The sequence below is a fragment of the Bradyrhizobium sp. USDA 4504 genome (assembly GCF_054063995.1).
The window spans coordinates 6,201,293-6,257,699 of the sequence record NZ_JBSSGV010000001.1 but is presented as its reverse complement, the minus strand read 5'-3'; the positions used below and the strand labels follow the sequence as shown (position 1 = coordinate 6,257,699).

At 64.1% G+C, this 56,407-nt stretch carries 50 protein-coding genes and 1 pseudogene (1 of these 51 only partly in view); 30 read left to right on the top strand and 21 right to left on the bottom strand.

All coding sequences use genetic code 11. The features are described from left to right. Positions 1–41 precede the first annotated feature (41 nt). From ACVMB1_RS29515 to ectA, 3 genes are read right to left on the bottom strand one after another with little or no spacing between them, the layout of a single operon-like run. Complete coding sequence (locus tag ACVMB1_RS29515; RefSeq protein ID WP_076827282.1) at positions 42–455, bottom strand: ectoine synthase; 414 nt, start codon at positions 453–455, stop codon at positions 42–44. A 15-nt stretch (positions 456–470) separates the two neighbouring features. Beyond that, positions 471–1,799 (bottom strand): diaminobutyrate--2-oxoglutarate transaminase, encoded by a 1,329-nt coding sequence (ectB, locus tag ACVMB1_RS29510; protein ID WP_057017677.1) that lies wholly within the window; start codon positions 1,797–1,799, stop codon positions 471–473. 4 nt (positions 1,800–1,803) lie between these two features. Further along, positions 1,804–2,349: a diaminobutyrate acetyltransferase gene (ectA, locus tag ACVMB1_RS29505; RefSeq protein ID WP_225160841.1), complete on the bottom strand. Its 546-nt coding sequence runs from the start codon at positions 2,347–2,349 to the stop codon at positions 1,804–1,806. Positions 2,350–2,599: 250 nt separating this feature from the next. On the opposite strand from ectA, the gene ACVMB1_RS29500 reads away from it, so the two are divergent. After that, positions 2,600–3,088, top strand: coding sequence for a MarR family winged helix-turn-helix transcriptional regulator (locus ACVMB1_RS29500; RefSeq protein ID WP_057017678.1), 489 nt, complete (start codon positions 2,600–2,602; stop codon positions 3,086–3,088). 365 nt (positions 3,089–3,453) lie between these two features. Here the strand turns inward: ACVMB1_RS29500 and ACVMB1_RS29495 are convergent, their stop codons facing one another. Beyond that, a complete protein-coding gene (locus ACVMB1_RS29495; protein WP_456849411.1) occupies positions 3,454–3,939 on the bottom strand; it encodes a hypothetical protein in 486 nt (161 codons plus the stop codon). An 848-nt stretch (positions 3,940–4,787) separates the two neighbouring features. On the opposite strand from ACVMB1_RS29495, the gene ACVMB1_RS29490 reads away from it, so the two are divergent. Next, complete coding sequence (locus tag ACVMB1_RS29490; protein WP_456849409.1) at positions 4,788–7,616, top strand: autotransporter family protein; 2,829 nt, start codon at positions 4,788–4,790, stop codon at positions 7,614–7,616. A 1,136-nt stretch (positions 7,617–8,752) separates the two neighbouring features. Here ACVMB1_RS29490 and ACVMB1_RS29485 read toward each other — a convergent pair. Further along, positions 8,753–10,540: a tetratricopeptide repeat protein gene (locus ACVMB1_RS29485; RefSeq protein WP_246786640.1), complete on the bottom strand. Its 1,788-nt coding sequence runs from the start codon at positions 10,538–10,540 to the stop codon at positions 8,753–8,755. A gap of 272 nt (positions 10,541–10,812) precedes the next feature. Here ACVMB1_RS29485 and ACVMB1_RS29480 point away from each other — a divergent pair, with 272 nt between their 5' ends. From ACVMB1_RS29480 to ACVMB1_RS29460, 5 genes are all read left to right on the top strand, one after another. Continuing rightward, positions 10,813–11,058, top strand: a complete 246-nt coding sequence (locus ACVMB1_RS29480; RefSeq protein WP_229192917.1) for a hypothetical protein — start codon at positions 10,813–10,815, stop codon at positions 11,056–11,058. A 190-nt stretch (positions 11,059–11,248) separates the two neighbouring features. Beyond that, a complete protein-coding gene (locus tag ACVMB1_RS29475; RefSeq protein WP_141342794.1) occupies positions 11,249–12,223 on the top strand; it encodes a formylglycine-generating enzyme family protein in 975 nt (324 codons plus the stop codon). Further along, the gene (locus tag ACVMB1_RS29470; protein WP_200844473.1) at positions 12,223–13,929 is read left to right on the top strand and encodes an arylsulfatase; all 1,707 of its coding nucleotides are present in this window, start codon (positions 12,223–12,225) and stop codon (positions 13,927–13,929) included. Before ACVMB1_RS29475 ends, ACVMB1_RS29470 begins: the two co-directional genes overlap by 1 nt. 74 nt (positions 13,930–14,003) lie before the next feature. Beyond that, entirely contained in the window at positions 14,004–15,017 is a 1,014-nt protein-coding gene (locus ACVMB1_RS29465) for an HAD family hydrolase (protein WP_076827303.1), read from the top strand. A gap of 96 nt (positions 15,018–15,113) precedes the next feature. Continuing rightward, positions 15,114–16,418, top strand: coding sequence for a DUF3300 domain-containing protein (locus tag ACVMB1_RS29460; RefSeq protein ID WP_233475662.1), 1,305 nt, complete (start codon positions 15,114–15,116; stop codon positions 16,416–16,418). On the opposite strand, the gene ACVMB1_RS29455 is transcribed toward ACVMB1_RS29460, so the two are convergent. After that, positions 16,419–16,592, bottom strand: coding sequence for a hypothetical protein (locus ACVMB1_RS29455; RefSeq protein WP_168857739.1), 174 nt, complete (start codon positions 16,590–16,592; stop codon positions 16,419–16,421). On the opposite strand from ACVMB1_RS29455, the gene ACVMB1_RS29450 reads away from it, so the two are divergent. From ACVMB1_RS29450 to ACVMB1_RS29430, 5 genes are all read left to right on the top strand, one after another. After that, the gene (locus tag ACVMB1_RS29450) at positions 16,591–18,015 is read left to right on the top strand and encodes an MltF family protein (RefSeq protein ID WP_310885540.1); all 1,425 of its coding nucleotides are present in this window, start codon (positions 16,591–16,593) and stop codon (positions 18,013–18,015) included. The genes ACVMB1_RS29455 and ACVMB1_RS29450 overlap by 2 nt on opposite strands. Before the next feature lie 89 nt (positions 18,016–18,104). After that, positions 18,105–18,422 (top strand): HdeA/HdeB family chaperone, encoded by a 318-nt coding sequence (locus ACVMB1_RS29445; protein ID WP_283805964.1) that lies wholly within the window; start codon positions 18,105–18,107, stop codon positions 18,420–18,422. A gap of 232 nt (positions 18,423–18,654) precedes the next feature. Continuing rightward, entirely contained in the window at positions 18,655–19,266 is a 612-nt protein-coding gene (locus ACVMB1_RS29440; protein ID WP_076827307.1) for a DUF502 domain-containing protein, read from the top strand. Between the two features lie 318 nt (positions 19,267–19,584). Next, positions 19,585–19,794, top strand: coding sequence for a hypervirulence associated TUDOR domain-containing protein (locus tag ACVMB1_RS29435; RefSeq protein ID WP_057017689.1), 210 nt, complete (start codon positions 19,585–19,587; stop codon positions 19,792–19,794). After that, positions 19,787–20,350 (top strand): DUF488 domain-containing protein, encoded by a 564-nt coding sequence (locus tag ACVMB1_RS29430; RefSeq protein WP_076827309.1) that lies wholly within the window; start codon positions 19,787–19,789, stop codon positions 20,348–20,350. Before ACVMB1_RS29435 ends, ACVMB1_RS29430 begins: the two co-directional genes overlap by 8 nt. 41 nt (positions 20,351–20,391) lie before the next feature. Here the strand turns inward: ACVMB1_RS29430 and ACVMB1_RS29425 are convergent, their stop codons facing one another. Together ACVMB1_RS29425 and ACVMB1_RS29420 are read right to left on the bottom strand one after the other, a co-directional pair. Beyond that, entirely contained in the window at positions 20,392–21,546 is a 1,155-nt protein-coding gene (locus ACVMB1_RS29425; RefSeq protein ID WP_076827311.1) for a caspase family protein, read from the bottom strand. A 73-nt stretch (positions 21,547–21,619) separates the two neighbouring features. After that, complete coding sequence (locus ACVMB1_RS29420) at positions 21,620–22,675, bottom strand: hypothetical protein (protein ID WP_456849407.1); 1,056 nt, start codon at positions 22,673–22,675, stop codon at positions 21,620–21,622. On the opposite strand from ACVMB1_RS29420, the gene ACVMB1_RS29415 reads away from it, so the two are divergent. The 3 genes from ACVMB1_RS29415 (at position 22,674) to ACVMB1_RS29405 (ending at position 25,595) form a co-directional block, all read left to right on the top strand. Beyond that, entirely contained in the window at positions 22,674–22,922 is a 249-nt protein-coding gene (locus ACVMB1_RS29415; RefSeq protein ID WP_456849404.1) for a hypothetical protein, read from the top strand. The two genes, ACVMB1_RS29420 and ACVMB1_RS29415, sit on opposite strands and share 2 nt — an antisense overlap. 128 nt (positions 22,923–23,050) lie before the next feature. Next, on the top strand, positions 23,051–24,259 hold the full coding sequence (gene glf / locus ACVMB1_RS29410) for a UDP-galactopyranose mutase (protein ID WP_076827315.1): 1,209 nt from the start codon (positions 23,051–23,053) through the stop codon (positions 24,257–24,259). Between the two features lie 67 nt (positions 24,260–24,326). Next, positions 24,327–25,595: a serine hydrolase domain-containing protein gene (locus tag ACVMB1_RS29405; RefSeq protein ID WP_076827317.1), complete on the top strand. Its 1,269-nt coding sequence runs from the start codon at positions 24,327–24,329 to the stop codon at positions 25,593–25,595. A 111-nt stretch (positions 25,596–25,706) separates the two neighbouring features. Here ACVMB1_RS29405 and ACVMB1_RS29400 read toward each other — a convergent pair whose 3' ends face one another. Continuing rightward, positions 25,707–25,994, bottom strand: coding sequence for a hypothetical protein (locus tag ACVMB1_RS29400; RefSeq protein WP_075969423.1), 288 nt, complete (start codon positions 25,992–25,994; stop codon positions 25,707–25,709). 459 nt (positions 25,995–26,453) lie between these two features. Between ACVMB1_RS29400 and ACVMB1_RS29395 the strand changes: the two genes are divergently transcribed. From ACVMB1_RS29395 to ACVMB1_RS29385, 3 genes are all read left to right on the top strand, one after another. Continuing rightward, positions 26,454–27,755, top strand: a complete 1,302-nt coding sequence (locus ACVMB1_RS29395; RefSeq protein ID WP_076827321.1) for a PQQ-dependent sugar dehydrogenase — start codon at positions 26,454–26,456, stop codon at positions 27,753–27,755. A gap of 137 nt (positions 27,756–27,892) precedes the next feature. Continuing rightward, positions 27,893–28,219, top strand: coding sequence for an ArsR/SmtB family transcription factor (locus ACVMB1_RS29390; RefSeq protein ID WP_141340053.1), 327 nt, complete (start codon positions 27,893–27,895; stop codon positions 28,217–28,219). Further along, positions 28,216–28,719, top strand: coding sequence for an SRPBCC family protein (locus ACVMB1_RS29385; protein ID WP_225646597.1), 504 nt, complete (start codon positions 28,216–28,218; stop codon positions 28,717–28,719). Before ACVMB1_RS29390 ends, ACVMB1_RS29385 begins: the two co-directional genes overlap by 4 nt. Before the next feature lie 31 nt (positions 28,720–28,750). On the opposite strand, the gene ACVMB1_RS29380 is transcribed toward ACVMB1_RS29385, so the two are convergent. From ACVMB1_RS29380 to ACVMB1_RS29365, 4 genes are all read right to left on the bottom strand, one after another. Then, positions 28,751–29,521 (bottom strand): SDR family oxidoreductase, encoded by a 771-nt coding sequence (locus tag ACVMB1_RS29380; RefSeq protein WP_076827323.1) that lies wholly within the window; start codon positions 29,519–29,521, stop codon positions 28,751–28,753. 163 nt (positions 29,522–29,684) lie between these two features. Further along, positions 29,685–30,539 carry an alpha/beta fold hydrolase gene (locus ACVMB1_RS29375; RefSeq protein WP_057017696.1) on the bottom strand — a complete coding sequence of 285 codons (855 nt, stop codon included), beginning with the start codon at positions 30,537–30,539 and terminating at the stop codon, positions 29,685–29,687. Between the two features lie 40 nt (positions 30,540–30,579). After that, a complete protein-coding gene (locus ACVMB1_RS29370; RefSeq protein WP_076827331.1) occupies positions 30,580–31,179 on the bottom strand; it encodes a TMEM175 family protein in 600 nt (199 codons plus the stop codon). A gap of 33 nt (positions 31,180–31,212) precedes the next feature. Beyond that, positions 31,213–31,908: an alpha/beta fold hydrolase gene (locus ACVMB1_RS29365; protein WP_076827333.1), complete on the bottom strand. Its 696-nt coding sequence runs from the start codon at positions 31,906–31,908 to the stop codon at positions 31,213–31,215. Between the two features lie 186 nt (positions 31,909–32,094). Here ACVMB1_RS29365 and ACVMB1_RS29360 point away from each other — a divergent pair, with 186 nt between their 5' ends. From ACVMB1_RS29360 to ACVMB1_RS29345, 4 genes are all read left to right on the top strand, one after another. Further along, the gene (locus ACVMB1_RS29360; protein ID WP_057017699.1) at positions 32,095–32,709 is read left to right on the top strand and encodes a CGNR zinc finger domain-containing protein; all 615 of its coding nucleotides are present in this window, start codon (positions 32,095–32,097) and stop codon (positions 32,707–32,709) included. An 86-nt stretch (positions 32,710–32,795) separates the two neighbouring features. After that, on the top strand, positions 32,796–33,482 hold the full coding sequence (locus tag ACVMB1_RS29355; protein ID WP_076827335.1) for a haloacid dehalogenase type II: 687 nt from the start codon (positions 32,796–32,798) through the stop codon (positions 33,480–33,482). Between the two features lie 178 nt (positions 33,483–33,660). Continuing rightward, positions 33,661–34,008, top strand: a complete 348-nt coding sequence (locus ACVMB1_RS29350; RefSeq protein WP_076827336.1) for a hypothetical protein — start codon at positions 33,661–33,663, stop codon at positions 34,006–34,008. Positions 34,009–34,351: 343 nt separating this feature from the next. Next, on the top strand, positions 34,352–36,400 hold the full coding sequence (locus ACVMB1_RS29345) for a DEAD/DEAH box helicase (protein WP_076827338.1): 2,049 nt from the start codon (positions 34,352–34,354) through the stop codon (positions 36,398–36,400). Between the two features lie 236 nt (positions 36,401–36,636). Here ACVMB1_RS29345 and ACVMB1_RS29340 read toward each other — a convergent pair whose 3' ends face one another. Beyond that, the gene (locus ACVMB1_RS29340) at positions 36,637–38,130 is read right to left on the bottom strand and encodes a sensor domain-containing diguanylate cyclase (RefSeq protein WP_076827340.1); all 1,494 of its coding nucleotides are present in this window, start codon (positions 38,128–38,130) and stop codon (positions 36,637–36,639) included. A 115-nt stretch (positions 38,131–38,245) separates the two neighbouring features. Between ACVMB1_RS29340 and ACVMB1_RS29335 the strand changes: the two genes are divergently transcribed. Continuing rightward, positions 38,246–38,524 (top strand): DUF7662 domain-containing protein, encoded by a 279-nt coding sequence (locus ACVMB1_RS29335; protein ID WP_057017704.1) that lies wholly within the window; start codon positions 38,246–38,248, stop codon positions 38,522–38,524. 113 nt (positions 38,525–38,637) lie between these two features. Here the strand turns inward: ACVMB1_RS29335 and ACVMB1_RS29330 are convergent, their stop codons facing one another. The 3 genes from ACVMB1_RS29330 to metG all read right to left on the bottom strand — a co-directional run bounded on the left by ACVMB1_RS29330 (position 38,638) and on the right by metG (position 44,382). Then, positions 38,638–41,514: an EAL domain-containing protein gene (locus tag ACVMB1_RS29330; protein ID WP_076827342.1), complete on the bottom strand. Its 2,877-nt coding sequence runs from the start codon at positions 41,512–41,514 to the stop codon at positions 38,638–38,640. A gap of 120 nt (positions 41,515–41,634) precedes the next feature. Continuing rightward, positions 41,635–42,633 carry an NAD(P)H-quinone oxidoreductase gene (locus ACVMB1_RS29325; protein ID WP_076827343.1) on the bottom strand — a complete coding sequence of 333 codons (999 nt, stop codon included), beginning with the start codon at positions 42,631–42,633 and terminating at the stop codon, positions 41,635–41,637. A gap of 69 nt (positions 42,634–42,702) precedes the next feature. After that, positions 42,703–44,382 carry a methionine--tRNA ligase gene (metG, locus tag ACVMB1_RS29320; RefSeq protein ID WP_141340054.1) on the bottom strand — a complete coding sequence of 560 codons (1,680 nt, stop codon included), beginning with the start codon at positions 44,380–44,382 and terminating at the stop codon, positions 42,703–42,705. A gap of 273 nt (positions 44,383–44,655) precedes the next feature. On the opposite strand from metG, the pseudogene ACVMB1_RS29315 reads away from it, so the two are divergent. Beyond that, positions 44,656–44,848, top strand: a pseudogene (locus ACVMB1_RS29315) (DUF1192 domain-containing protein). A gap of 574 nt (positions 44,849–45,422) precedes the next feature. Next, positions 45,423–45,935, top strand: coding sequence for a protease adaptor protein RcdA (gene rcdA / locus ACVMB1_RS29310; RefSeq protein ID WP_076827347.1), 513 nt, complete (start codon positions 45,423–45,425; stop codon positions 45,933–45,935). Between the two features lie 13 nt (positions 45,936–45,948). Here rcdA and pdxR read toward each other — a convergent pair whose 3' ends face one another. Then, positions 45,949–47,463, bottom strand: coding sequence for a MocR-like pyridoxine biosynthesis transcription factor PdxR (gene pdxR / locus ACVMB1_RS29305; RefSeq protein ID WP_076827349.1), 1,515 nt, complete (start codon positions 47,461–47,463; stop codon positions 45,949–45,951). Positions 47,464–47,561: 98 nt separating this feature from the next. Here pdxR and ACVMB1_RS29300 point away from each other — a divergent pair, with 98 nt between their 5' ends. Together ACVMB1_RS29300 and ACVMB1_RS29295 are read left to right on the top strand one after the other, a co-directional pair. Continuing rightward, on the top strand, positions 47,562–48,188 hold the full coding sequence (locus ACVMB1_RS29300) for an FMN-binding negative transcriptional regulator (protein ID WP_076827351.1): 627 nt from the start codon (positions 47,562–47,564) through the stop codon (positions 48,186–48,188). 159 nt (positions 48,189–48,347) lie between these two features. Further along, positions 48,348–48,965, top strand: a complete 618-nt coding sequence (locus tag ACVMB1_RS29295) for a LysE family translocator (protein WP_076827353.1) — start codon at positions 48,348–48,350, stop codon at positions 48,963–48,965. An 86-nt stretch (positions 48,966–49,051) separates the two neighbouring features. Here ACVMB1_RS29295 and ACVMB1_RS29290 read toward each other — a convergent pair whose 3' ends face one another. Further along, the gene (locus ACVMB1_RS29290) at positions 49,052–51,655 is read right to left on the bottom strand and encodes an MASE1 domain-containing protein (RefSeq protein ID WP_076827355.1); all 2,604 of its coding nucleotides are present in this window, start codon (positions 51,653–51,655) and stop codon (positions 49,052–49,054) included. A 490-nt stretch (positions 51,656–52,145) separates the two neighbouring features. Here ACVMB1_RS29290 and ACVMB1_RS29285 point away from each other — a divergent pair, with 490 nt between their 5' ends. Next, entirely contained in the window at positions 52,146–52,700 is a 555-nt protein-coding gene (locus ACVMB1_RS29285; protein ID WP_076827357.1) for a hypothetical protein, read from the top strand. A gap of 110 nt (positions 52,701–52,810) precedes the next feature. Here the strand turns inward: ACVMB1_RS29285 and ACVMB1_RS29280 are convergent, their stop codons facing one another. Further along, positions 52,811–53,878 carry a LysR family transcriptional regulator gene (locus tag ACVMB1_RS29280; protein ID WP_141340055.1) on the bottom strand — a complete coding sequence of 356 codons (1,068 nt, stop codon included), beginning with the start codon at positions 53,876–53,878 and terminating at the stop codon, positions 52,811–52,813. On the opposite strand from ACVMB1_RS29280, the gene ACVMB1_RS29275 reads away from it, so the two are divergent. Continuing rightward, positions 53,868–54,440: a hypothetical protein gene (locus ACVMB1_RS29275; RefSeq protein ID WP_076827361.1), complete on the top strand. Its 573-nt coding sequence runs from the start codon at positions 53,868–53,870 to the stop codon at positions 54,438–54,440. The two genes, ACVMB1_RS29280 and ACVMB1_RS29275, sit on opposite strands and share 11 nt — an antisense overlap. A gap of 398 nt (positions 54,441–54,838) precedes the next feature. Here the strand turns inward: ACVMB1_RS29275 and rpmE are convergent, their stop codons facing one another. Continuing rightward, entirely contained in the window at positions 54,839–55,066 is a 228-nt protein-coding gene (gene rpmE, locus ACVMB1_RS29270) for a 50S ribosomal protein L31 (RefSeq protein WP_016845230.1), read from the bottom strand. A 194-nt stretch (positions 55,067–55,260) separates the two neighbouring features. Here rpmE and ACVMB1_RS29265 point away from each other — a divergent pair, with 194 nt between their 5' ends. Continuing rightward, positions 55,261–56,407, top strand: partial view of an ABC transporter ATP-binding protein/permease gene (locus ACVMB1_RS29265; RefSeq protein ID WP_076827363.1) — the 5' portion only. 710 nt of this gene lie beyond the right edge of the window; only the first 1,147 of its 1,857 coding nucleotides appear in the window; the start codon lies at positions 55,261–55,263; its stop codon lies off the right edge, out of view.

Genomic DNA, 56,407 nt, shown 5'->3' with positions numbered 1-56,407 from the left:
TGGGTAAATGTCTGTCAATGCCTTTCCCTCTTTCAGTTGTTTCAGGAGTTAACGGCCGCCTCGCGCGGCGCTTCGACATCAGTCGGATAGGCACCAGTCTCATCGTGCACTTCCTGGCCGGTGACCGGCGGGTTGAACACGCAGGCCGTCAGGAGGTCAGTGTCCGGGCGAACGATATGCTGGTCGTTCTTGTTGAGTGCGTACATGATGCCCGGTGCGAGCTTGTGCGTTTCGCCGGTCCCGAGGTCTTCGATGGTCCCGGTTCCCTTCAGTATGAAAACCGCCTCGAGATGGTTCTGGTAGTGCATCTTGAGTTCTTCGCCCGCGTACATCGTCGTAATGTGGAAAGAGAAGCCCATGCCGTCGCTCTTGAGCAGAAGGCGGGCACTGTCCCAGCCCTTCGATTTGACGAGACGATCGGTCTTTTGAATGTCGCGGAGTTGACGAACGATCATTGTTCTTTCCTTTCGTTATTCGGCTGCAATGCCGTAGCTGCCGGTCCGCACCGCGCGGACCGACTCCTCGATGATGTCGAGGCCGGCCGAGAGAGCGGCGTCGTCGATAATGAGAGGTGCAAGCACCTTGACGATTTCGTCGTGTGCGCCGCTCGTTTCGATGATGAGTCCGGCGGCAAAACAGGCGCTGGTGATGGCATCGGCAGTTTCACCGGACCCGACGTCGATGCCGCGCATCATGCCGCGGCCGCGTGTCGAAAGGCCGAATCCAGAAGCGATGGCATCCAGGCGTCGTGCGAGCAATCGTCCCTTGCGCTGGACGTCCTGCTCGAACTCGTCATCCTTCCAGAAGTTCCGCAGAGACGCGGTGGCCGTGATGAAGGCGTGATTGTTGCCCCGGAACGTGCCGTTGTGTTCGCCGGGCAACCATTGATCCAACTCGGGTCGGAACAGTGTCAGCGCGAAGGGAAGCCCCATGCCGGACAGCGATTTTGCCATGGTGACGATGTCGGGCGTAAAACCCATGCCTTCAAAGCTGAAAAACGGACCGGTGCGTCCGCATCCGGCTTGAATATCGTCGACGATAAGGAGTGCGCCGTGGCGTTTTGCGATATCGGCGATTGCACGCAGCCAATCCGGCGATGCGGTGTTGAGACCGCCTTCGCCCTGAACCGTCTCGACTAGAATCGCGGCCGGCGCATCGAGCCCGCTGGAAGGGTCGGACAGCCGCCGTTCCAGCAGCGCGGCGGTGTCGAGATCCGGGCCGTGATAGCCATCGTAAGGCTCGTGGCTGACATGGCTGAGTGGTACGCCCGCGCCGGTGCGCTTGGCGGCATTGCCGGTGCAGGCCAGCGCACCGAGGGTCATGCCGTGGAAACCGTTCGTGAAAGCGATCACCAGTCCACGGCCGGTCACCTTGCGGGCCAGTTTGATGGCGGCCTCGACCGCGTTAGTGCCGGTCGGTCCGGTGAACATCACGCGGTAGTCCAGCCCGCGTGACTTCAGAATCAGCGACTCGAATGTTTCGAGGAACTCCGCCTTGGCGTCGGTATGCAGGTCAAGCCCGTGCGTGATGCCGTCAGTCGAGATGTAGTCGATCAGCGCTTGCTTCAGCGCGGGATGATTGTGTCCGTAATTAAGCGTCGAGCATCCCGACAGGAAGTCCAGATAGCGTCCGCCCTGATTATCATACATCCAGACATTGTCAGCTCGGCTGAACTGGCGCGGCATGGTGCGCGCATAGCTCCGCACGACCGACTCCCGGCGTTCGTAAATGGATCGGTCCGGGATATGGCTGGTCGGCTTGGGTCGTGTATGGCGAGCAAGTGTGGTTGTTGTGGTCATGTCGTCAGTTCTCCTGATCTCTGGCTCCGGGCTGTCGGTTTGGCAGGGGGCCAATGCGGGCCAACCACTCTGTGGCGTGCTTACCGGCGAAATGCGCGTCGCACTCGAACATCACACTGCGGATCAGCGGAGCGCCCCACGCGCGGGCCAGTCCGTTGAACAATGCCCAGGATGGAGCGTTGTCGTCGGTCACTGTGGTGAGGAGATACTTGGCACTTTCGGCGGAAGGGCGATCCAGCAGCGCGTTGATCATGCGCTGAGCAAGGCCTTTGCCGCGCGCCGCCTTCGCGACCGCGACCTGCCAGACGAAGAAGCTGTTCGGTTCCGAAGGCGGGCGATAACCTGAAACCCATCCTAGAATTTGCGCGTGACGTTCCGCAACGAGGCAGGAGTCCGTGAAGTGCGTGCACTGGAGGAGGTTGCAATAGGCGGAATTGGAGTCCAGTGGCGCGCAGGCTGCGACCAGGCGGGTAACCGCGGGGCCGTCAGCGGGCGACGGCTTTCTCAACTGGAACGCTTCGTTGACATCCGGAGCAGCGTCGAAAGCCACTGGCGAGGATCCACCGAAAGCGTCGACCCGAGGGCCGGCTATTGCTTCAGATTTCGAATTAATCGCTTCATTCTCCGAAATATATAGCGCTTTACCTTATAGGAAAATAAGTGGCGAAATCTTGAAAATTGGCTTGAGATCTCACATCAAAAGCTTCGTAGATATTTCGTTATCCGAATAAAATTTGAAGGGGTGACTTGGAACCGGTTACGATTCGCCTCGGCGCGGCCGTAGCTATAAGAAAAGCCACATGAAATCAGAGATCGCCTCACTGACGCTGCGCGCCCTGCGAAGAGTGCTGCGGGCAACTGAGATCGGTAGTCGCCAGCTGGCCATTGCGACCGGCCTTACGACATCGCAATGGCTCGTGTTGCGAGAGATCGACGCGCGCGAGAAAACCACACCGGGGGTCATTGCGCAGGCGCTTCAGTTCGGTCAGGCAACGATCACGACGATCGTCGATCGGCTTGTGGCGCTCGATCTAGTGCAGCGCCAGCGTAACGCAAACGACAAGCGCCAGTTCCTTCTGACGGCGACGCCGGCAGGCAGGGACATCGTGGCCAACGCACCCGACTTGCTTCACCTGACGTTTACAGATCGCTTCGTCCAGTTGCCGCAATGGGAGCAGGCCATGATCCTTGCTGCAGTAGAGCGGCTGGCCATGCTGATGGACGCGCACAACATCGATGCCGCGCCATTGCTGGACAGCGGGGCCATCGATCGATCCCAACCCAGATAGGTCGATTGCCTCGACTGCGTGGACGGCTCGACAGAGCCGGATCTTCCCGCGCAGGTTAGTGGCCGACATATCATCAGAAGCCGACGTCGGATCGGATGATTGCGGAGTCGGACGAGCAGCTCGGGCCGCATCGAAACCTGCACTGAATGTCGGTATCGGTGGGCTGCGCATCCAGCAATCGCTCCGCCGCAGGCGCTCGTTCCGGCGCAGCGTGGAGGGCGAAGCCGGATATTGTCGTCGATCCGACTAGGCAGCTCGGGCGCATACGATCCTTCAGCCGCGCAGGCGCTGTCGACGCGACCGGCAGGACTGGAGCAGGCGGCCCATGCAGGCCGCCTGTAGATTAGTCTGAGAGCAGAAGAGCCCTATTGGCAGGGGTGCTGGAGTCCGTCGGATCCCTTGAAAAAGGTGCCGGGCCTGCAGACGATGCCGTTGTGCGACGCGTAACTGTTCCAGTCGCCGTTCCACGCATAGTAGTCGCCATACGCGGCGGGCCGATCGTAGGTGCCGTATGCGGCGTAGGAATTGCGCCAGCCGTCGAAGGGAGCGGTCGCGATCGCCGCGGCGGTTCCGACGGCAGCGCCGGCCACGCCGGCAGCGGCCCCCACCGGCCCCACGGGTTCGCGATAGGCGGCTCGCCGCTGATAATAGCCTCTCCTGCTGTCGTACGGGCTCCCGGCTCCTCGGTTGAGGCAGTTGGCGCTGGCGAATTGAGATGAACAGGCGGCCGGGTTGGAGAAGACCGCTTGCGCCGATGCGGGGCTCGAAACTGCCGACGCCACTATCACAGCCGCGCCAAGAACTCTTAGACTCATCATGGCTTGCTCCCTGGATTTGGTTTGCTGCGACACTTACGAAGCTTGGCATGACTGAATGCCAAGTCCGCAAGTTCCCGTTTTCTCGCACCTAACCAAATGCAACCTCCGGAAGTGGTTCCTGTGCATCTCGTGCGCGGCATCAAATCGACGTGACTTGCCAATCGATCTGGAATGCGACTTCAGCAGAAGCGGCATGGATGCGGCAGGGAGTCGCGGCGTAGCAAGGATGCTGCGATCAATGCCCAAACGATGGGACGGCAATTCCATTCGTCCGACGAATCCGGACAGAGGCGAGAATGCAAATTGATGAAAGGTTGCGTGATCGCGGAACTGCCCGATGACCGCGTCAAGTTGCGTCGGACGTGCGCGAGAGAGCACGACGGTTGGCACGAACTGCACAAGTTGTGTGATGCGAAAGCATCAACTGCCAACAAACGGCAGCACGCGTTTCGGATCGCCACATTCGAGTTGATCTTCGTCCTGATAGTCGGATGATGATTTGCGATCTTGAATTGTAGCCGCTCCTGCATTTTGCACCGCGACCAAGCAACCCGTCCTTTTCAATTTGACGTTGTTGAGAACGACAGGTTTGGAAGGCGGCGCAAATGAAGTGCTTTACCGGCTCGACTCTCCTTGGATCTTGCGCGCGCAATCGCATGGAACAGGCGTCGACGCGCGCCGCCCTGCAATCATTGGTCCAGTTCTTCAGGAATAAGCCGAGACCAGTCGCGGCCTGTCGGAGCCGGTTCCGGCTCGCCGCGCTTGCCTTGATTGCGTCGGCCGCTCTGGTTGATGCGGCCTCGGCTCAGTCCTGCACGGTCGCACCGGATTCGACTGTCTCCGCAACGAGTGGAAGCTGCGCGATCGACGCGAATACGACGTTGACCGGAACGCCTGCCGTTCACGCAAGTTCGAGCGCTCAGATCACGACCAACAACGTCAACATCAATCCCTTCAATGGCGGCAGTATCGGTGGTTTGGCGGATGCTGCAGGTACGATCATCTTCAGTTCCGGGGCGAGCATCAACGGCAACTGGAGCACTGCCGCGTCGGCGCAAAGCGGCGGCCAGATCATCTTTCAGTCGGGTTCGATCATCAATCCGGCCTTCGGCGGCGGAGGAACTGCGCTGAGCGCTGATGGAACGGGCAGTCAGATCAGCGCGACAGGACTCACCATCGGTCTCAACGGCGCCGGCAACAACGTCGCTGCGAAGGCGGCCAACGCGGCGACGGTCAGTCTGCTCAACAGCTCAATCGCCTATGCGGTCGGCGGTGGCGGCAACACCGGCCTGTGGGCAACGGGCGCCGGCAGCCAGATTAGCTCGACGGGTACAACCATTTCGATGCCCGGCGGCGGCGGCAACGACGTTGGCGCGCGCGCGGACTCCGGTGGGTCGGTCACGCTGACCGGCGGCACTGTCAGCGTTGAGGGGAACGGCGGCGGCGAAACCGGCCTGTTGGCGCAATCGTCCGGAAGCACTGTCACGGCAAACGGCGTTGCGGTCACGGTTTCCGGCGGCGGTGGCGATGTCGGTGCCAAGGCACTCGACGGCGGCGCGATCACCTTGAGGGGAGGCAGCGTCGCCGCGACGGGCAGCGGCGGGGGCGAGATCGGCCTGCAGGCCAGCGGCACCGGCAGCACGCTCACGGCGAGCGGCGTGACGGTAACGGTTCCGAACAGCAGCGGAGGCCGCGGAGTGCAGGCTGACAATTCGGGCAGCGTCACGCTCGACGGCAGCTCGACGGTCACCACATCAGGCGCAGGCACCCATGCGGCCGGCGTGACAAGCAGCGGTACGCTGAGCATGACCGGTGGCTCACTCACGGCCAATGGAGCCGATGCCAACGCGCTCAACATAAGTGGCGGTGCAGCGACGCTCTCCGGAGTCACCATGACCAGTCCGAACGGTGCGTCGATCGCCGCCCCGGGCGGCATCAGCAGCGTAAGCCTGACCGGCGTGACTGCGGTCGCGAACAACAATCAATGGCTGAACGTCAGCGGCGGCTCCACGCTCAACCTCGTCGCGGACAGTTCGACCCTGCAGGGCGTTGCGCTCACCGACTCCGGCAGCACCTCCAGCGTCGCGCTGAAAAACAATTCGCTCTGGACCATGACCGGCAACTCGAACGTCACCAATTTGATCAACGCTTCGAGCATCATCCAGTTCACGTCCCCTGTCGGCGATCCGACGCAGCTGTCGAGCTACAAGACGCTGACGGCGGTGAACTATGTCGGCCAGGGCGGTACCATCGGGCTCAATACATATCTTGGCAGGGACGGTTCGCCGTCGGACAGGCTCGTCATCAATGGCGGCACGGCAGGCGGCAATACGTTCCTGAAGATCAGCAACACCACGGGCGGCGGCGCGCTCACCACCGGCAACGGCATCCTCGTCGTCGACGCGATCAATGGTGCGACGACGACGCCTGGTGCCTTCAGCCTGTCTCACCCCGTCTTGGCCGGCCCTTACCAATATTCGCTGTTCCGTTCGAGCGTCGACTCCAGCAACCCGCAAGCCTGGTATTTGCGCGACACCCTCGACTGTGTCGCGCATCCCAATCTTCGTGCCTGCGGCGGTGGCGGTCTCATCAACTGCTCCAATCTGCCCAACGTGCCTAGGTGCGGCGGCGGAGGTGGAGGCGGTGGAGGAGGCGGTGGCGGCGGAGGCGGCGGTGGCGGTGGAGGCGGCGGTGGAGGCGGAGCCGACGGCGGCGGCGGCGATATCCCCGACTACCGCGAGGAGACTTCGCTCTACGCGGCAATTCTGGCGATGACGCTGTTGTACGGACGCAGCCTGCTCGACACGCTGCATGAACGCGTGGGCGAGGAGGAGGACGAACGCTTCCGCGCCAATCCCGAGAACGCCAGGGTCGGATGGGGTCGCGTGCTTGGGGTCAACGGCGTGCATCAGGGCGACAGCTTTGGCGTGTTGGGTGGCGAAGCCGGACCGCACTTCAGCTATGATTTCCTGGCGCTGCAGGCGGGCATGGATGTCTATCGACACGACGGTCCCGACGGTTCGCGCGACCAGGCGGGGGCGTATTTCGCGATCGGCGGCGCGCGCGGGCGGGTCACCCATTTCGATGGCAGCCAGGGTGACAACACCTTCTCCGCCTACACGCTCGGTGGCTACTGGACGCATTTCGGGCCGACCGGCTGGTACATCGACTCGATCCTGCAAGGCACGTTCTACGACATCACGAGCAGCGCAAATCGCGGCATTCCGGCGCTCAAGACCGGTGCTCAGGGTGGGGCTGCGTCGGTGGAGGGCGGATATCCCTTCAAGTTCGCCGGCGGCTTCTTCATCGAGCCGCAGGCGCAACTGGTGTATCAGAACATCCACATCAACGACGCCAGCGACATCGCGGCGCAAATCCGCTTTGCGGATGTGGATTCGCTCGCAACCCGGATCGGTGCCCGATTTGGCCGAACATGGGCGGTCGATGACAGTCCGCGTACGCTGACGGCCTGGATCCGTCCGAGCCTGTGGAACGAATTCCTCGGCAACCCGAAAACGCTGTTCTCGTCGGACACCGGCTTCGTTCCATTCCAGGCGAGCCTCGGCGGCCTGTGGGGCGAGATCAATGCCGGCATCAGCGGACAGGTCACGTCGACCACGTCGCTTTATGCCAACGCTTCCTATCAGAGCCGGTTCGACGGTGGCGGCTTCTCCTACGGCGGGAAAGCCGGACTGCGCGTTAACTGGTAGCGCGCGAAGGCGTGACGTCGGCCCAGACAGGGTCGGCGAAACGCACTCGCGCAGGCATAGCGGACGAGGAAGTGCCTAACAGACCCTCACGCTTTGCTGAACATACGCGTAACCGTTCCACACGTTTCGCGTCTGATAGCAGGAGTTGTAGGCCGTCGCGGCTCCGATGGCTGCGCCAGTCGCCAAACCGGCTGCGGCAGCTCCGGCGCCCCAACCGCCTCGATAGTAACCGCCACCGCGGTAATAGCCGCCGCCGGCCCAACGTGCGCGGCCGCCGTGCCAGCCGCCGGCATGCCATCGCGTGCCGCCGCCGTGCCAACCAGGCCGCATTCCTCCGCCGTGGAAGTGAGCCGATCGAGCGCCGGCTCCTCTGGGCCGGGCCTGGGCGTCATAAGGGAGTATCATTGCTGCAGATGCGATGAAGCTGAGAACCAGCAAAGCCTTCGTTGGTCGCATATCCGGACTCCTTGCAAGGGTGTCCCAACCAATCCCGCTGAACGTGCTTCGTTCCGTTGGTTCAACTGCGTGCCACGCTGGCACAAGATGCATGCTCAATACGGCGCGTCGTGGCTTCGGGGCGCAAGCGACCCCCGCGGGCATGGTGAAGCTCGATCCTTCGGACCCCGGCGGCGCGAGGCAGGTACGAACGTGTTCGTACCTTGAAGACCTCCCTGTGTGAAACAATGCTGACGCTTACTGCCGACGCGGCAAATTGGCGAACTGATACGGCAGCTGGTCCACTACAGGGAACAGGGAGACGACTATGTGGAAGATATGTGTGCTTAGTACGTTGGTCTTGCTGGTTGCGGTTCCGGCAAATGCGGCTCCGAAGAATAGTGGCAAGAATGTCGATGCAATTCGTGCTGAATGCTTCAGGCAGGCGAATGAAGCCGCTGCCGCCGGCGGTGCGAACATGACAAGCGGGGCGACTGCCGCCCGAAACTCGGCGGGCTATTCCGCCTATCGGGATTGCGCGCGAAAGAACGGCATTCGCCCGTAAGCCGCTTTGGTTTCCGCTAACCCATGGAAGGCCGCCTTCGGGCGGTCTATTCCATGCGCAGTGAAAAACGGCGACGGCGGCATGGCCGTCGAAAGCCGAAGATGGCGGCTGAACGGCGCCGAAACGGCAGGGAAGGTCAGCTTGCGACGAGAGCCTGGGCCTTGCGCAATCCGGCCACGAGAGTGTCGACAACCTGATCCGCCGCTCCGTTGCGGCGCAAGAAGCCGGCCGGATCATCGGCCAACGCTTTGTACCGCGACATTCCTTTCAAGGCCGTTTGGGTCGCATCGCGGCGCCCCAGCTCTGTATTCGCTATCGCAATCAACAGTTGGCTGAATCCGGAATCGCGCAACGATGCCGTCTCGGCCACGTCGAGCATCTGCTTGTATTCACCCTTCAAGTAAAGGTCGACCGCGATGAAATGAAGATACCAGGCTGGCGGATGCAACGTGCGCTCGATCGCGCGCTTGAGCATCGGCACGCCTTCCGAGAAGTTCCCGCGGATGGCGAGACGCCAGCCGAATTGGGCAAGAATGTCGGGATCGTTGGGGTTGAGGTCGATCGCCAGATGGCTGATGCGATCACTATCGGCGTAACGTCCCGTGAAATGGTAGGCCGCAGCCAGGGCCTTCAGCGCCAGGGGACTGTTCGGCTGCAGGGCGATGGCGCGCGACGTTGCCTCAAGGGCCTTGTCATACTCCGTTTGCGGATTGCCGTCGGCTGAATAGCCCAACCGTCCGGCGTCGAGATGCAGCCATCCAAGCATGGCCCATGAATCGCTATACTGCGGATCCCGCTGAACGGTTTGCTGAAGACACTGCATGGCCGGATCGAAGTCGACGCGCCGGAAAGTGCTGCGATAGGCCTGAGCGCGCAGGACGCAGAGATAGCTTTCCATATTCCTCGGTGGATCCGCGCGAATGTCGTTTCTAACCACGCCGTAGGATTGGCCGACGACGGTTGCGATCTCGCTTGCGAGCTCGCGCTGGACATTCATGAGCGACTGAGGATCGAACGGTCGAGCATATGTCCGCATCCATACGATCTCGTCGTTCTCGGCGTTGAAGACAGTCGTTGTGACTTGCACCTCTTCGGCGCTCGTTTGAACGCTTCCACGGACGACATAGGAAGCACCGAGAGGACGACCAGGTTGGGGCGCCTCGTCGCCTTTTGCGGAGAGCGCATTCGACGGCGACGTGTAGAGCCGGAATCCTCCGAAGCGAAACAGGTTGCTGGTCAGTTCCTGTCCCATGCCGATGGCGAAGAGCCGCGTGTTCTCCCCGGGAGTCAGTGGCGTGAATGACATCACGAGGACCGCGGGTTCGCGTGGCGTCATTGGGGACGGAGGCGGTCTTGCTGCAAGCCATATCCAAGCCACCACGCCGGCTGCCAGCGCGGCAGCGACGGGCCCATAGCGCCTGATGCCAGGCTTGGTCGTCCAATTCGCACGTGTAGCAGCAGCAGTTGTCGAATCATCGTGCAGTTCAAGAGCAGGCTCGCGAGATGGAGCGTCGGCAGTATGCATTTTGTGCCACTCAAAATGGGGCACATAGGAGCCTTTTGGAATTGTGATGCGTACCGGATCATCGCGGCCCGAATCCACGTAGTAGCTATCGAGGTCGCGGCGCAATCGTCGAGCTTCAAGACGGACGACAGGGTCAGCCTGGGGATCGAAAGAGTCGTCGCGCCGAAACACGGCCAAGGCAATTGTGTAGCCCTTCAGGCTATCAGCGCGGCCTGCAAGCGTCTCGTCGACAATGAAACGAAGGAAAGCTTGCCGCCGTTCGCTCGCCTGGAAATGCGGACTCGAGAGGATGCGGTCCAGCTCTTTCGCTACATGCGCCGGCGGCACCGCGGAATCATCACAACGCGGGATATCGGATGAGCCGCTGACGGCATCGTGAGCGAAGGGTACATCAGGCATCAACCGGCAACCCCAATCGTCGGTTGACGGTAGGCTTTCTCAGTACATGTTGCAACTCGTAAGCGAAGCAAGCAGCCGGCGCTGACGCGACAGCTTTCAATCGTCGGAACAACGAGTTCCCGACTGCAGCGACAGCTGGTCGCATCGGCCTTGAAGCCGTCGCGCCTGAGACGGCGCGCTCAACGAGCGTCGCGCCGTGTACGAACATGTTCGTACCTTGAAGCCTCGATGAACCAGCAGCAAAGGTCACGTTGGCCACAAGCGAGTTCATCATGGAGGAGTTCCGCGCGATTGTGACCCGCTTTCCGCTGCGCGAACTTGACATTCGGCGCTGCTTCAATCGCGACGCGCAGTTTAGAGCGATTTGCGCAGATTATGACGAAGCTGTGAAAGCGCTTCGTCGTTGGCAACAAGCGGCAAAGCAAGGAGACCGCGAAGGAAGTCGGAAGGCCGCGGATTACGAACGGCTCGTTGCCGAACTGGAAGCCGAGGCTCTGGTTCATCTGAACCGGCCGTGATCGAGGGGGCGTTCGCATAACTGGAGCAGTGCGTGAAAAATACGATTCTCGTCAACCTTTCGATATCAAGCGTGCTTGCCGCGGGCATGCTGCGTGCTGCGATCGGTCAGTCACACAGAACCTGCGCAGCGAGGCCGCCGAACCGACCAAGCACGCAATCGGCCGCAACGAGTAACTGGAGGCAACCTTCTTGAATATTGCCGAGAGACCGATCGCGAACGTGGACGAAACCGGCGCGTCAGACAGCGTCTTCATTCCCGGCGGCACGTTTCGCATGGGATCGGATCGGCATTATCCGGAAGAAGCGCCGTCCCACATGGTGAGCGTCGACGGGTTCTGGATGGACCGCACTCCAGTGACGAACCGGCAATTCAAGCAGTTCGTGCGTGCCACCGGCCACGTCACCTTCGCCGAGGTCGCTCCGGACCCCAAGGACTATCCGGATGCGCTGCCGCATTTGATCTTCGCCGGCTCGCTCGTCTTCACGCCCCCGGATTATCCGGTCGATCTGCGCGACTACAGCCAATGGTGGACGCTGCTCAAGGGCGCGAATTGGCGCCATCCCTATGGCCCGAAAAGCAACATCAAGTCGCTGGACGACCATCCCGTGGTGCATGTCACCCATGCTGACGCACTCGCCTATGCGCGATGGGCCGGCAAGGATTTGCCGACGGAAGCGGAATGGGAGTTTGCTGCGCGCGGCGGCCTCGATGGCGCCGAGTATGCCTGGGGCGATGAATTCGTGCCGGGCGGCGTGCATCAAGCCAATACGTGGCAAGGTCACTTTCCGTTCGAGAACCGGTGCGAGGACGGCCATGCGCGCACCTCGCCGGTGATGACCTATCCGCCGAACGGCTATGGCGTGTTCGACATGATCGGCAATGTCTGGGAGTGGACCAGCGACTGGTGGGCTCCGAAACACCGCGCCGATGCAAAGAAGGCCTGCTGCATTCCCCAGAACCCGCGGGGCGGCTGCGAGCATGACAGCCACGATCCGTCGCTGCCGCTTAGCAGGATACCGCGCAAGGTGATCAAGGGCGGCTCGCATCTCTGCGCGCCGAACTATTGCCGGCGCTATCGACCGGCGGCGCGCCATGCCGAGCCGATCGATACGTCGACCAGCCATCTCGGATTTCGCTGCATTACACGTTCAGGGAGAAAGTGATGACTGAGAAGACAACGACAGACACCTTCAGCCGCCGCAACCTGCTCGCGGCCTCGAGTTCGCTCGCCACCATCGCCGCCTTCTCGGCGATGGCGCCCATCGAGACCGCCCAGGCGCAAGGGACCACGCAACCCTCGAGCGCGGCCGGCGGCGCAAAGCCGAACATCATCCTGATCCTGTCGGATGATTTCGGTTATGGTGACTCCGGGCCCTATGGCGGCGGCGAAAATCGCGGCATGCCAACCCCGAACATCGATCGTCTCGCGAATGAAGGACTGCAATTCATGTCCTTCTATGCGCAGCCGAGCTGCACGCCTGGACGTGCCGCGGTGCAAACCGGCCGAATTCCAAATCGCAGCGGCATGACGACCGTCGCGTTCCAGGGCCAGGGCGGCGGCATGCCGGCGGCGGAATGGACGCTTGCCTCGGTTTTGAAGACCGGCGGTTACAAAACGTTCTTCACGGGCAAATGGCACCTTGGCGAGGCCGACTATGCGTTGCCGAGCGCGCAAGGCTACGACGAGATGAAGTATGCCGGCCTTTATCATCTCAATGCGTACACCTACGCCGATCCGACCTGGTTTCCCGACATGGACCCCGAATTGAGGGCGATGTTCGAGAAGGTCACCAAAGGCGCACTTTCCGGAAATGCCGGGCAGCCGGCGAAGGAAGATTTCAAGATCAACGGCCAGTACGTCAACACGCCGGACAAGGGCGTGGTCGGCATTCCCTTCTTCGACGACTACGTCGAGAAGGCCTCGCTCGAGTATCTGGACCGCAACAAGTCATCGGGCCCGTTCTTCATGAGCATCAACTTCATGAAGGTGCACCAGCCCAACATGCCGGCGCCCGAATTCCAGGGCAAGTCGATGTCCAAGAGCAAGTATGCCGACTCCGTGGTCGAGAACGACACGCGTATCGGCCGTATCATGGACAAGGTGCGGTCCCTCGGCCTCGACAAGAACACCTATGTGTTCTGGACGACGGACAACGGCGCCTGGCAGGACGTCTATCCGGACGCCGGCTACACACCGTTCCGCGGCACCAAGGGCACGGTTCGCGAGGGCGGCAACCGCGTCCCGTCCCTTGCATGGGGCCCAGGCATCAAGGCCGGCACGAAGAATTCCGACATCGTCGGCGGCCTCGATTACATGGCAACCTTCGCAAAGCTCGCCGGCGTGAAGCTGCCGGAGAACGATCGCGAGGGTAAGCCGATCATCTTCGACAGCATCGACATGTCGCCGATCCTGTTCGGAACCGGCAAGTCCGAGCGCAAGAACTGGTTCTATTTCACGGAATCCGAGCTCTCGCCTGGCGCAGCCCGTGTCGGCAACTACAAAGCGGTGTTCAATCTGCGCGGCGACAATGGCGCAAAGACCGGCGGCCTCGCGGTAGACAGCAACCTCGGTTGGAAGGGACCGGAGTCCTACGTGGCGACCGTTCCGCAGGTCTTCGATCTCTGGCAGGACCCGCAGGAGCGCTACGACATCTTCATGAACAACTACACGGAGCACACCTGGTCCTTGGTTTCGATCAATGCCGCGATCAAGGATCTGATGCAGACCTATGTGAAGTATCCGCCACGGAAGATTCAGAGCGAGACCTACGCGGGACCGATCACCATCCAGCAGTATGAGCGCTTCGCGTTCTTCAGGGATCAACTCGCCAAGGACGGCTTCCAGATTGGCTTGCCCACAGGCAACTGATCGATGCAAATGGAGCGGCCCCCACTCTCGGGGGTCGTTCCTCTCTGAACGGCTGAAGTGGAGGACGGAGATTCGTGAACGGAAGCTTGGTTGACCGCCGTACGATCCTGGCCGGTCTGCTGGTGTCGGCGGCCACGCTGTCGGTCTCCGGCCGTATCGCACGCGCGCAGAGTGATCCTCTTCCTTCCTGGAATGACGGCCGGGCGAAGCAGTCGATCCTGGACTTCGTCGCCGCGGTGACCAAGGAAGGAGCGCCGGATTTCGTGCCGGCGCCGGAACGCATCGCGACATTCGACAATGACGGCACGCTGTGGTGCGAGCAGCCGATGTATGTGCAGCTTGCGTTTGCGCTCGACCGGGTGAAGGCCCTCGCCCCCAAACATCCGGAGTGGAAGCAGAAGCAGCCGTTCAGGGCGGTTCTCGACAACGACATCGCAGCGCTGGCCAAGGCCGGCGAGAAGGGCCTGGTCGAACTGGTCATGGCGACCCATGCCGGCATGACAACGGCCGAGTTCGCGCAGATCGCCGGCGACTGGATCAAGTCGGCGCGTCACCCGAAGTTCAACCGGCCTTATACCGATCTCGTCTACCAGCCGATGCTGGAACTGCTCGCCTGTCTGCGGGCCAATGGCTTCAAGACCTTCATTGTCTCGGGCGGCGGCATCGAGTTCATGCGGCCATGGAGCGAGCGGGCCTATGGCATCCCGCCGGAGCAGGTCGTCGGATCGAGCATCAAGACGAAGTTCGAGATCGACAAGGGGAAACCGACACTGATCCGGCTGCCGGCGATCGATCTCGTCGACGACGGACCCGGCAAGCCGGTCGGCATCAACTCGCATATCGGCCGCCGGCCGATCGCGGCCTTCGGCAATTCGGACGGCGACTTCCAGATGCTGCAATGGGCGACGCAATCATCGGGGAAACGCTTCGGCCTGATCGTGCATCACACCGATGCCGAACGGGAATATGCATACGATCGGAAGTCCTCATTCGGCAAACTCGACAAGGCGCTCGACGCAGCGAACTCCAATGGCTGGATCGTGGTCAGCATGAAGGACGACTGGAAACGCATGTTCCGCTTTGAATAGAGGCCGAACGATTGCGTAGGCATCGCTGACGCCCGGCGCCGCGGAGCACGCCGGCGCCGCCGGTGATGCAAGCGAGACGAAGAACGAGGAGGCATCATGACACGACTTCTTCCAGGATTGCGCCGGCTCACCATTGCGAACGCGGCGCTGGCGGTTGGCTTGATGCTCGGAGGCCCGGCATACGCGCAGACACCCGCGGACCAGAAGCCGGCCCAGGACCAGGCTGCCGCGCCGGCGCCGGCCCCGACAGCCACCAAGCTTCCGAACGGACAGATCGAGCAACTGGTCGCGCCGATCGCGCTCTACCCGGACGCGCTGCTGTCGCAGATCCTGATGGCATCGACCTATCCGTTGGAAGTCGTCGAGGCGGCGCGCTGGTCGCAAGACAACAAGACCGTCACCGGCAAGGCGCTCGAAGACGCCATGCAGAAGCAGTCGTGGGATCCGAGCGTCAAGGCCCTCGCGGCGGTGCCGCAGGTTCTTCAGATGATGAACGACAAGCTCGACTGGACCCAGCAGCTTGGCGATGCCTTCCTCGCGCAGGAGCAGGACGTGATGAGCGCCGTGCAGACCTTGCGCCAGCGCGCGGAGGCCGCGGGCAATCTCAAGTCGACGCCGCAGCAAAAGGTGATAAAGAGCGCGCCTCCTGCCGGTGTGACCGCGCCCTCCGGCATGCAGCAGGCGATCTCGATCGAGCCGGTCGATCCCGACCAGTATTACGTCCCGGTCTACGATCCCGGTGTCGTCTACGGGGCCTGGGATTATCCCGACTACCAGCCGTTCTATTGGTCTCCGCCAGGCTATGTCGCCGCGGGCGTGATCGGCTTCACCGCCAGCGTGGCCGTCGGCGCTGCGATCTGGGGCGGCTGCAACTGGTGGGGCCGCAACGTCTACGTCAACGTCAACCGATATAACCAGTTCAACCGCACCAACATCAGAAACACCAATTGGGCCCACAATCCGGCGCATCGCGGCGGTGTCGCCTATCGCGATGCCGGCGTGGCGAGGCGGTTCGGCAGTGGCAATACCCCCGCCGCGCGCGAGGCGCTGCGCAATCGCACCGGTGGTCCCGGCGGCAGGATCTCGAATGCGGGTGCCGGCCGGGCCAGGACCGCGGTCTCGCAACGCGCCGGCAATCGCGGTGCAAGCGTATCCCGCCGGGCCAGCAGCCGTAACGTCACCCGCGCCCATACGCGCGCGGGTAATCGCGCTGCGGTCTCGCACAGGAGCGTCACGCGCTCGCGCGTCAGCGGACGTGTTCACGCAGGCGGCCGGCCGGCCGCGATCCGCGGCGGCATGCGGGCCGGCGGCTTCCACGGAGGCGGCCGCGTGGGCGGTTTCCGCGGAGGTGGTGGCTTCCGGGGAGGGGGCGGTTTCCATGGCGGTGGCCGGCGGCGCTGATCAGCGCGCCTGGGCTCGCGCGTCGACATCTGCTAGCCCAGGTTGCGGCAAAATTACAATACAGCTTCCACGAAGAAAGGTAACGTCCAGGCAGATTTCAGCGGCACGTTTCAAATGATTGGGTTGGATCATGAATTTTTCATCGACCTGCGCAAGTTCCAGGATGTTCGCCATGGCCTTCGCAACCGCCGCCGCCGTCGTCGTGGCAGAAAAATCCGCCAGGGCCGATCCACAGGTTCTGGCGCTGCCGTCCCTGAAGGTCTGGGAGGGCGACTTCGATGGCATGCTGAAGCGCAAACTCGTGCGCATCCTCGTGCCGACCGACAGGACATCGTTCTTCATCGACAAGGGCGAGACACTCGGCTTCGAAGCCGAGCTCGGCGCCGAGTTCGAAAGCTGGCTGAACAAGCGGTACGGCAAGAAGAAGCAGAGGATCTATGTCGGCTTCGTCCCCACCAGGCGCGACAGACTGCTGGGTGACTTGATCGCCGGAAAGGGCGATATCGCCGCCGGCCTGCTCACGGTCACGCCGGATCGGAGCAAGTTGGTTGACTTCGCTGATCCTTGGGCATCCGGCGTTCGCGAAGTGCTCGTGACGGGATCTGCGGCGCCGAGCATCGGCTCGCTGAACGAGCTCGGTGGAAAGACGATTTTCGTCCGGGAAGCCAGCAGCTATTTCGAGCACCTGAACGCGCTCAATGCGGACCGGGCAGCCAAGGGGCTGGAACGCATCGTCGTCAGGCCAGCCGACAAGACCCTCGAGGACGAGGACTTGCTGGAGATGGTGAGCACCGGCCTGTTGCCCTGGGCCGTCGTCGACCGCTTCAAGGCGCAGGCGTGGGCGGGCCTCCTGAACGGGCTGACGGTGCGCGACGATATTGCGATCAACGAAGGCGGCGACATCGCCTGGGCGATCCGCAAGGACAGTCCAGCGCTCAGGAAGGAGCTCGCTGAATTCGTCAGTACTCACAAAATCGGAACTGAATTCGGCAACGACCTGCGTGCACGCTATTTCAAGACGGCGAAGCCGCTGAAGAACGCCCTCGCGCACGCCGAGGCGGAGAAGTTCAAGGCGCTGCGCGGATCTTTCGAAAAGTACGGGGTGCAATACTCCATCGACCCCGTCCTGCTCGCTGCACAGGGCTATCAGGAGTCAGAGCTCGACCAGGCCTGCCACAATGCCTCCGGCGCCACCGGCATCATGCAGATCAAGCCCAGTACCGCGAAGGGGAAGCCGATCGAGATCACCGGCGTCGCGGCCAGTGCCGACACCAATATCCACGCCGGCTCCAAATACCTGCGCTACCTGGCGGATACCTATGTCGACGCTTCGGTCACCGATCCGCGCGAGCGCGTGTTCATGGCCCTGGCGGCGTATAATGCAGGCCCGGGAAACCTGAAGCGTTTCCGGGACTATGCGAGCAAGCACGGCTTCGACTCGACCGTCTGGTTCGACAATGTCGAGAACGGCGCGGCTGCGATCGTCGGGCAGGAGACGGTTCAGTACGTCGGCAAGATCTACAAGTACTACATCTCCTATGAGTCGCTTCGTTCCCCCGCTCCGGCGAGCGCAACGGCCGACCCATCGCAGAAATGATCGGTTTGTTCAAAGTGTTCGCTGGCTTGGGTGGCGAACCAAAATCAAGAGGAGACTAGATCGTGAAACGCAAATCCATCGTGAACCAGATTGGGCTCAGCCTTGGCGCGCTCGTCATCTCGATTGCTTCTGTTCATGCCCAGGTCCCGCTCTCGACCTACATGGACTCGAAAGGGTTCATTGATGTTCAGGCTTTGACCTGCGCGCAACTCGCCAACACTTATCAGGAGGACGCCGACTTTCTCGCGATTTGGTACAGTGGCTGGTACAACGGCCTCGCGAAGAAGCATTTTGCCCATATTACGCGGACCAAATCCGGCGAGCACGAAGTCATTGTGTATTGCAAGGCCCACCCGGAACTCAAGGTGATCCAGGCCATCGACGTTCTCTTCAAGAACGAAAAATGATCGGCGGCTCCCCGAGGCAACCGGTGTGGCGAGACCGGGATGTCTCGCTGCACTGCCCGTTCACTCGCCAAGCATCGCAATGATCCGCATCGGGACGCGATGGTTGTGGCGACGTGGGCGGTCTGTTGACGCCCGGTGGCCATGGCCGTTCTTGTAGATCCGGGCGAGTTCTTTCGGCTGTTGGCGAAAGGCCCGGTTTCAAACGGCGTGTGCAAATGGAGAGGCCGTGGCAATGAAGGAGTTTTTGAAAACGACTTTAATCGGAGGCGCACTGTTTCTCCTGCCCGTCGCTCTTGTACTGGCGATTCTCAGCCACGCGATGCGTCTGGCGGTGAAGGCCGCGCTTCCGGTGTCTCATGCCCTTCATTTCGACCAGATCGGAAAGGTCGCAGGCATTGGAATTGTTACAGTCGTGGCAGTGGCTTTATTGATCCTGGTGTCGTTCCTCGCCGGCATCGTCGCGCGAACCAAAGCCGGCTCTCGGATTAGCGCGTGGGTCGAAAAATCATTTCTTGGCAGCCTTCCGCAGTACCAGATGGTGAAGAGTATGGCTCAAGGCCTTGCTCAGGCCGAAGGCGCCAGCGATGAGTTCAAGCCAGTGCTGGTGAACGTCGAGGGTGGCTGGCAGCTCGGATATCTCCTCGAGACACTCGAGAACGACTGGGTGGCTGTCTTCGTCCCGCAGGCGCCGACGCCGTTGGTCGGCATTGTCAGATATTGCTCGGTCGATCGCATTCGTCCTCTGAGCATGTCGATGTTGCAGGCGAGGGCAATCGTGACCAATGTCGGCATTGGATCTGCGGCGGCCCTCAAAGGAGAAGATCTGAGCAGGGCAGCAACTTGATTCCGCGGATCCACGTAAGTGACGAGGGAATCTGACCGAGCTTTCTGTCAGGCTTGCGCGTTGAGCCATATAACTTGTAACTTGCTGCATCCGTTGCCGGTATCGCTTCGTCGATCAATCCCGCTATCGAATTCCGGACGGCGGCGGCAAGCTTCCGGGATGCCGCAACCAGACCATCAATTTGCGCTTGAACCCGCAACGCGAGGCAGGAACTTGGCCGGCTGTGAGCTCGTTTGCTCCGGCGGGCTTTTTTAGTCCCGTGCCGTCGATTGGCGGCGTATCGTACGATCAATTTCGCGTCTGAAGGAGCCTGCAACGATGGCCAGGAAATTCAAGGTCGGCGATCACGTCAGCTGGAATTCCGAGGCCGGCCGCGTCTCGGGCACCATCATCGCGGTCCACATCAGCGATTTCGACTACAAGGGGCACACCCACCGCGCCTCGGAGGCCGATCCGCAGTACGAGATCAAGAGCGACAAGACCGATCATGTCGCGGCCCACAAGGGCAGCGCGCTGCATCATGCCTAGCAAAGACGTGGCGCTTCCGTTCTTCACGATCGGTCATTCCACCCGCAGCCTCGAGGATTTCATCGCTCTCCTCGGCGCGGCCACGATCGAGCGTATCGTTGACATCCGAACGGTGCCGCGGTCGCGAACCAATCCGCAGTTCAACAAGGATACGCTGCCCAAGCCGCTTAAGGCCGCGGGCATCTCGTATGAGCATCTGGCCGATCTCGGCGGGCTCCGCGGCAAGGCGCGAAGCGTGGCGCCGTCCGTCAACGGGTTCTGGAGCAACGAGAGTTTTCACAACTACGCCGACTATGCGCTGTCGCCGCAGTTTCATGCGGCGCTCCAGCATCTGCGCGACGAGGGGCGCCGGCAACGCTGTGCGATGATGTGCTCGGAAGCCGTGTGGTGGCGCTGCCACCGCCGCATCGTCGCCGACTACCTCATCGCGTCCGGCGAGACCGTCCTCCACATCATGGGGGAGGGGCGCCTCGAGCCCGCCCGTCTTACCGAAGGCGCCGTCGTCCAGGGCGACGGCACGGTGGTCTATCCGGCTACGGGTGAACTGGATTTATGAAAGGAGTGAGGCTTGCGGCTGCACCGTCGCGCCGCGCCCACTCACTCCACACTGCGTTTCCAATAGCCGGTGCCGAGCTTGCCGGTGATCACGGCAATGGCGTCGCGGATCTCGTAGGAGCCGCCGTCGCTGTAGTTCCTCAGTCCTCTCAGCGCATGCAGCGTCCAGCGGCCGTAGGCGAAGCTGACGGCGCCTTCGTGCGGACGCGCGGCGCGGGAGGGCTCGGCGTGGAATTGATAGGTGCCGTCGGCCATGATCTTCCAGATCCAGCGCGACTGGCCGCGGCCACCCGGCACCATGATCTCCCAGGTGCCGACCAGCGCGGGATCGATCGCGCCGGCTGCTGTCGCCGATGGCGCTGACAATGCGGCGGCTGCCGGCGCAGCGTTCGCCTGTTTCGTGGCGGCGGCGTCGGCCGGCGGCGCGGCCGCGAGATAGATCGCCTTGCGTGACAGCGAGCCGTACACAAACGGCTGCTGCGCGTTGCGCGTCGCCTCCATCACATCGTCCCGGACGTTGCGGAACATGAAGGTGACCTCGACGCCCGGCGTCTCGATGTTGTGGAGCAGCGCCGCGGCGAACGGGCTGTTGCGGCCGTCGCCGTCGAGCGCAATGGTGCCGTCGCGTGCGGCATAGGCGACCAGCATATTGCCGACCGGCTCGATGCGGCCGAGTCCGCTGCCAGCGGCGGCGCGGGTGGCGAGCGAGCGGCTCATCTTCGCCGCGAACGGATTGTTGCGGCAAGCATCGAGGATGACGAGGCCGAGGCTTGCGGTGTTGGCGACCTGCAGCATCACTCTTTGCAGGCTGATCGCTTCATTGGCGGCGTCGGTATCGCGCTTCAGCTCGGCATCGACCGGGATCAGCCAGTTGTCGCCGTTGATCTCCATGCCATGGCCGGCGAAGTACACCGCCGCCATGTCGGCGCTGGCGGCATTGCGACCGAAGGCGATCAGTCCGCGCCGCATCTCGTCGAAGCCGGCATTGGTGATGAGCGTTACGGCAAAGCCGAGGCGCTGCAGCGCGGCTGCGATATCGCCGGCATCATTCGGCGGATTGGACAGCGCCGGCACGCTCTTGTAGGCGCCGTTGCCGATCACCAGCGCCACCCGCCTGCCGTCGGCCGCAGCCGGCGCGGCGAAGCCTGCAAGCGCAGCGGCAACGGCCAGTCCCGAGACAAACGCGCGGCGATTCATGCTGGTCCCGATCGGAGGTGACGGGTGCATGGTAGCGTAGCGGGCGCGACGCGGCCACGGAAATGGCGCGCGATCAGGCCGCCTGCTTCAGCGTCCAGACGCCGGCCGGCACCGGTTCAGCCGGCAACAAGCTGGCGCCGGCGGCGCCCGCGATCGACATCGTGATTTCGTGGATGTCCTGCACCGACCGCTGCATCGAGAAGCGCGGATAAAGCTCGCGCAAGGTGGTCGCGGCCGCCGCCTGCGCTGCTGAGGGATCGGCCAGCACGGCCTCGACGGCGGCGGCGATGCTGGTCGTGTCCTGGCCGAAGCTGAAGCGGGCGAGATGCGGCATCTCCGCGGCCGAGAAGCGGTTGGCGTCGAACACCGGCACGGTGCCGGCGCCGAGCGCGAAGAACACCCGGTCATGCACCGACAGGTCGATATTGGGATTGAGCGAGACCGCGGCGAGGTAACTCCCGAGGCCTTCGCGCATCGCATCGAAGGTCATCGCGCCGAGCACGCGGGCCGGACGCCCGCTGACGTCGAGATCGCTCCAGCCGCCGCCGATGAAGTCGACCGGATAGTCGGCGAGCACCGCACCCACCTCGCGGGTGCGCACGCCTCGTGTGTAGTTGTCGAGCCGGGTCAGGATCACGTTGAACAGGTCGCCGCCGGGCTTCAGATAAACCAGGTGCTGCTCGGCGACGTCGACGATGATCTTCGGAAATGCGCCGCAGGTCTTGCCGCGCGCCTCGGCGATCACGTCGAACAGCAGCGCGAACAGCTTTGGCGGCATCATCTTGCGCCAGCCGCGCTCGAGCGCCAGCGGATTCCAGCCGGACTTGGCGAAGATCAGCCGGCCGTTGCGCTGCTCGGGCGGCAGGCCGCCGAAGAAGCCGGGATCGGGAATGCCCATATGAGTCGCGAACACGGCGCCGTTGGCCCCCAGATGATCGCGGTTGAATGCGGCATGGTCCGGAAACACGTAGCCATGCGCGGTGTAGCGGCTCTCGAGCCCGTGACGCATGGCGAAATAGCAGGGATGATCGCAGAACCAGGTGAAGACGGGAATCTGGGCGACGTCCCAGAACAGCCTGCCGTCCTTGGTATGGATATCGAGCCCAATGCCGGAGAAGCCGAGCGCCATGGTCTCGGCACGCCGCGGGCAGCAGGGCGTTGAGCCGGGCCGAGAAATCCGGCGCCAGCAGATCGAGCATCCTGACCTCGTGCCCGAGCCGGTCGAACTCGGCGGCGGCCATCGCCAGGATGCCGCGCAGCGAATCATAGGTGGTGTTGCTGGAGTACAGGACGCAGATCACGGACATGGGACCTCCGCGCTTGATGGTGTTGCTGCTCGCGCGGGCATTTCCGTCGCCTTGCTTGCTGTCAGTTGAACGGCCGAGCCGGCCGTTCCGGGCTCGGAATTATCCTGATGGGCGGATTTATTTCGCCGGAAACGGCCGTGTCGTCACGTTGAAGCTGCGTCGGGCGCCGTCGCGATCCGACATGAGGGCGAGAGCGCATGCAGCTTGATGGCTTCGACGTCGTCGTGGTGGGGGCGGGCTTCTTCGGCGCTGTGATCGCCGAGCAGGTGGCGAGCAGGCTCGGCCGCTCCGTCTGCGTGCTCGACCGCCGTCCGCATATCGGCGGCAACGCCTATTCGGAGCTCGACCCCGACAGCGGCGTCGAGGTGCATCGCTACGGCACGCATATCTTCCACACCAATTCCGAGACCGTCTGGCGCTATCTGCACCGCTTCACCGAGTTCACCGGCTACCGTCACCGCGTCTTCACGGTGGCGAAGGGCCGCGTCTATTCGATGCCGATCAACCTTGCGACCGTGTGCGCGGCGTTCGGGCGCGCCATGACGCCGGACGAGGCCCGCGTCGTGATCGCGGCGGAGGCGGCCGCGCACGGCGCCGCGGGGATCGGCAATCTCGAGGACAAGGCAATCGCCTCGGTCGGCCGCACGCTCTACGATCTCTTGATCCGCGGCTATACGCAGAAGCAGTGGCAGACCGATCCGCGTGAGCTTTCGGCCGACATCATCGGCCGCCTGCCGGTCCGCTTCACGTTCGACGATCGCTACTTCGCCGATCGCTATGAGGGCATGCCGGCAGACGGCTACATCGCGATCTTTCGCCGGATGCTCGATCATCCCAGGATCGCGGGCCACCTCGGCGTCGACTATTTCGACGTCGCCGACCGCATCAATCCGCGGCAGCTCGTGGTCTATACCGGTCCGATCGACCGCTTCTTCGGCTATGCCTGCGGCCATCTCGGCTGGCGCACCGTCGACTTCGCGCGCGAGGTGCACGACGTCGCCGACTACCAGGGCGCCGCGGTCATCAACTATGCCGACGCCGAGGTGCCGTACACCCGCGTCCACGAGTTCAGGCATCTGCATCCGGAGCGCGCGCATGCGCAAGGCCGGACGACGATCTATCGCGAATATTCCCGCTTCGCGGGCCGGAGCGACGAGCCGTATTATCCGATCAACACCGCCGCCGACCGCGCCATGCTCGCCTCCTATCACGCCATGACGGCGTCGCGGCCGAATGTCATTTTCGGCGGCCGGCTCGGCTCCTACAAATATCTCGACATGCACCAGGCGATCGGCGCGGCACTGAAGACGTTCGAGCTCGAGGTCGAGCCGTTCTTCGCGCAGCAAGGCATGCACCGGCGTGACGCGGCCGCGCGCCGCGAAGTCTTGTCGCCCTTGCCGGCGTGATCTAATCCTGCGAGCTGCGGGCAACGAACGCCATAACAAATCGCCCGCGGTCCCCGGTGAGGAAACAATGAGAAAAACCGTTATTGCCGCGGCTGCCGCCGCCACTAGCCTTGCTGTCAGCATCGCCCACGCCGCGCCGCTTCCGGAAACGTCGGCGCACCAGGCCGGTTTCTCGGAGCGGGGGCTGGTGCGGCTCGACGACTTCTTCGCGCGCGAGATCGCGGCCAAGCGCGTGCCCGGCGCCGTGGTGGCGATCGCGCGCGACGGCAAGCTCGTGCATTACAAGGCGTATGGTCAGCTCGATCCGGTGAGGGGCACGCCGATGCCGATCGATGCGGTGTTCGCGCTGGCGTCGATGACCAAGCCGATGGCGGCGGTTGCAGGACTGACGCTGATGGAGCAGGGCAAGCTGCCGCTGCAGGCCAAAGTCGCCGAGTTCTATCCGGCGTTCGCCGACATGAAGGTCGGCGTGCAGCAGGCCGACGGCTCGCTGAAGATGGAGCCGCAGGCGCAGCCGATCTTCATCCACGATCTCTATCGCCACACCTCCGGCCTGATGTATGGCGGCCGGCCCGACAGCTCGAGCGCACTGGCGCGGCTCTATCCCGACGGCACCGCGCCGGCGGTCGAGGGCGATACCCAGGCCTTCATCGACCGCATCACCCAGCTGCCTCTGGTGCATCAGCCCGGCACCGAGTTCGAGTACGGCTTCTCGATCGACGTGCTCGGCGCCGTGGTCGAGAAGGTCTCAGGCCAGCGGCTTGGCGAATATCTCGCGGCCAATGTTTGGAAGCCGCTCGGCATGAAGGATGCGACGTTCCACCCGGCCGAGGCGCAGCGCGCGCGGCTGGCGCGTCCGTTCCCCAACGATCCGCTCACGGGCAAGCCGCAAGCCATCAAGCTGCTCGATACGCCGACCAGGTTCGATTGCGGCGGCGGCTGCTCGTTCGCGACCGTCGGCGACTATCTGCGCTTCGGGCAGATGCTGCTCAATGGCGGCGAGCTCGACGGCATGCGCATCCTCAGCCCCAAGACGGTGCATCACATGACGTCGAACCATCTCGGGCCCGAGATCAAGAACAACGTCGCGGCGGTCGAACCGCATCGCGGCGGATTCGGTTTCGGGCTGTCGGTCGCGGTGCGGACCAGCGAGGGGCTGTCGTCGGTGCCGGGCAATCCCGGCGAGTTCACCTGGAACGGCGCTTATGGCACCCAGTTCTTCTGCGATCCGAAGGAGCGCCTTGTCGTCGTTGTGGGAACCGCAGCGCCGGGCGAGCTGCGCAAATATTATCGCGAGAATGTGCAGGACATCGTCTACGGCGCGATGGTGAAGTAACACCTCAGCAGGAAAGTCGAACCTCACGTTCCCACGTTTTGCATACGTGGAACGTGGAACAGCAAAAAGGTCCGTCGCTCAAGTGAGCGACGGACCTTAAATTTTGCGTGGCTACCAGCGCCTGTAGACGCCGGTCAGCGTACCGTTGTTGTTCCCTTCAGGACCCACGTCACCCTGGGTCGAGCTCGGCGTCGGGTGGTTGGTGCCGTTGAACGAACCGTACCAGCCCGGCTCCGCTGGAGAGTACATCACGTCAGGCTGCACGGCCTGATAGCGGGGGCCGCCGTAATATCTCGGACCAGGGTTCCCATAAGGATAGTAGCCTTGTGCGAACGCGCCTGCCGTTGTTGCGATCAGGGACGCCGCGGCGAGGGACAATATCTTGGTCTTTCGTTGCATTCACACTCTCCTTGCTGGTGTCCCGACCAACGACCGCCATGGAGCGGCGTTCCTGATCTGCCATGCATCTCGCAAGGGCAAATCTGCGCGAGCGTGGGGTCAGGTTCTTGTGAAGGGGCTTGTGTTCCGGGAGGGCACTGCCGGGCTCTGCCCGGCAGGATGCATCCGTCGCCGGCCCGTTATGCTTCTATGGCTATAACGGCGGATGCGCGAGCGGCGCCTCGAAAAGCCGGGGCGGTTCGTAAAAGGAAGCCCGCCACTGCGGCGGGCAAGGTCTCAGGGAGGAAAGCGCCCTGACAAGGGAGCGTGCAGCCAGTCTCCCCGATTCGTGCGCGGCTGCGAAGATCGTATAACTACTGTCATCAGGGCCGGCATTATGCGAATGCTGCTGCGGGCCGCGGCCGGTCGGCAAGGGAATGACAAGGCGCGCTAACACTGCGCAATTACAGGGGAAGTTTCATGAGCACGTCTGGAGTTTTTGCCCGCGTCGTCGCGGCGATCGGGGCCGGCGCCCTGGCGTGGCGGCGGATGCAGGGCGCGCAGCCCGCGCCCGCCTGGGGTAGCGCGCCAGAGATCCCGCAGGCCAAACCCCAGGGCGCGATCCCGACGCTCAAGATGCCGACGGCGCTGGGCTGGGACAACGACCAGAAGCCGGTCGCCGCGCCCGGGCTCAAGGTCAACGCCTTTGCCGCCGGGCTCGATCATCCGCGCTGGATCAATGTGCTGCCCAATGGCGATGTGCTGATCGCGGAGGCGACGCAGATCGCAGGAAAGCCGCGCAGCGTCTTCCACTACGCGATGCAGGCGACGATGCGGCGCGCCGCGGCGCTCGGCGTCAGCGCCAATCGCATCACGCTGCTGCGCGACCGTGACGGCGACGGCGTCGCCGAAAGTCGCGGCGCCTTCATGGAAGGATTGAGCCAGCCGTTCGGCATGGCGCTGGTCGGCGACACCTTCTATGTCGGCAACACCGACGGCGTCGTGGCTTTTCCCTACACTGCGGGCGCCGATCGCATCACCGCGCCGGGACGCAAGCTCGTCAGCTTCAAGCCCGACGGGCACTGGACGCGCAGCCTGCTGCCGAGCGCCGACGGCAAGAAGCTTTATGCCGGCGTCGGTTCGCTCAGCAACATCGCCGAGAACGGTTTTGCGGTCGAGGAAGGCCGCGCCGCGATCTACGAGCTCGATCTCGCAGGTGGCACCAGCCGCATCTTCGCCGGCGGCCTGCGCAATCCGGTGGGCATCGCGTGGGAGCCGAGCACCAATGTGCTGTGGACCGTCGTCAATGAGCGCGACGGCCTCGGTGACGAGACGCCGCCGGACTATCTGACCTCGGTACGCGACGGCGGCTTCTACGGCTGGCCTTATTGCTACTGGGGCAAGACGGTCGACGATCGCGTGCCACAGGATCCGGCGATGGTCGCCAAGGCGATCCAGCCGGACTACGCGCTCGGCGGCCACACCGCCTCGCTCGGCCTGTGCTGGATGCCGCAGGGCACGCTGCCGGGTTTTCCCGACGGCATGGTGATCGGCCAGCACGGCTCGTGGAATCGCTCGACGCTGTCAGGCTACAAGGTGGTGTTCGTGCCGTTCGCGGACGGCCGTCCCGCGGGGCCGCCGCGCGACATCCTTTCGGGCTTCCTCGCGCCCGACGAGAAGGTGTCGTACGGCCGCCCGGTGGGCGTCGCGCTCGGCCCCGACGGCTCGCTGCTGGTGGCCGACGACGTCGGCAACGTGATCTGGCGCGTGACGGCGGCGTAAGCGCCTGCACTTGCGGCAAGACGATTTGAACGGCGCGGCTTCGATCGGAGCCGCGCCGTTTCATTTGGAACAGAGCGTTAGCCTTGACTTACCGTAAGTGTAGACTTACGTTAAATCCAACAACGGACGACACGATCATGATCAGCGCCGAACGCGCGCTCGACGCGCTGGGAGACCCGACCCGCCGCCTGGTGTTCAAGCGGCTGCGTGAGGGCAATCGATCGGTGCAGGAGATCGCCGACGGCCTCAAGGTGAGCCGTCCGGCAGTGTCGCAGCATCTTCGGGTGCTGAAGGACGCCGGCCTTGCCGTGGTGCGGATCGAAGGCACGCGGCGGCTCTATGCCATCGACACCCGCGGGTTGGAGAGCCTGCGCGGCTGGCTCGACGGATTCTGGGACAAGACACTGACCGCCTTCAAGCAAGCGGCCGAACGCGAAGCCGCCAAAGAGAGGAGATCCCGATGACGATGCAAGCGACCTCCGACAATTACGATCCCTACAGCGTCCGCAAGGTGATGAATGTCGAGGCGCCGCCGGCGGTGGCCTGGCGGGTCTTCACCGAGCAGATGGGCACGTGGTGGCCGCTCGCGCATTACAAAATCGGCAAGACCAATGCGGTCGATGCAATCATGGAGCCGCGCGTCGGCGGCCGCTGGTACGAACGCGGCGACGACGGCAGTACCTGCGACTGGGGCAGCGTGCTGCTCTGGGAGCCCCCGTCGCGCCTCGTGCTGTCGTGGGATATCACCGCGGACTGGCAATACGATCCGAACCTGAAGACCGAGATCGAGGTGCGCTTCATTGCCGACGGCAAGGACGCCACCCGCGTCGAGCTCGAGCACCGCAAGCTCGACCGTTACGGCGCCCGCGCCGCCGAGATGCGCCGCATCTTTGATACCGAAGGCGATTGGGGCCGGCTGCTCGCGATGTTCGCGGCACGCGCCGCGCAGGGGCCGAAAGCATGACCGCGCGCGGATCGGCAATAGCGCGGCGATGTCAGACAGTCCTGATCTCGCCGCCATCGATGCGCAGCACGGTGCCGGTCATCCAGCGCGCCGGCGGCGACACGGCATAGGCGACGAGGTCGGCGATCTCCTCCGGCGTGCCGAACCGCCTGATGCCGGCCTGCCTGAGGAAGCCGGCCTTGGCCGCGTCGACATCGAGCTGCCTTGCCGCTGCGATCTTCTCCAGCATCGCGAGGCGTCGGCCGGTCATCACGGCGCCCGGGGACACGCAGTTCACCTGCACGCCGTCGTCGATGCCGCGCTCGGCGAAGGCTTTTGCAAGTGCCTCGATCGCGGCGTTGATCGTGCCCACCGCGGCGGCGCCGGCGCGGGGTAGCACGGCGGCATTGCCTGACGTGAAGATGACAGCGCCTTGCGACGCTTTCAGCGCGTCCCAGGCGCGGATCGTCAGCCGCCTCGCGCCGTGAAACTTGAGCGCGAGGCCGGCGTCCCATTGCTGGTCGGTCAGCTCGAACAGATCGAGCCCGGGCACTGAGCCTGCGACATTGACCAGCGCGTCGATGCGGCCGAAGCGATCCAGCGTGGCCTTGACGATTTCATCAGCGGCATCAGGCGCGGCGAGATCGAGCTCGAGCGCCAGCGGCGTGCTGCCGCGTCTTTCGATCTCCTGAGCGGCCTCGCGCAGCCTCTCGCCGCTGCGCGCGACGAGGACGATGGCGGAAAAATCCCGCGCGAGCCGCAGCGCGGCGGCACGTCCGATGCCGGAGCTGGCGCCGGTCACGATGGCGACGGATGTAGTCATGTGTACTTCCTTGCAGTGGTCGGCGCGACTGAGTGGATGTGAGCCCGTCATTGCGAGGAGCGACAGCGACGAAGCAATCCATCCTTCCGTTGTGCGGAGCTATGGATTGCTTCGCTTCGCTCGCAAAGACGCGGATAGAGTTGTGGGTGCCGACATCCTTGAGTCAGCGGTTCAGGAACTCGCGGATAGCCTGCGCGATCTCGGCGGCGTGCGTTTCCAGCGCAAAGTGGCCGGTGTCGAAAAATTTGACGACCGCCTTCGGATTGTCGCGCTTGAACGCCTCGGCGCCCGGCGGCAGGAAGAACGGATCGTTCTTGCCCCACACCGCGAGGAACGGCGGCTGGTGGGTGCGGAAGTAAGTCTGGAAGGTGGGGTAGAGCGCGACGTTGCTCTTGTAGTCGCCGAACAGATCGAGCTGCACGTCGTGCGCGCCGGGCCGCGCCATGTAGTAGTTGTCGAGGTTCTGGCCGTCCGGCGACACCGTTTGCGGATCTGATGTGCCGTGGGTGTACTGCCAGCGCGTGGTCTCCGGCGTCAGGAACGCACGCAAGGCGTCGCGGTTCGCCGGCGAGGGATCCTGCCAATAGGCCTTGATCGGCGTCCAGCCGTCGCTGAGGCCTTCCTGATAGGCGTTGCCGTTCTGGGAGATGATCGCCGTGATCCGCTCCGGATGCTTGACCGCCAGGCGGAAGCCGGTCGGCGCGCCATAATCGAACACATAGACCGCGAAGCGATCGAAGCCGATCACCTCGGTAAAGCGATCGATGACGCCGGCGATGCTGTCGAAAGTGTAGTTGAACTTGTCGCGCGGCGGCATGTCCGACTGGCCGAAGCCGGGCAAATCCGGCGCCACGATGTGGAATTTGTCCGCGAGCTGCGGGATCAGATCGCGGAACATGTGGCCGGCGCTCGGGAAGCCGTGCAGCAGCAGCAGCTTTGGCGCGCCGGGCGAACCGGCTTCGCGATAGAAGATGTTAAAGCCGTCGACATCGGCAATGCGGTATTTGACCTGGGACATCTGTCACTCCTTGTGATCGTGCGTTGGTGAGTTCCGGGACTTAGGATTTGATTTGCTTCGCGAGCCCGCTGATCGCTTCGGGACGCAGATAGAGCAGCAGGGCGCAGCACACGGTGGCAAAGCCCAGCAGCGGCATGAACGGGGCGATGGCGGTGCCGGCCGCGAACACCAGCACGGCGAGCAAGGTGCGGCGCTGCGTCCATGTCCGCACGCGCTCGGAGATCAGGCTCTGGTCTGCCTGCGTCAGCACCGTGCGCTCGAAGGCGAGATAGGCGAGATCGATCAGCAGGAAGATGACTGCATAGACCACCACCGGCGCGGCGGCCATGTGCGATCGCGCGACCCATGCGGTGGCAAACGGCAGCAGTGAAACCGCGAACAGATGCACGAAGTTCAGCCAGATCAACCGCGGCGTCGGCTGCCGCACCAGATGCAGCAGATGGTGATGATTGACCCAGATCACCGCGATGAACAGATAGCTCGCGGCGTAGCTGATCGCGGTCGGCCACAGCGGCAGCAGGTCGGCGAACCGCGAGCCCTCCGGCGCCTTCAGCTCCAGCACCATCACCGTGATGATGACGGCGATCACCGCATCGGAAAACGCGCCGAGCCGGTCGGCCGAGAGACGTTTCTCCTGCATGGCAGCTCTCCTGTCCGGAATCGTGGGAAGAGGTCAGTGCTCTGTAACGTTCTCGACCGCTTCCCGGATGATGTCGGTGACGAGCTTCGGCGCGGTGACGATCGGGGTATGATCGACGGGATGTGAACGCACGGTCGCCTGCATCCGCGCCGCCATGCTGCGCTGAGTCTCGGGCGCGATCATCCGGTCGTCCTCGGCAACCAGGAACCAGCTCGGGACGTCCTTCCAGAGCGGGCGGCCGACCGGCACGGTGATGCAGGCCGGCGAGATCGGCCGCTGCACCGCGGCGAGTACCGCAAGGTCCTCGGACCGCGCGCCCTGCGCAAAGGCCGCTGCGAAAGCAGACTCCGGCAGCCAGATCAGGCCATTGGCGTCGGGCGCGAGCTTCGGCGCGAACGGATGCGGCGGCAGCCGGTAGAATACGTCGGCGACCGTCTCGCTTTCATCCGGCGCCAGCGCCGCGACATAGACCAGCGCCTTGACGCGCGGCGAGCGGGTCTCGGCAATCACGGCGCCGGCATAGGCATGGCCAACCAGCACCACCGGGCCCGCGACGCGGTCGAGAGTGCGGTTCAGCGCGGCGACGTCGTCGGCGAGCGAGGTGAGGGGCAGCGGCGCCGCCACCGCTGTAATGCCCTCGGCGTCGAGCGCCGTGATCACCCGCGCCCAGCTCGAGCCGTCGGCCCACGCGCCATGCGCAAGCACCACGCTGACATCCTTGTTCGACATTGTCCGCTCCCTCGTTTCAGGCCCGTTTTGCCGTAACCTCTAAAATTCTGTTTGACAGGTTATCGCACTTATGGTCCAGGACGCGTAACTTGTCAAATGATTTTTATCAGGTTACTATTTCCGTGACTGAGGAAGCCGTCAGAAAGCCGCCAGGAGGGCGTCACCGTGCAATCCCATCCGCCCGCGATGTTCATCGCAGACAGCCTGGGCATCGATTTCATCAATTCGATTGCGACCCCGGTCGATACGCCGGTCGACTGGATCGGCGATGGCGACGGCCTGCTGCGCTGGCTCGCGCAGGCGCAGCTGGTGCCGCCCGATGTGCTCGACGAGCTCAAGGCGCGCGCGACGCCGGGCGAGCTCGACGACGTCGCCGGTCAGGCCCGCGATTTGCGCGAGTGGTTCCGCGGCTTCGTGCGCAAGCATATGGGCCGGCCGCTGGCGTCGCGTGCGCTCAAGGAGATCGAGCCGCTGAACCGGCTGCTGGAAAGCGATCAGGCGTTCAGCCGGATCGTGGCGCATCGCCGCAAGGACGGCGATGGCGGCCATGACGGTTTCGCGCTGGAGCGGACGCGGCGCTGGCGTTCGGCCGAAACATTGCTGCTGCCGATCGGGGAAGCGATGGCCAGGGTCGTCTGCGAGGAAAGCTTCTCCGACATCAAGGCGTGCGAGGGCCCGGCCTGCACGCTGATGTTCGCCGACCACACGCGGGCGCGTGCGCGCCGATGGTGCAGCATGGCGATCTGCGGCAACCGCGCCAAGCAGGCCGCGCACCGCAGCCGGATGAAGGACAGGGGCTGAGACCACCAAAGCATGACCCGGAAAAGTGCGTAGCGGTTTTCCGAAAAGATCATGCTCAAAACAAAGACCAACAGGAGCCCAACAAAATGGCGGCACTTCCCCTGATCGTGTTCGACGTCAACGAAACCCTGCTCGACCTCGAGACCATGGAGCCGGTGTTCGCGCGCATCTTCAACGACAGGAGCGCGATGCGGCTGTGGTTCGCCAACTTCATCATGTACTCGGCCTCGCTCACCGTCGCGGGGTGTTACGTGCCGTTCACCGATATCGGCGCCGCGGTCATGAAGATGCTGGCCGACACCCGCGGCATCAGGATCGACGATGCCGACAAGCAGGAGCTGACCGAGAAATTCTCCACCATGCCGCCGCACGGCGAAGTGCCCGGCGCGCTGCGCAGGCTGCGCGCGGCGGGTTTCCGCCTGTTCACGCTGACCGACAATCTGCTCGAGGTGCAGACCCGGCAGCTGACCCATGGCGGCATCGTCGATCTGTTCGAGCGGCGCTTCTCCGCCGACGGCGTCAAGCATCACAAGCCGTCGCGGCAGGCCTATGGCTATGTCGAGAAGGAGCTCGGGGCAAAGCCCTCGGAGTTCTGCCTGATCGCCTGCCACACCTGGGACACGCTGGGCGCGGTCGCGGCCGGCTGGGAGGCCGCGCTGATCAAGCGTCCCGGCAACGATGTCCTCGGCGTCGGCCCGCAGCCGCAGGTCGTCGGCAATGATCTCGACGATGTCGCCGGTCAGCTGATCCGCCGCTACGGCGCCAAAGGGTAACGACGCCTGACGGATTCCCGCGCAGAGAAGAGGGCAAAACGCCCCTCCAGGCCCGATCGCTCGGAAGCGCATAAAACCGGAATGAAATCCATAGCGGTTCTCAACCATGCCCCTTGAGCTTTCCTCAACTTCCGCGGCCGATGCTGCATCCGCCGCAGGGATCGAAGGAGCTCACAGCATGCCGGCCAAGGGACGAGCGACCGCCACCAACGCCACCGCGCAAGGGCGCGAGGACATCCTCAACGCGCGCGCCATCAGCACGCTGGGCGCCGGCGTCGTCAGCGCGATGAGCGCGGTCGGCGCCGCCGTCATCAAGAAGAACAAGCCGGCACTCGGCAAGAACGCGGACTGGTTCTGGCACATGTTCGCGAAATGCGAGGCCAGGGCCGCGCGCATCGCCGAGCAGGCCGCGCGCGATCCGGAGGCCTGCGGCGATGCCACCTTCATCGAGGTCTATGCCGCGCAATTGCCGAAGCTGATGACAGCGGCGCTCGAGAGCCACGAGAAGGCGCTCAAGGCGAAGTGATGCGGCGTCCAGAGAGTCCCGCAACGGTGCTTGCCCCGTTCTCGTTCCTCTTGACCTCTCAAATGCGCCAAGGCGGCAAAGTAGCGGCGGCTGTCGCCGACCGGACGGTCTTGCAGGTTAGGCGAAGCCGTCACCCGCCATCGCGCTGACCAGCCCTACGGCCCGGATCGGGCAGGCCGCCTGATCCGGGCGCCAGCTTTTCTGCGACGGGGGCATGGCGATTTGGCGCTTCTTGGCGTAAAGCACCCCAAATCGTCATGCGGCTGTGCCGCCTGCCGGGTACGCAGCTCCAGGTCGTCCCGCTCGACGTTCTGCGCCCGGACCAATCAAGGTTTCCCATCTCGTGCCCTTTCCGACCACAAGTTCGCCGCTCGCCCGCGCCTTGGCTGAGCGCAACTACGATCAACCGACCCCGGTCCAGCTCGCCGTGCTCGCGGACGACGCTGTGGACCGCGATCTCCTGGTTTCAGCCCAGACCGGCTCGGGCAAGACCGTTGCCTACGGCTTGGCCATGGCAAAGGACCTGCTCGACGGTGCCGAGCGGTTCGAGCCGGCTGCCGCCCCGCTGGCCCTGATCGTCGCGCCGACCCGCGAGCTCGCCTTGCAGGTCCAGCGCGAGCTTGCTTGGCTTTATGAACACGCCGACGGCCGCGTCGTCTCCTGTGTCGGCGGCATGGACCCGCGCCGCGAGCAGCGCGAGCTTGCCGAGGGCGCCCACATCGTGGTCGGGACGCCCGGCCGGTTGTGCGACCATTTGCGGCGCGGCCGTCTCGACATTTCGGAACTCAAGGTCGTCGTGCTCGACGAGGCCGATGAAATGCTCAATCTCGGTTTCCGCGAGGATATGGAATTCATCCTCGAGACCACGCCGGACACCCGCCGCACCTTGCTGTTCTCGGCGACGTTTCCGCGCGGCATCGTCGCGCTTGCCAAGCAGTATCAGGAGCAGGCGTTCCGGATCGAGGTCGCGGGTGACGAAGGCGGCCATGCCGATATCGAGTACCGCGCCATCCGGGTGGCTGCCGACGATGTCGAGCACGCCGTCGTCAACGTGCTGCGTTTCCATGAGGCGCCGAGCGCGCTGGTGTTTTGCAACACCCGTGAGGCCGTCCGGCATTTGCAGGCGGCGCTGCTCGAGCGCGGGTTCTCCGTCGCCGCGCTGTCGGGCGAAATGACCCAGAACGAGCGGACCCAGGCGCTGCAGGCGTTGCGCGACGGGCGGTCGCGGGTTTGCGTCGCGACCGACGTCGCGGCGCGCGGCATCGACCTGCCGAGCCTCGATCTCGTCATTCACGCGGATCTGCCGAAAGACCCGGAGGTCATGCAGCATCGCTCGGGCCGTACCGGCCGCGCCGGCCGCAAGGGCGTCAGCATCCTGCTGGTGCCGCCGGCACGGCGGCGGCGCGCCGAATTGCTGCTCGATCTCGCCGGCATCGATGTGGTCTGGGGCTCCGCGCCGCAGGCGGAGGAGATCCGCAAGCTCGACCATGATCGCCTGCTGCAGGATGCGGTGTTCTCCGAGGAGGCGACATCAGACGATCTGGCGCTGGCGCAGGCCTTGCTCGCCGAACGCGCGCCCGAGGCGATTGCCGCAGCGCTCGCCCGGCTCTACCGCGCGCGGCTGCCTGCGCCCGAAGACATCCTCGATCCCGGCGAGGGACGCGGCCGGGACCGCGACGATCGCCGCGGCGAGCGCGCCTCGCGCCGCGATGATCGTGCCGCCGGGCCGCGATCGAAGACCGGCAAGTCCTCCGCGCGTCACGGCATGGAGGAGGCGACCGTCTGGTTCCGCGCCGCGATCGGACGCCGGAAGAACGCCGAAGCCCGCTGGCTGCTGCCGATGATCTGCCGCCGTGGCGGCATCGACAAGCGCGACATCGGCGCGATCAAGATCATGGATACGACCACCGAGTTCGAGATCGCCGCGCGGGTCGCGGATTCCTTCGCGGTCAAGATCAAGCGTCCGGACAAGGAAGACAGCATCCGCATCGAGCCGCTGGCGGGCGCGCCGCAGGGAGAGGTGCGCGAGAAGCCGGCGCGCAAGCCCTGGCGCGACGATGGCGACGGCGGATACAGCGCGCCGCGCGCCGGGGGGCCGCGCGACGAGGGGGCGGGAAAGCGGCGCGGCAAACCGGACCGCGAGGCCAGAGCGTTTTCGAGCGAAGGCGCGAGCGGTTCGCGTCAGGAATACGCGTCAAAGAAGGAATCCAGGGACTCGTTCCGATCAGATCGGGACGGAAAAGGCTTCAGGCCGAAATCCGGCGACGAGCCCCGGTTCGGAAAGAAAAAGAAGCATCCGGGCAAGTCCAGCCACGCCGGACCCACGCAGTGGCCGGACGTGTCGGCGAAGCCGAAGTTCGGCAAGAAGCCGAAGAAGAAGCGGCGGGGCTGAGTTGGCGTGCGGATGTGTGAGTCACAAGCCGTGCCACATCCTCACCGTCGTCCCGGCGAAGGCCGGGACCCATTACCCCGAATGCTCATTGTTGCCTAACGCTGGAGCCGCAGCTCGCTTCGACGACGAACGCCTGTGGTTATGGGTCCCGGCCTTCGCCGGGACGACGATGCGGAGAGGGCTTCGCGTCTAACTGATTGCTTGTGACGCCCGGTATTTTGCAGCCGCTTGGCCCCTCACGCCACCAGCGCGATCTTCGGCACGGTCGCGAGCACCGACTGGTTGCGGCCGTTGGCCTTGGCGGCGTAGAGCGCCTTGTCGGCGGCCTCGATCAGATCGGACCATTGCTGGCCCGCGGTCGGCCGCATGCTGGCGACGCCGATGCTGACTGTCGTGATCAGTTCGCCCGCGCACCATTGCTGGACCTTGCGGCGGATGGTCTCGGCCAGGTTGAAGGCCTCGAGCGCGGTCATGTTGGGCAGCAGCACGGCGAACTCCTCGCCGCCGAAACGAGCCGGGCAATCGCCGGCGCGGCGCACCGCGTCCGAAATGCAGATCGCGATCCCGACCAGCACCTGGTCGCCGGCCTGATGCCCATAGGTGTCGTTGTAGGCCTTGAAATGATCGGCATCGATCATCAAGAGCGCGACCGGCTGGCCGTAGCGGCCGGCACGGCGCCATTCGCGCTCGATCTCGCCGTCGAACTTGCGCCGGTTCTTCAGGCCGGTGAGGGCGTCGGTAGTCGCCATCTCCTCAAGCTTGTCCTCGGCGTCGGCGCGGCGAACGATCTCGCGGGCGAGCACCAGCGTTGCGCTGAGCACGAACAGGATCAGAAACGCCATGATCGCGCCGATGCGAATGGCCTCCGTGCGCCAGAGGTTGAAGACGGCTTCGAGCGGCTTGCCGACCACCACGTAAAGCGGCCCGGAGCTGCTGCGCCTGACATAGAGCCGCGGTATGTCGTCGACCGGGCCCTTGCCGGAGAAGGCGCCGCCCACCTTCAGGTTCTCGGCCTTCCAGTCGAGCTGCTCCGCGAGGCTCTTGCCGATCACGTCGAGATCGAACGGCGTCCGCATGATGATGGTGCGGTCGTTGCGCAGCACGGTGATGGTGTCGCCCGGCATGAGGTTCAGCCGCCCGAACAGATCGTGGAAATAGCTGAAGCGGATCGAGCCGACCACGACGCCGAGGAAGCGGCTCTCGTCGTCGACGATGCGCCGGCTCAGCACGATGGCGTAGGCGCCGCGATGCAGCATCGGCCGGCTGATGTAAAGGCCGGCATCGGGATTGTCGCGCTGGACCGTGAAATACTCCTCGTCGCTGCGGGTCTCCGGCCGTGGATCGAGGCTCGCCGCGTCGATGGTCAAATTGCCCTTGGTGTCGAACACCTGGATCGCGCCGAAATGTTTTGCGGTCGCGGCGTGATCGAACAGGATCAGCTGGCGCAGTTCCTTGCTGATATTGCGGATCTCCGGCATCTCGAGATTGCTGGCGACCGCGCGCAGCGACAGGTCGTAGAGCTCGATGTTGCGGCTGATGTCGGCCTCGATCCCCGACGCCAGATTCTCCAGGGTGCGGCGGGCCAGTTCCTCCTCGCCGCGGCGCATGTCGAACATCACGCCGGCGCAGACCGCGGAGAAGCCGAGGACGGTCGCAACCGACGCCGCGATCAGCAGCTTTGCCGATAGCCGCCAGCGCCGCCTTGCGTCGTTTCGCCGTCGAAATGACATGTCCCGCTCCAATGCGCCGTCATGCAACGGGAAATCTTGTTGTCGCCTTAAATGGCGACAGCAGCCGCCGAATGGGTTAACGGGTGGTTGCCGGACTTTTGTCATCGAGGACGTTGTGAACGACTACGACGCATTGCGGGATTATCTGAAGAAGCAGCATCTGCCCGAATTCGTGCTGACCTTCGAGGAGATCGAGGCGATCATCGATGCGGCGCTGCCGCGCGCCGCGCACCGGGCCTCGTGGTGGGAGACGTTGCGCAGCCCGCAGGAGAAGATGCCGCAGCGCGAGGCCTGCCTCGAGGCCGGCTACATCGCCACCCGCCAGGCCGACGGCAAGAGCGTCAGGTTCAAGCGCATGCCTAACCGTCGTCCCGGCGAACGCCGGGACCCATAACCACAGGGCGTTGTTGTTACGAAGGCAACCGGCCCCAGCGCGTCATGGATGGGCCGCGGCGTATGGGTCCCGGCTCCCGTGCGCAATTGCGCACGAGGCCGGGACGACAAGAGTTAGCTCGCGGCTTCCAGCCGTTCCTCGGTGAGCAGCCGGGTCGCCGCATCGGCGTCCATCGGCTCGCCGAAGGCAAAGCCCTGGGCGTATTCGCAGCCGAGCTGGTAGAGCTCGACGGCATCCGAATCCGTCTCGGCGCCTTCCGCCACCACCTCCATCCCGAGATCGTGGGCCAGCGCGATGATCGATTTCAGGATCACCGGGCGGGTGCCGCGGCTGGTGGTGCGGACGAAGGACTGGTCGATCTTGATGGTGTCGAACGGGAAGCGCTGCAGATAGGACAGCGAGGAGTGGCCGGTGCCGAAATCGTCGAGCGACAGCCCGGTGCCGAGCTCGCGGATCCGCGCCAGCATCTGGGCGGCGTGCTCCGGGTTCTCCATGACCAGCGATTCCGTCAGCTCAAGCTTCAGCGTGCCGCGCGCCACCGAGGAGCGCGACAGCACGGTGCGGATATCGTGGATCAGATCGTGGCGCAGCAGCTGCCGCGACGACACGTTGACCGAGGCGAAGATCGGCTCGCGGGCGCGCATCGCGCGCTGCCACACCGCGAGCTGGCGCGCGGTCTGGTCCATCACGAACATGCCGAGATCGACGATCAGGCCGGTCTCCTCGGCGACGTTGATGAACTCCGACGGTGACATCCGGCCGAGCTTGGGATGATCCCAGCGCGCCAGCGCCTCGAAGCCGGCGATCGCGCGATCCTCCAGCCGCACGATCGGCTGGTACAGGATCGTGATCTCCTGCCGCTCGATGGCGCGGCGCAGGTCGCTCTCAAGCGTCAGGCGGTCGGTCTTGCGCGCCCGCATCGCCGGCTTGTAGACGTCGATGCGGTCGCCGCCGATCCGCTTGGAATGATACATCGCAAGCTCGGCGTCCTTGATGATCTCGTCGGTCAGCGGTGCCGCCGGGTCGGACAGCGCAAGCCCGATCGAGGCGGTCAGGAAGATCTCGCGGTCGTTGAACGCGATCGGGGCGCGGATGGTCTTGCGGATGGTCTCGGCGAAATTGGTGATCCGCGCCGGGTCCTGCTCCGACAGCAGGATCAGGCCGAACTGGTCGCCGGCCATGCGGGCCAGCGTGTCCTGCGGCTTGAGGATGCGGGTCAGCCGCCGCGCCAGCGTCAGCAAAATGGAATCGCCGACCGCGATCCCGACGGAATCGTTGACCTGCTTGAAGCGGTCGAGGTCGATCACCATCAGGGTCGGCCGCAGGTTCGGCATGGTCTTGGCGAGATTCGCCACTGCGCCGAGGCGGTCCATGAACAGCCGGCGGTTCGGCAGGCCGGTCAGGTTGTCATGGACGGAGTCATGCAGCATCCGCTCTTCGGAGTTCTTGAACTCGGTGACGTCGGTGAGGGTGCCGACCACGCGCGAGACCTCGCCGTCGGAGCCGACCACCGGCCGCGCTTTCAGCGCGAACCACATGAAGTGGCCGTCGGGCGTGCGCAGCCGGAAATCCTGCACCAGGCGGCCGCGGCGCTGGTCGAGCACGCTGTCGAGCGCGGCGCGGAAGCGGTCCTGGTCGAGCGGGTGCAGCACCTCGAGCCATTTCGCCGCCGGGCCTTCCAGCGTGCCGCGCTTGAGGCCGAGCAGGGCCTCGGTCTCGGGGCTGGTGAACACCTTGTCGGCTGACACGTCCCAATCCCAGATCAGGTCGCCGGAGCCGGTCAGCGCCAGCGCGCGGCGCTCGACATCGGAGACGACGCCGGTGGTGGCGCCGCCGCCGGCAAAGGCGTGCTGCATCACCGTGAATCCGATCAGCATCACGATCAGCACCAGGCCGCCGAGCAGCGCCGGGCCGACGATGTCGTTGGTGACGGAGCCGGCGACCGTCATGCCGGCCGCGACCACCCAGACCACCAGCAGGAACCAGGTCGGGATCAACAGCACCGCGCGGTCGAAGCCGTGGGTCGAGAGATAGACGATCAGCGCGAAGCCGGCGAAGGCGATCATCACCAGCGACATGCGCGCGATGCCGGAAGCGACCGCGGGATCGAACAGCGCCAGCGCGACCAGCGAGCCGAGGAAGACCAGCCAGCCGATCGTGATGTGCGAGTAGCGGACGTGCCATCTGCTCAAATTCAGATAGGCGAACAGGAACACCAGCAGTGTCGCGGCGAGGATCGCCTCGCCCGCCGCGCGCCAGACGCGCTCGGCGTTGTTCGACATGTCGAGCACCTTGCCCCAGAAGCCGAAGTCGACGCCGATATAGACCAGCACCGCCCAGGCCAGCGCCGCGGCGGCCGGGAACATGATGCTGCCCTTGACCACAAACAAGATCGTGAGCACGAGCGCGAGCAGGCCCGAGATGCCGATCACGATGCCCTGGTACAGCGTGAACGAGTTGACCTTGTCCTTGTAGGCGTCGGGTTCCCACAGATAGAGCTGCGGCAGCTTGTCGGTGCGCAGTTCCGCGACATAGGTGACGACGGCGCCGGGATCGAGCGTGATGCGGAACACGTCGGCGGTCGGGCTCTCCTGCCGCTCGGGACGATCGCCGACCGACGGCGTGATGGTGGCGATGCGCGACAGGCCGAGGTCGGGCCACAGCAGGCCGGACGACACGATGCGGTAGTGCGGCGCAACGATCAGGCGGTCGAGCTGGTCATCGGTGTTGTTGGCGAGCGCGAACACCACCCAGTTCTGGCCGCCTTCGCGGGCGCGAACCTCGATGCGGCGCACGATGCCGTCGGTTCCGGGGGCGGTGGAGACCTGGATGCGGTCGGCTTCACTGCGCTGATGGTCGAGAACCGCCGTCAGATCGATCGCGGGCGCATCGCTGCGCACGCTGACCGCGTCGATCGCATACGCGGCAGGCGCGGCGGCAAACATCATGAGGCCCAGCGCGAGCAGCGCAAGGCACCTGATCAGACGCAATGTCAGTACTCCGCGATCGACAAACTGACCGGACCCGGCGACCGGCCCGGCGGTGGCGCGATAAATGACACGAAAGCGAAGGGAATCAAAGGGTTTCCGCCCCTGCTTCCGTCGCGAGGGTTAAACCGCCAACACAATTTTGCCAATATGTTCGCTGGTCTCCATGCGCCGGTGCGCGTCGGCGGCCTTTTCCAGCGGGAATGTGCTGTCCATCAGCGGTTTGACGTGGCCTTCGCGCAGCAAGGGCAGCACCTTCGCCTCGATCGCCGCGACCATCGCCGCCTTGTCCGCATTACTACGGGGGCGCAGGGTCGAGCCGGTGTGGTGCAGCCGCTTGACCATCAGCTTGGCGAAATTGGCCGTGGCCTTCGGTGTTCCCGACAGGAACGCGATCTGGACGATGCGGCCCTCGACCGCGGCGGCGTCATAGTTCCGGTCGATATAATCGCCGCCCACCATGTCGAGGATGACATTGGCGCCGTTGCCGCCGGTGGCCTTCTTCACCGCCTCGACGAAATCCTCGGTCTTGTAATTGACCGCGTGATCGGCGCCGAGCTTGAGGCAGGCATCGGCCTTGTCCTGCGAGCCGACGGTGACGATCACCTTGGCGCCGAACGCCTTGGCAAGCTGGATCGCCATCGTGCCGATGCCCGACGAGCCGCCGTGGATCAGCAGCGTCTCCCCGGCCTGCAGCGCGCCGCGCTCGAACACATTGTGCCACACCGTCATCAGCGTTTCCGGAATCGCGCCGGCTTCCTGCATCGACAGCGAGGGCGGCACGGTCATCGCCTGCGCGTCCTGCGCGATGCAATATTGCGCGTAGCCGCCGCCGGCGACCAGCGACATCACCTTGTCGCCGATCTTGTGCTTTGCGCCTTCGCCGAGCGCGACCACTTCGCCCGCGATTTCGAGGCCGGGCAGGTCGCTGGCGCCGGGCGGCGGCGGATAGGAGCCGGAGCGCTGCGCGACGTCGGGACGATTGACGCCGGCGGCCGCGACCTTGACCAAAATCTCGCCGGCCTTTGGCACCGGCACCGCGCGGGTCTCCGGCACCAGCACCTCAGGGCCACCAGGCTTGCTGATGGCAACGACGGTCATTTGCGCGGGCAGATTTGGCATGGCTGGTCCCTGGTCAGTGGAGAGGATCGGCGGATGGCATACCGCCTTTTCCACCGAAGCGAAACGCCATTAAACCCCGAACCGCGTCGTGAGCTGGTCGGCTCTCTCAGGCGTGATTTTCTCGACCAGCGGCCCGAGCCTAGCGACCGGCGTGCCCGCGCCGCGATCCAGCAGCGGGAGGAGTGGGCCAGTGGGCCAGCGCGGGATCACATCGTCGCAACTGAGCGCGCCAAGTACGCGCGCCGCGAGATCAGGCACGATGCTCCACGCCAGCGTGGCGCTGAGCGCGACAAGATTGAGCCCGGTGCGGGTGATGACTGCCGCGCGTGCCGGATCGGACTTGATCGCCGTCCAGGGTGCTGCGTGCTGCAGATAAGCGTTCGCGGTGTCCCAGATCGCGCGGGTCGTGGCCGCCGCTGCGCGAAATTCCAGCGCCGTGTGATGGCGGTGCAGCGCTGCGATGCGCTGCTCCAGTTCAAGCGCGAGTTGGCGCTCGGCATCGCCGGGAGCGCCACCATCCGGGATGCGGCCGTCGAAGGCGCGATGCGCGAAGCTGATGATGCGGTTGGCGAGATTGCCGAAGATATCGGCGAGATCCTTGTTCACGTCGGCGACGAATCTGGCGACGCCAAAATCGGTGTCGGCGCTCTCCGGCGCGTTGGCGATCAGCCACCAGCGCCAGAGATCGGCGGGCAATTCCGCCAGCGCCGCATCGGTGAAGATGCCGCGCTTCCTGCTGGTCGAGAACTTGCCGCCCTCGTAATTCAGCCAGTGGAATCCCTTGATCACATCGGCGGTCTTCCACGGTTCGCCGGAGCCGATCAGCGTCGCCGGAAAGCTCACGGTGTGGAACGGGATGTTGTCCTTGCCGAGAAACTGGATGTAGCTGACGTCATCGGCCTGCCACCACCATTGCCGCCAGTCGCGGCCTGGCGCGGCGTCGGCCCATTCCTGCGTCGCCGCGATGTAGCCGATCGGCGCGTCGAACCAGACATAGAACACCTTGCCGTCGAAGCCGTCGCGCGGCACCGCGATGCCCCAGGCGAGATCGCGCGTGATGCAGCGGTCGCGCAGCTCGGCATTGAGCCAGCCCTTCGCGGTCGACACCACGAAGGGCGGCCATCCGGTGCGGCTGTCGATCCATGCGCCGATGCTGTCGACCAGCTGCGACTGGCGCAGATACAGATGACGGCTGTCGCGGATCTCGAGCGCGCGGTTGCCGGATAGCGCCGAGCGGGGATCGATGAGGTCCGACGGGTCGAGCAGCGTGCCGCAATGGTCGCATTGATCGCCGCGCGCGCCGGCGTCGCCGCAATGCGGACAGGTGCCGAGCACGTAGCGGTCTGGCAGGAAGCGCCGGTCGGCCGGCGAGAACACCTGTCGGGAGGTGCGTGCTTCGATCAGCCCGGCGTCATCGAGCCGGCGATAGAAGTGCTGAGTCAGCGCATGGTTGTGCGGCGAGCTGGTGCGGCCGAAATGATCGAACGACAGACCGAAGCGCCGATAGATGTCGGCCTGGACGGCGTGCTGTGCGTCGCAGAACGCCCGGACATCCTGTCCGGCCTCGATGGCGCCGAGCTCGGCCGGTGTGCCGTGCTCGTCGGTCGCGCAGATGAAGAGCACGTCGCAGCCGGTCTGCCGGCGGAAGCGGGCGTGGACGTCGGCGGGCAGCAGCGAGCCGACGAGATTGCCGAGATGCTTGACGCCGTTGACGTAGGGCAGCGCGCTGGTGATGAGAATCTTGGTCATGGATTAAGGTCTTTCGCGTTCGGTGATGCCGACCCCGCAAGAATCAAAGCGGAAAATCAAAAAGCCCTCCCGCGTGACCGGAAGGGCTTGGGGTCGGCTCATGCCTCGCGCGCAGGCGCGCAACTATCCCGTCCGGTCAGACTCCTTGCGGTCGGGCCGGGGCATTCGCGTCAGATGTTGCGCGCACACGAAAGTCACTGCAAAATTCTCCTCTGGACGGATATCTATCATCGCTGGACGCAGGACGCCAGATCAGCATCGCGGGGAAGACACATGCCGATTGAGGATGAGGACCGGCCGCGGAAGAAAAATCAGCCATGAGATCGGCCAGGATCTCTCGCTGCTGTCGGTCGAGGAGTTGACGGAGCGCATCGCGCTGCTCAACGCCGAAGTCGATCGCCTGAAAGAGGCGATGACGAAGAAGCGCGCGTCGAAGGACGCCGCCAACGCGTTCTTCAAGTCGTAGCGCTGCGCCATCATTTCTGTCGTAGCCCGGATGAAGCGAAGCGCAATCCGGGAGCCGCGCTATCCGCGGATGGACCGTTCCCGGATTTCGCTGCGCTCCATCCGGGCTACGCGGCTCCACCTCCCCTTGAAAAGGGGAGGTCGCTTTGCTCGCCAGAGCAAAGCGTGTGGGGATCAGCTCTCTTCACATACGCCGTCGCCTGCGGTTGACCCCCATCCCGACATTCCCCTCTCAAGGGGAATGAGAAGAGGCCTGTCCCAAACTAGGTCAATGGCCGACATGGCAAACAAAGTGTCAAGAAATCCGTTCATTTACGATCGGTTAAGCTTTCTCGATTATGACTGCATTGTCCTCGTTTGGACACCGAGTGGCTCCTGTCCACTCTGTTTGACGCCTCCCTGTTATCAACTTCAAAGCCGCCGGAAACGGCGGCTCTTTTTTGTGCGTCCTAGCGGCTGGAAACCATAAATCCGGTTGCGGCTGGACTCTTCGGCGCGCCCGCGCAATGATTTGTTCATCATAAGCTGGCGCGTCAGATGCCAGCGGGCGTTACGGTGGTGTGAGGGCGTTAACCATGGCCGATCGTTCCCAGAGCGAAGCCGGGCTTGTGCTGTTCAGTGAGCGGCTGACCAATTCTGTGGCATTCGGCGTGCTGTTCCGGGAAGGCATGGACCTGGTCGAGCAGACCGCCGCCTATCTCGACGGCGACGGACGTGCCGAGGCCAAGGCGCTCGAACGGTCCGTGAGCCTGACCTATGCCACCGAAAGCATGCGCCTGACCACGCGGCTGATGCAGCTCGCCTCCTGGCTGCTGCTGCATCGCGCGGTCAAGGAAGGCGAGATGACGCTGACCCAGGCCAATCGCGAAAAGACCAAGGTGAAGCTGTCGGCCGCCGATCCCGGCCCGGCCGACATGGTGACCAAGCTGCCCGAGCAATTGCAGCAGCTGATCGCCCGTTCGATGGATCTGCAGGCGCGCGTCCGCCGCCTCGACACCACGATCCACGCGCCGGCGCCGGACCGCTCGACGATCGGCAACCCGCTGGTGCCGCAGCTCAACCGCCTCAAGGCGGCGTTCGAGCAGTAATCCGGACAGCAAATCAGTGTGACGCGTCCGCGCGGCGTGGCCTGGTCCGCCGCGGCGACGTGTGCTGATCCATCACGCGCCGCAGCCTGATCGCCGCCGCCTCCAACTCCTCCGGTTCGAAACCGCCGAAGCCGAGCATCAGGCCGGGGCGTGGCGCGGCCTTGTACATCGGCGAGATCGGCCGCACGACGATGCCGGCGGCAAGCGCTGATTTTGCCAGTTGCACATCGTCGAGGTCGTGGGGCAGCCACAACAGCAGATGCATGCCCTGGTCGCTCGGCTGCAGCGTGACGTCACCAGGCATGTGGTGCGTCAGCGCCGCGATCAGCGTCGCACGCCGTGCGGCGTAGACGCCGCGAATGCGCCTGATATGCGCTTCGAACAGCCCCTCGCGCATGTAGGCTGCCAGCACATGCTGGTCGGCGGTCGGCGAATGCCGGTCGAGCAGCGCCCGCGCGCCGGCGAAAGCGTCGATCAGCGGCGAAGGCGCCACGACATAGCCGAGCCGCAGCGAGGGAAACAGCACCTTGCTCAGCGTGCCCAAATAGATCACCCGCGATGGGGCGAGGCCTTGCATCGACGGGAAGGGATGCCCGGCGTAGCGCAGCTCGCTGTCGTAATCGTCCTCGACGATCCACGCATTGCTTCGTTGCGCCCACGCCACCAGCGCATTGCGGCGGGCCATGCTCATCGGCATGCCCAGCGGATATTGATGCGACGGCGTCACGAACGCCGCGCGTGCGTGCGGGCACGCGGCGGTGGCGGCATCGACGTCGATGCCCTGCGCATCGACGCCAACGCGCGTGGTGACGAGATCGAGATCGTCGAGCACGGCGGTCATGCCGGGATAGGCGGGATCCTCGGCCCAGACAGGATCGCCTGACGACAGCAGCACGCGGCCGGCGAGATAGAGGCCTTGCTGGGTGCCGGCCGTGATCACGACCTGCTCGGGCTCGCAATGCACCGCGCGGGATTTGCGCACATAGTCGGCGATCGCCTGCCGCAGCTCGATCAGGCCGCGCGGCTCGCCATAGCTCGCCGGCGCCGCAGCGCGCGATGCGCGCACGCGGTTGCCGAGGCGGCGCCAATGGTCGTCGGGCGCGACCGCGCCGCCGGGGACCGCGATCGCAAACGGGACCTCCGGCATCGGCCTGAAGGCCGCCGCCACTTTGGCAAGCCGCGCCGCGCGCGGCGGCAACCGGATCGGCACTGATTTGTTAGGCTTGCGATTGACCACGACGGGCCGTGCCTGCTCGGCAAGCGTCGGCGCGACGCGGGTGCCGGCACCGACCTGCGATTCCAGATAGCCCTCGGCCAGCAACTGCTCGAAGGCCTCCGTCACCGTGCCGCGCGCGACGCCGAGCGAGGCCGACAGCGCGCGCGTCGACGGCAGAAAATCCCCGGCCTTCAGCTCGCCGCTCGCAATCGCGGCGCGCAGGGCCTGCGCGATCTGCCGCCCGACCTGTCCGGCGGCGCGGTCGACGGCCCGGAGCGAAGGGATGCTGATCGTGGCGCGCAGGCGGGGCATAGTGGACCAATTAGTTTGATCGAAAGTGGCCCTTATCATAGGCCACTTTGGCGCTATGGTGCGAGCAGCAATTGATGAGGTCTGTCAAGAGGTCCGCGATGTACCTGCCGCCGCATTTCAGGATGGATGAGCTCGGTCCGGTCCACGCCGCGATGCGGGCCTCGAAGCTCGCGACGTTGGTCACCGCAACCGCAGATGGCCTGATCGGCACGCCGCTGCCGCTGATCCTCAATGAGAACGAGGGCGACTACGGCACGCTGTACGGTCACGTCGCGCGGCCCAATCCGCAGTGGAAGCTGCCCGCGGTCGGCGAGGCGATGGCGATCTTCATGGGGCCCGACGCCTATGTGACGCCGTCCTGGTATGCGACCAAGGCCGAGCACGGCAAAGTGGTGCCGACCTGGAATTACGTCGCCGTCCACGCCTATGGCGCGGCCGAGTTCTTCGAGAATGCCGATCGTCTGCTGGACGTCGTGACCCGGTTGACCGAGCTGCACGAAACTTCGCGCCCGGAAGCCTGGCAGGTCAGTGACGCGCCTGGTGATTTCATCAAGGCGCAGCTGCGCGGGATCGTCGGCTTCCGGATGCCAATCACGCGGATCGATGCCAAGAAGAAGATGAGCCAGAACCGCAAGCTCGAGGATCGCGCCGGCGTGATCGCGGGGCTTGAGGCCAGCGACAATCCGACTGATCGCGAGGTCGCGGCAATGATTCCGGCGAGCTGAGACGCCTTGAACAAATTCCCGACCGTCATTGCGAGGAGCGATAGCGACGAAGCAATCCATCTATCGGCATATGCGGGCAGATGGATTGCTTCGCTTCGCTCGCAATGACGGCCGAGGAAGTTGCGCCCGCTCGACCCCTGCAGAGATTGACGCCCACACATGGAATTGTACCTCGCCTTCGCGATCACGACCGCGACCTTCGCGCTGATCCCGGGTCCCGCCATGCTGTATGCCGCGGCCCGCACGCTGGCAGGCGGCCGGCGCGCGGGGCTGATGGCCTCGCTCGGGCTGCATCTCGGCGGCTATGTCCATGTCGTCGCCGCGGCGGCCGGCCTCGCGCTGCTGTTTCATGCGGTGCCGCCGTTGTTCATGGCGATGAAGCTTGCCGGTGCGGCCTATCTGGTCTGGCTCGGGCTGTCGCTGTTCCGCGACCGCGACAATGCAAAGCGCCCCACACTTGCGCCGCTCTCCGCGGAGCGCGCCTTCGCGCAAAGCATCGTCGTCGAGGTGCTCAATCCGAAGACGGCGATCTTTTTCCTGGCGTTCCTGCCGCAATTCGTCGATGCGTCGGCCAGCCTGCCGGTCTGGGCCCAGCTGTTTCTGCTCGGCACAGCGGTCAATCTGACCTTCTCGGCGGTCGATATCGTCTGCGTGTTCTTCGCCAGCGCCGTGATGTCGAAGCTGCAGCGCTCGAAGAGGTCGCGGCGCATCATGCAGCGGATCGGCGGCAGCATCCTGGTCGCGCTCGGTGCGCGGCTGGCCTTCCAGGATCGCTAGAAGCAGTCATGTCCATCAGCGGCGATGGTGCGGATCAACGCTTCGCCAAGCTGCGCGACGAGCTGCTTCTGCAATGGCGCGACCGGTCAATTTCTGCCCGAGGCTTCAGTCGTGTTCGACGTCATGGGCGCGCCGGATGATCGCGGTGGTCGCGGCGGCGCAAGATCGTGGATAAAATCTCTCAGTGCGTCGGTATCGAACGGCTTGCGGAGTATTTTTAGACTTGGCGGAGCTGCTTTTGCGGCATCGCTGTAGCCGGTTGTAAGGGCGATCGGCAAACCGGGGTATCGCGACCGGACTTCTCTCGCGAGCCCGACGCCATCGATGGTCCCGGGCATGACGATATCGCTGAAGACGAGATCGATCTTTGTACCGGCGTCGAGCAATTTCAGCGCCGCTTCGGCCGAATCTCGATAGATCGTGTCGTAACCCAGATGCTCGAACAGCGAGGAAGTCACATCTGCCACTTCGGGGCTGTCGTCGACAACGAGAACCGTCTGCCGCTGCGGCTGCCTTGCTCTTGTTCTGGCAGCGGCCAGTTCTTTACTGGTGATCTGCTCGTCTGCGCAGGACGGCAAGTAGATTGTAATCGTTGTTCCCTGTCCAACCTTGCTGTCCGCCGTCACCGTTCCGCCGGCCTGGTGCGCGAAACCATAGACTTGGGACAAGCCGAGCCCGGTACCCTTGCCGACCTCTTTGGTCGTGAAGAACGGATCGAACATCTTGGACAGCAGGTTTGGCGGAATGCCGGTGCCGGTATCGCCAAGCGCGATCGCAAAGAAAGCCTTTGCGCGGCGATCGCCGCCGGTTTCCTGGTTCGCAGTCACCGCATGGACGGATAAGGTGAACGTGCCGCCGCTTGGCATTGCATCGCGCGCATTGACGGCGATGTTGACGATCGCAAGTTCCAGCTCGGCGAGGTCCACCTTGACCGATGCTACGCCCTCGCCGACGTTCTCATTGTACACGATGTTCCCGCGCAGCGAGCTCTCGATCATGGTCCGCATGTTCTTGATGGACGCATTCAGATCGACGACCGTCGGGCTGAGATGCTGATGACGAGAGAATGTCAACAATTGGCGTGTGAGGCTTTCGCCGCGTTTGGCCGCGGTCTGTATGGCTTCAATTGCCTTGGGCAGTTTTGGATCAAGCAGGCGTGTGAAGATCTGGGCGCTGCCTCCGATGATCATCAATAGATTGTTGAAGTCGTGTGCAATCCCGCCGGTCAGCTTGCCGATTGCCTCCATTTTCTGCGACATCGCGAGCTGTTCGCGTGCCTGAACCAGCTTCTCTTCCGCGTCGCGTCGCTCGGTTGCGTCCCGCAGAATACTGATGAAGCCGATCAGATTTCCTGAGTCATCATGGCTCGACGAGACCGAGCCGGTGATGAAGAACGGCGTACCATTCTTTCTGATGCGCCAACCCTCTACGTCGTACTTGCCTCTTTCGATTGCCGTCTCCAGCGCGTGTGTCGGCGAACCCGCGCGGCGTTCATCCGGCCGATAGAATATTCCAAAATGCTTGCCGATGATTTCTTCCGAGGTGTAGCCGATGATCTTTTGAGCGGTGCTATTCCAACTCGTAACGTGTCCTTCTCTATCAAGCGCAAAAATCGCATAATCGACGACGCCTTCGATAAGGGTTTGGAAGTGCCGTCTGATGCTGTCGAGCGCCGAAGCGTTCCGTTCAAGTTGACCGTTCAACTGGTCCTGCACGGAAAGCAGATGGGCTTCCGCGGTGTGACGCGTGGCGATTGCCGCTGCCAGGGCAAGAGAGGGGGCCGATACGGTGATCGAAAGCACGAGCAGTGACAACAATGCTCCGTTCGGATCCGTTTTCGGAAACGGATCATTACCGAACGCGAAACCCCAGACTGCCATTCCGGTGAAAATGAGCGCAGCCGTAGCCGCGGTGCATCGATTGCCGCGCAGACCGGTCCAGATCAACGGGAGCAAAGCCAGAAAACCCAGCAGGCTGCGATGCGGCAACGCCACGTTGAGATCGTCGCTGACGAGGTCACTGCCGATGAGCGGGCTGTAGGCTACGATCCCAATGAGACCAGCGAGAGCGATAACTGCGATCGATTCCAACAGATCCCATCTGGAGGAAATCCGTAAGGGCATCATCGCCCAGAGCACGATGACCGGAGCAATCACCAGGATCGCGGCTGCGTCGGCAAGCCACCAGGTCAGCCCGGCGGCGACGGAATCGGGAAAGCTCGGTTCGTTGACGAAGATGGATCCGGCCAAGGCGGAGAATGAACTGATCATCGCGGTCGGCGCAAAGGAGACACCTGCAAACTTTGCGACACCGGATGGCGTGGCAAACGTCTGGCAACCGTTCGACCAGCGTCCGATCAGCCATGTCCCGGCCAGTGCAGCAAGGAGGGTGCCGATCCCGGCGGCGACAAATTCCAGGAGCGATCGGTCGGTTATCAGGTAAGGCGCGACGGCGCCCACCAGGATCGCGGGCCAGATCCGGTAGCCACGCAGCAGCATAAGCGCGAGCGCAACCCCGGTTGGCGGCCACAGCGGTGTCGCGGTCGGATTGATAGCGGGAAGGACATGTGCGGAGGCCGCAAGGCTCCCGTAGATCGCGGTGACGATAAAAAGTTCGATCGAGTAGGTCACAGCGCTCCGAGCATCGCCAAAAGCGAAAATCCCGGCCTTATCGAACCTTGCCCGTTCCATCACAAGCCTTTGCGGTGGGCACCTCAAGAATGCGGTAGGGAACGACCTGGCACCCGGTTCCATGTCACCCGAAGGAGGGCGATCGTACCAAGTCGATGACCCCTGCCAAACACTCAACGCAGTTTTGACCAAAGCATGGCCGCTGGATCGAGAGTAGGGGGCGCCAGCAACTTCTGAACAAGAGACCATGGGGCAGAACCGCTGACCTAACGGCGTGGGCCTGCAAAATCGACCCGATCCCGCCGCGTGTCGGCGTCGTTCAAGTAACCGCTCCGGGTCAAAGGCGAATATCGGCAAGAGCCGTTCGAGCTCAGCTTTGGGCTAGACGCCGGAACGGTGCGAGCGGTGGGCGTTCTCTCGCCGCCATGTCGACGTCGATCGTGAGACACCGGGAGATTTATCCTCAACCCTAGGTAGCCAAACTCGGGCTGTATGGTACCGTGCCCTCGTCGGGACGGCATTTCCGTCCCGGATTTGGGAGGGCTATGTCATGAGATTGCCGTCGAGCCTTGTCGCGCCTTCAGCCGTCGCCGTGTTGTCAACTGTCTGGCTGTGCGGTCCGGCAGCGTCGCAAACAGACCCAGCCAAGCCGCTTCCCTCCATCACGGTCGAGGCGCCGAAGCCAGTGGCAAGGCCAAATCGTCCGAAACAGGTGGTGACCACGGGGGTATCTCACCGGAGATCGAGAACCACCCAGACGTCGTCGTCAACCGCTCGAGCGCCGTCGCCGGCGCCGGATTCAGTGCTGGGCAGGATTGCCGCGCTGGAGAAAGTCGCCAGCAATTGCAACGGTGGCTGCGAATCGAGCCTCCCGCATGGCAAGGACCCTTGGGTCGGGTGCAGCGAGTCGACGGGCGGACAAACCCACGGACCGTTCTCGTCGACGTGCCGGGACAACCTCACCTACAAGTCCTACGTCGATTGCGTCGAGACCAAATGGTTCCTGGGCGAGTACCGAAACAGGGCCTGGTGGCTTTGCAGCAGCCTGCAGGCCGCGGGGAAGTTTAAGGTCGCCGAACTCAAGCGACCGAAACGTCCGCGCTAGGTTCGCCGTCGGAATCCGCGCGACGGCGCGAGCTACCATTTCATGTTCGTGATTGAGTCGTCGTTGCGGGTCCCGGAAGCAGGCCATCCGCGGCAATTCCCGCAAGGCGACTACGCCTTTGTTTCTTCCGGCCTCGGTAGAGGGGAGACGCGCTTGGCAAACTCGCGTCCCGGATAGTGCTGGCCGCAATAGGCGACGAGTTCGTCGATAAAGGATTTGGCATAAGGAGCCAGAAAGCGCTGCGGATCCCAAGCCACCGCAGTCCATCGCCCGATCGAGGCGCCCCTGTGAATCAGCGGAAAGGCGCGGACGCCTGCGGACGGGATCTGGACATTCGACGGCACGATGGCGACATCGTTGCCGCCTTTTGCCAGCGCGAGCAAGGTGTGAGGCGCTGCGCTTTCGAGGATCACGCGTGGCCTGATGTGTGCGACGTTGCAGGCGGCATCGAACCAGCCGCGAGATGCGAAGTCCCGCCGCAGGAGCAGCAATGACTCTTCGGCGAGTTCGGCAATCTCCAGCTTCCGCCTGCTTGCGAAGCCATGCCGCGGCGAAACCGCAGCAAGCATATGGACGGGAGCCAGCAACCGGCGGTGATAGCCGTCGTCGGCGGCCGGAATGATCGCGAGATGAACGTCGCCCCGCTGCAGACGATCCGGAACGCGGGCACCACCATCCTCAATCAAATCGATGACCACGGAGGGGTGCTTCCGCCGGAACAGGGGGAGGAAATTGGCGAGCACCGTTTCCATATGTTGGGTGCTGCAGCCGACGCGCAGCGCGCCGGCCTTGCCGGTTCTCAGCGCGCGGGCACGCTCGCCGAACGATTCGGCATCCTGCAGGAGACGGCGGCCGCGCCGTAGCAGATCCTCGCCTTCTGAAGTCAGTTTGATCCCGCGGCCGACGCGATCGAACAACGGAATCCCGAGTTCGTCCTCGAGCGCCCGGATCTGGCGAGAGGCCGCCGGCTGGCTCAGACGCAGCTGTTGTTGAGCGGCGGCAAAGCCGCCTGCCTCGGCAACGACGACGAAGGTGCGCAGCTGTCGAAGGTCCATTTTCAATGCACCAAATGCATGAATAGATGGATAATAAATGCATTGGACACATTGAGCAAGCCGCGACATCCTTACGCGGCCCAGCCGAGATTTGTCCAAAAGGGGAATCGCGATGTTTGACACCGAGCGTTTCGTTGCCGACTGCCGCGCAGCGTTCGCGGCGGACCCGTCTCACCGAGCCATTCATGAGGTCGTTGCCCGCGCGATGTCTGAACCGGCTGCGGTATTCAAGGGACTCGGCGAGCCGCAGCGTCCCGAAAGCCGCGCGCTCTTCCATTCCGAGACGCTGACCATCCTCAACGTGGTGTGGCCCCCCGGCTATATCGTGCCACCTCACGACCATCACATGTGGGCCGTGATCGGCGTTTATGGGGGCCGTGAGGACAACGTCTTCTGGCGGCGCATTCCGAGCGAGCCGAACAGGATCGAGGCTGCCGGCGCCAGGGCCTTGTGCGTGCGCGATACCGTGCCGCTCGGCACCGACATCATCCATTCGGTGATCAATCCAATCGACCGGCTGAGCGGCGCAATCCACGTCTATGGCGGCGATTTTTTCGCCACGGAACGGAGCAAATGGGATTCGTTGACGCTTGAAGAGGGCCGCTCCGACCGCGAAGAAGCGCGCCGCAACTTCGAACGGGCGAGCGCGCGTTACGAAGCAAGTCTGCGCGAGGTCGCCGGCTGACTGCAGCGCGCTTAAAGAAGTAGCCCATCCATGCTTGCTTGCAGATGTATGACCCAAAAGTCGAGCCACACATTCAGTGTCGTCCCGGGCTTGACCCGGGACCCATAACCACAAATGACAGTAGTTGCGCGACGCTGGGGCCGCAGCCCTCTTCAACAACACAGCCCTGTGGTTGTGGGTCCCTGCTTCCGTGCGCAATTGCGCACTAGGCAGGGGCGACGATTGTGGATGGAGGCCGTGCCACACATTCGCTGTCGTCCTGGCCTTTGCCAGGACGACGCATCGGGAGGATCGCGGGCCCGTTCAGCCCGCCGGTCCGGAGCGGCCCCCAAAAACAAAAACGCCCCCGAGACGGGGGCGTTTTGCGTGTGGTCGCCGGGGCGATCCCGAAGCGGACTTTAGTCCTTCTTGAGGAAGCCCGAAAACTTCTTCTGGAAGCGCGAGACGCGGCCGCCGCGATCCATCAGCTGCTGGGTACCGCCGGTCCAGGCCGGGTGCGACTTGGGGTCGATGTCAAGGTTCAGCGTGTCGCCTTCCTTGCCCCAGGTCGAGCGGGTCAGGTACTCGGTGCCGTCGGTCATGACGACCTTAATCGTATGATAATTCGGATGAATATCGGCTTTCATGACAGTTCCTTCGGCGCGCCGGCGCCCGTCTCAAGATGTCTGGAATACGGGATTTGCGCGGGTCTATAACCCATGGAGCCCGCCAAAACAAGCCAAGAAAGGGCCTAAGCCCATCACCGGATTGGGACTTTACCGGATTTGCCAGCCGGGGGTCGGCGGGCCTATGTGGGGGGTGATAGAACCGGTCTAGATTGATGAGCGTAGCCGAACAGCTTGAGACCCCGCGCGGCGCCCCGCAGCCTCCGCGCGACGCGTTGCTCGATGAGGAAGCCTTCATCGAGAGCCAGATCACGGAGCCGGCGAAGAGCCGTGCCCGGTTGCGGCCGTTGCTTGCGCTCGCGCCCTATGTGGCGCGCTACAAGGGCCGGGCGATCCTCGCGCTGATCTCGCTGACGATCGCCGCGATCACCACGCTGATCGTGCCGGTCGCGGTGCGGCGGATGATCGACATGGGCTTCACGCCCGAAGGCATCGCGATGATCAACAGCTATTTCAGCGTGATGATCGCGGTCGTCGCGGTGCTCGCCTGCGCCAGCGCATCGCGCTATTACCTCGTGATGACGATCGGCGAACGCATCGTCGCCGATCTCCGGCGCGACGTGTTCGCGCATCTGATCTCGCTGTCGCCCTCGTTCTTCGATTCCGCGCGATCAGGCGAATTGGTGTCGCGGCTTACCGCCGACACCACGCAGATCAAGTCCGCGGTCGGCGCGTCGGTGTCGATTGCGCTGCGCAATCTGATGCTGTTCTTCGGCGCCGCCGCGATGATGGTGATCACCAGCCCGCGGCTGTCCGGCTTCGTGCTGCTCGCGATCCCGATCATCGTGATTCCGCTGGTGGCGTTCGGCCGCTGGGTGCGGCGGCTGTCGCGCACCGCCCAAGATACGCTGGCCGATGCCAGCGCCTATGCCTCCGAACTGGTCAACGCGATCCGCACCGTGCAGGCCTATACCGGCGAACGGCTCGCCAGGACGCGCTTTGCCGGCGAGGTCGAGCAGGCCTATCAAGCCGCGCGCAGCTCGACCAAAGCGCGCGCGGTGCTGACGCTGATCGTCATCTTCATCGTGTTCGCCAGCGTCGTCGTGATCCTCTGGGTCGGCTCGCACGATGTGCTGGTCGGAACCATCAGTCCGGGCCGGCTCGGCCAGTTCATTCTCTACACGGCGTTCGCCGCGAGCGGCCTCGGCCAGCTCAGCGAGGTCTGGGGCGAGGTCTCGGCCGCATCGGGCGCCGCCGAGCGGCTGTTCGAGATCTTGCGCGTCAGGCCGCAGATCGCGGCGCCCGCGTCGCCGCGCGCGCTGCCGCAGCCAGCGCGCGGCGATGTCGGTTTCGACAATGTCA

What these genes read in the sequence shown, in the direction of transcription:
- ACVMB1_RS29515 (WP_076827282.1), bottom strand. Translation starts at nt 455, where the DNA reads ATGATCGTTCGTCAACTCCGCGACATTCAAAAGACCGATCGTCTCGTC.
- ectB (WP_057017677.1), bottom strand. Translation starts at nt 1,799, where the DNA reads ATGACCACAACAACCACACTTGCTCGCCATACACGACCCAAGCCGACC.
- ACVMB1_RS29500 (WP_057017678.1), top strand. Translation starts at nt 2,600, where the DNA reads ATGAAATCAGAGATCGCCTCACTGACGCTGCGCGCCCTGCGAAGAGTG.
- ACVMB1_RS29485 (WP_246786640.1), bottom strand. Translation starts at nt 10,540, where the DNA reads ATGCCTGATGTACCCTTCGCTCACGATGCCGTCAGCGGCTCATCCGAT.
- ACVMB1_RS29480 (WP_229192917.1), top strand. Translation starts at nt 10,813, where the DNA reads ATGGAGGAGTTCCGCGCGATTGTGACCCGCTTTCCGCTGCGCGAACTT.
- ACVMB1_RS29470 (WP_200844473.1), top strand. Translation starts at nt 12,223, where the DNA reads ATGACTGAGAAGACAACGACAGACACCTTCAGCCGCCGCAACCTGCTC.
- ACVMB1_RS29460 (WP_233475662.1), top strand. Translation starts at nt 15,114, where the DNA reads ATGACACGACTTCTTCCAGGATTGCGCCGGCTCACCATTGCGAACGCG.
- ACVMB1_RS29450 (WP_310885540.1), top strand. Translation starts at nt 16,591, where the DNA reads ATGGCCTTCGCAACCGCCGCCGCCGTCGTCGTGGCAGAAAAATCCGCC.
- ACVMB1_RS29455 (WP_168857739.1), bottom strand. Translation starts at nt 16,592, where the DNA reads ATGGCGAACATCCTGGAACTTGCGCAGGTCGATGAAAAATTCATGATC.
- ACVMB1_RS29440 (WP_076827307.1), top strand. Translation starts at nt 18,655, where the DNA reads ATGAAGGAGTTTTTGAAAACGACTTTAATCGGAGGCGCACTGTTTCTC.
- ACVMB1_RS29435 (WP_057017689.1), top strand. Translation starts at nt 19,585, where the DNA reads ATGGCCAGGAAATTCAAGGTCGGCGATCACGTCAGCTGGAATTCCGAG.
- ACVMB1_RS29430 (WP_076827309.1), top strand. Translation starts at nt 19,787, where the DNA reads ATGCCTAGCAAAGACGTGGCGCTTCCGTTCTTCACGATCGGTCATTCC.
- ACVMB1_RS29425 (WP_076827311.1), bottom strand. Translation starts at nt 21,546, where the DNA reads ATGAATCGCCGCGCGTTTGTCTCGGGACTGGCCGTTGCCGCTGCGCTT.
- ACVMB1_RS29415 (WP_456849404.1), top strand. Translation starts at nt 22,674, where the DNA reads ATGGTCTCGGCACGCCGCGGGCAGCAGGGCGTTGAGCCGGGCCGAGAA.
- ACVMB1_RS29420 (WP_456849407.1), bottom strand. Translation starts at nt 22,675, where the DNA reads ATGGCGCTCGGCTTCTCCGGCATTGGGCTCGATATCCATACCAAGGAC.
- glf (WP_076827315.1), top strand. Translation starts at nt 23,051, where the DNA reads ATGCAGCTTGATGGCTTCGACGTCGTCGTGGTGGGGGCGGGCTTCTTC.
- ACVMB1_RS29405 (WP_076827317.1), top strand. Translation starts at nt 24,327, where the DNA reads ATGAGAAAAACCGTTATTGCCGCGGCTGCCGCCGCCACTAGCCTTGCT.
- ACVMB1_RS29400 (WP_075969423.1), bottom strand. Translation starts at nt 25,994, where the DNA reads ATGCAACGAAAGACCAAGATATTGTCCCTCGCCGCGGCGTCCCTGATC.
- ACVMB1_RS29395 (WP_076827321.1), top strand. Translation starts at nt 26,454, where the DNA reads ATGAGCACGTCTGGAGTTTTTGCCCGCGTCGTCGCGGCGATCGGGGCC.
- ACVMB1_RS29390 (WP_141340053.1), top strand. Translation starts at nt 27,893, where the DNA reads ATGATCAGCGCCGAACGCGCGCTCGACGCGCTGGGAGACCCGACCCGC.
- ACVMB1_RS29385 (WP_225646597.1), top strand. Translation starts at nt 28,216, where the DNA reads ATGACGATGCAAGCGACCTCCGACAATTACGATCCCTACAGCGTCCGC.
- ACVMB1_RS29380 (WP_076827323.1), bottom strand. Translation starts at nt 29,521, where the DNA reads ATGACTACATCCGTCGCCATCGTGACCGGCGCCAGCTCCGGCATCGGA.
- ACVMB1_RS29375 (WP_057017696.1), bottom strand. Translation starts at nt 30,539, where the DNA reads ATGTCCCAGGTCAAATACCGCATTGCCGATGTCGACGGCTTTAACATC.
- ACVMB1_RS29370 (WP_076827331.1), bottom strand. Translation starts at nt 31,179, where the DNA reads ATGCAGGAGAAACGTCTCTCGGCCGACCGGCTCGGCGCGTTTTCCGAT.
- ACVMB1_RS29365 (WP_076827333.1), bottom strand. Translation starts at nt 31,908, where the DNA reads ATGTCGAACAAGGATGTCAGCGTGGTGCTTGCGCATGGCGCGTGGGCC.
- ACVMB1_RS29360 (WP_057017699.1), top strand. Translation starts at nt 32,095, where the DNA reads ATGTTCATCGCAGACAGCCTGGGCATCGATTTCATCAATTCGATTGCG.
- ACVMB1_RS29355 (WP_076827335.1), top strand. Translation starts at nt 32,796, where the DNA reads ATGGCGGCACTTCCCCTGATCGTGTTCGACGTCAACGAAACCCTGCTC.
- ACVMB1_RS29350 (WP_076827336.1), top strand. Translation starts at nt 33,661, where the DNA reads ATGCCGGCCAAGGGACGAGCGACCGCCACCAACGCCACCGCGCAAGGG.
- ACVMB1_RS29340 (WP_076827340.1), bottom strand. Translation starts at nt 38,130, where the DNA reads ATGTCATTTCGACGGCGAAACGACGCAAGGCGGCGCTGGCGGCTATCG.
- ACVMB1_RS29325 (WP_076827343.1), bottom strand. Translation starts at nt 42,633, where the DNA reads ATGCCAAATCTGCCCGCGCAAATGACCGTCGTTGCCATCAGCAAGCCT.
- metG (WP_141340054.1), bottom strand. Translation starts at nt 44,382, where the DNA reads ATGACCAAGATTCTCATCACCAGCGCGCTGCCCTACGTCAACGGCGTC.
- rcdA (WP_076827347.1), top strand. Translation starts at nt 45,423, where the DNA reads ATGGCCGATCGTTCCCAGAGCGAAGCCGGGCTTGTGCTGTTCAGTGAG.
- pdxR (WP_076827349.1), bottom strand. Translation starts at nt 47,463, where the DNA reads ATGCCCCGCCTGCGCGCCACGATCAGCATCCCTTCGCTCCGGGCCGTC.
- ACVMB1_RS29300 (WP_076827351.1), top strand. Translation starts at nt 47,562, where the DNA reads ATGTACCTGCCGCCGCATTTCAGGATGGATGAGCTCGGTCCGGTCCAC.
- ACVMB1_RS29295 (WP_076827353.1), top strand. Translation starts at nt 48,348, where the DNA reads ATGGAATTGTACCTCGCCTTCGCGATCACGACCGCGACCTTCGCGCTG.
- ACVMB1_RS29290 (WP_076827355.1), bottom strand. Translation starts at nt 51,655, where the DNA reads ATGGAACGGGCAAGGTTCGATAAGGCCGGGATTTTCGCTTTTGGCGAT.
- ACVMB1_RS29285 (WP_076827357.1), top strand. Translation starts at nt 52,146, where the DNA reads ATGAGATTGCCGTCGAGCCTTGTCGCGCCTTCAGCCGTCGCCGTGTTG.
- ACVMB1_RS29275 (WP_076827361.1), top strand. Translation starts at nt 53,868, where the DNA reads ATGTTTGACACCGAGCGTTTCGTTGCCGACTGCCGCGCAGCGTTCGCG.
- rpmE (WP_016845230.1), bottom strand. Translation starts at nt 55,066, where the DNA reads ATGAAAGCCGATATTCATCCGAATTATCATACGATTAAGGTCGTCATG.